52 protein-coding genes and 1 pseudogene are annotated in these 49,161 nt (G+C 41.0%); 36 read left to right on the top strand and 17 right to left on the bottom strand.

What is annotated here, in order from left to right; genetic code table 11:
* Positions 1-500 precede the first annotated feature (500 nt).
* Positions 501-1,571: an NAD(P)/FAD-dependent oxidoreductase gene (locus GGQ95_RS17350; protein WP_159720317.1), complete on the bottom strand. Its 1,071-nt coding sequence runs from the start codon at positions 1,569-1,571 to the stop codon at positions 501-503.
* Between the two features lie 226 nt (positions 1,572-1,797).
* On the opposite strand from GGQ95_RS17350, the gene GGQ95_RS17345 reads away from it, so the two are divergent.
* Positions 1,798-2,037, top strand: a complete 240-nt coding sequence (locus tag GGQ95_RS17345; RefSeq protein ID WP_044745114.1) for a YuzB family protein — start codon at positions 1,798-1,800, stop codon at positions 2,035-2,037.
* A 219-nt stretch (positions 2,038-2,256) separates the two neighbouring features.
* Here the strand turns inward: GGQ95_RS17345 and GGQ95_RS17340 are convergent, their stop codons facing one another.
* A complete protein-coding gene (locus tag GGQ95_RS17340) occupies positions 2,257-2,970 on the bottom strand; it encodes a DUF2225 domain-containing protein (protein ID WP_221212154.1) in 714 nt (237 codons plus the stop codon).
* 192 nt (positions 2,971-3,162) lie between these two features.
* On the opposite strand from GGQ95_RS17340, the gene dapF reads away from it, so the two are divergent.
* On the top strand, positions 3,163-4,017 hold the full coding sequence (gene dapF / locus GGQ95_RS17335) for a diaminopimelate epimerase (RefSeq protein ID WP_044745112.1): 855 nt from the start codon (positions 3,163-3,165) through the stop codon (positions 4,015-4,017).
* A 159-nt stretch (positions 4,018-4,176) separates the two neighbouring features.
* Positions 4,177-4,539 (top strand): HesB/IscA family protein, encoded by a 363-nt coding sequence (locus tag GGQ95_RS17330; RefSeq protein WP_044745111.1) that lies wholly within the window; start codon positions 4,177-4,179, stop codon positions 4,537-4,539.
* A 153-nt stretch (positions 4,540-4,692) separates the two neighbouring features.
* Here GGQ95_RS17330 and GGQ95_RS17325 read toward each other — a convergent pair whose 3' ends face one another.
* Positions 4,693-5,685: an NAD(P)/FAD-dependent oxidoreductase gene (locus tag GGQ95_RS17325; protein WP_066148859.1), complete on the bottom strand. Its 993-nt coding sequence runs from the start codon at positions 5,683-5,685 to the stop codon at positions 4,693-4,695.
* A gap of 267 nt (positions 5,686-5,952) precedes the next feature.
* On the opposite strand from GGQ95_RS17325, the gene GGQ95_RS17320 reads away from it, so the two are divergent.
* The 5 genes from GGQ95_RS17320 (at position 5,953) to spsC (ending at position 9,281) form a co-directional block, all read left to right on the top strand.
* Positions 5,953-7,176, top strand: a complete 1,224-nt coding sequence (locus GGQ95_RS17320) for an NAD(P)/FAD-dependent oxidoreductase (RefSeq protein ID WP_066148928.1) — start codon at positions 5,953-5,955, stop codon at positions 7,174-7,176.
* 75 nt (positions 7,177-7,251) lie between these two features.
* Positions 7,252-7,749, top strand: coding sequence for an NUDIX domain-containing protein (locus tag GGQ95_RS17315; RefSeq protein ID WP_066148930.1), 498 nt, complete (start codon positions 7,252-7,254; stop codon positions 7,747-7,749).
* 138 nt (positions 7,750-7,887) lie between these two features.
* Positions 7,888-8,016 carry a YuiA family protein gene (locus tag GGQ95_RS17310; RefSeq protein WP_044745109.1) on the top strand — a complete coding sequence of 43 codons (129 nt, stop codon included), beginning with the start codon at positions 7,888-7,890 and terminating at the stop codon, positions 8,014-8,016.
* 133 nt (positions 8,017-8,149) lie between these two features.
* Positions 8,150-8,473, top strand: coding sequence for a YuiB family protein (locus tag GGQ95_RS17305; RefSeq protein WP_044745108.1), 324 nt, complete (start codon positions 8,150-8,152; stop codon positions 8,471-8,473).
* 106 nt (positions 8,474-8,579) lie between these two features.
* Positions 8,580-9,281: a stationary phase survival protein SpsC gene (gene spsC / locus GGQ95_RS17300; protein WP_066148862.1), complete on the top strand. Its 702-nt coding sequence runs from the start codon at positions 8,580-8,582 to the stop codon at positions 9,279-9,281.
* Between the two features lie 184 nt (positions 9,282-9,465).
* Here spsC and GGQ95_RS17295 read toward each other — a convergent pair whose 3' ends face one another.
* The gene (locus tag GGQ95_RS17295; RefSeq protein ID WP_066148866.1) at positions 9,466-10,296 is read right to left on the bottom strand and encodes a cobalamin-binding protein; all 831 of its coding nucleotides are present in this window, start codon (positions 10,294-10,296) and stop codon (positions 9,466-9,468) included.
* A 90-nt stretch (positions 10,297-10,386) separates the two neighbouring features.
* Between GGQ95_RS17295 and GGQ95_RS17290 the strand changes: the two genes are divergently transcribed.
* The 4 genes from GGQ95_RS17290 (at position 10,387) to GGQ95_RS17275 (ending at position 14,333) form a co-directional block, all read left to right on the top strand.
* Complete coding sequence (locus tag GGQ95_RS17290; RefSeq protein WP_044745105.1) at positions 10,387-10,758, top strand: DUF309 domain-containing protein; 372 nt, start codon at positions 10,387-10,389, stop codon at positions 10,756-10,758.
* Positions 10,759-10,828: 70 nt separating this feature from the next.
* Positions 10,829-12,322, top strand: coding sequence for a leucyl aminopeptidase (locus GGQ95_RS17285; RefSeq protein ID WP_066148868.1), 1,494 nt, complete (start codon positions 10,829-10,831; stop codon positions 12,320-12,322).
* 374 nt (positions 12,323-12,696) lie between these two features.
* The gene (locus GGQ95_RS17280; RefSeq protein WP_044745103.1) at positions 12,697-13,317 is read left to right on the top strand and encodes a DUF47 domain-containing protein; all 621 of its coding nucleotides are present in this window, start codon (positions 12,697-12,699) and stop codon (positions 13,315-13,317) included.
* Positions 13,318-13,334: 17 nt separating this feature from the next.
* Complete coding sequence (locus GGQ95_RS17275; RefSeq protein ID WP_066148870.1) at positions 13,335-14,333, top strand: inorganic phosphate transporter; 999 nt, start codon at positions 13,335-13,337, stop codon at positions 14,331-14,333.
* 38 nt (positions 14,334-14,371) lie between these two features.
* On the opposite strand, the gene GGQ95_RS17270 is transcribed toward GGQ95_RS17275, so the two are convergent.
* Positions 14,372-14,977, bottom strand: a complete 606-nt coding sequence (locus tag GGQ95_RS17270; RefSeq protein WP_244963782.1) for a biotin transporter BioY — start codon at positions 14,975-14,977, stop codon at positions 14,372-14,374.
* Positions 14,978-15,277: 300 nt separating this feature from the next.
* Between GGQ95_RS17270 and GGQ95_RS17265 the strand changes: the two genes are divergently transcribed.
* Positions 15,278-15,430, top strand: a complete 153-nt coding sequence (locus tag GGQ95_RS17265) for a hypothetical protein (RefSeq protein WP_172798626.1) — start codon at positions 15,278-15,280, stop codon at positions 15,428-15,430.
* Between the two features lie 377 nt (positions 15,431-15,807).
* Here GGQ95_RS17265 and GGQ95_RS17260 read toward each other — a convergent pair whose 3' ends face one another.
* Positions 15,808-17,136, bottom strand: a complete 1,329-nt coding sequence (locus GGQ95_RS17260; RefSeq protein WP_066148875.1) for an ArsB/NhaD family transporter — start codon at positions 17,134-17,136, stop codon at positions 15,808-15,810.
* 14 nt (positions 17,137-17,150) lie between these two features.
* Positions 17,151-17,573: a hypothetical protein gene (locus GGQ95_RS17255; protein ID WP_066148877.1), complete on the bottom strand. Its 423-nt coding sequence runs from the start codon at positions 17,571-17,573 to the stop codon at positions 17,151-17,153.
* Between the two features lie 217 nt (positions 17,574-17,790).
* Here GGQ95_RS17255 and kapD point away from each other — a divergent pair, with 217 nt between their 5' ends.
* The 3 genes from kapD to GGQ95_RS17240 all read left to right on the top strand — a co-directional run bounded on the left by kapD (position 17,791) and on the right by GGQ95_RS17240 (position 19,292).
* Positions 17,791-18,417 carry a 3'-5' exonuclease KapD gene (kapD, locus tag GGQ95_RS17250; RefSeq protein ID WP_183187209.1) on the top strand — a complete coding sequence of 209 codons (627 nt, stop codon included), beginning with the start codon at positions 17,791-17,793 and terminating at the stop codon, positions 18,415-18,417.
* Positions 18,418-18,507: 90 nt separating this feature from the next.
* Positions 18,508-18,717 (top strand): hypothetical protein, encoded by a 210-nt coding sequence (locus GGQ95_RS17245; RefSeq protein WP_066148880.1) that lies wholly within the window; start codon positions 18,508-18,510, stop codon positions 18,715-18,717.
* A 59-nt stretch (positions 18,718-18,776) separates the two neighbouring features.
* Positions 18,777-19,292: a superoxide dismutase family protein gene (locus GGQ95_RS17240; protein WP_066148882.1), complete on the top strand. Its 516-nt coding sequence runs from the start codon at positions 18,777-18,779 to the stop codon at positions 19,290-19,292.
* Between the two features lie 416 nt (positions 19,293-19,708).
* Here GGQ95_RS17240 and GGQ95_RS17235 read toward each other — a convergent pair whose 3' ends face one another.
* A complete protein-coding gene (locus tag GGQ95_RS17235) occupies positions 19,709-20,875 on the bottom strand; it encodes a MalY/PatB family protein (protein ID WP_066148884.1) in 1,167 nt (388 codons plus the stop codon).
* A gap of 198 nt (positions 20,876-21,073) precedes the next feature.
* On the opposite strand from GGQ95_RS17235, the gene GGQ95_RS17230 reads away from it, so the two are divergent.
* Genes GGQ95_RS17230 through GGQ95_RS17215 form a run of 4 tightly spaced genes read left to right on the top strand, consistent with a single transcriptional unit; the run spans position 21,074 to position 23,188 of the window.
* The gene (locus GGQ95_RS17230; RefSeq protein ID WP_044745093.1) at positions 21,074-21,337 is read left to right on the top strand and encodes a DUF1871 family protein; all 264 of its coding nucleotides are present in this window, start codon (positions 21,074-21,076) and stop codon (positions 21,335-21,337) included.
* Positions 21,312-21,509 (top strand): hypothetical protein, encoded by a 198-nt coding sequence (locus tag GGQ95_RS17225; RefSeq protein ID WP_066148886.1) that lies wholly within the window; start codon positions 21,312-21,314, stop codon positions 21,507-21,509. Before GGQ95_RS17230 ends, GGQ95_RS17225 begins: the two co-directional genes overlap by 26 nt.
* Before the next feature lie 12 nt (positions 21,510-21,521).
* Positions 21,522-22,022, top strand: coding sequence for an Lrp/AsnC family transcriptional regulator (locus GGQ95_RS17220; protein ID WP_044745091.1), 501 nt, complete (start codon positions 21,522-21,524; stop codon positions 22,020-22,022).
* On the top strand, positions 22,019-23,188 hold the full coding sequence (locus GGQ95_RS17215) for an aminotransferase (protein WP_066148888.1): 1,170 nt from the start codon (positions 22,019-22,021) through the stop codon (positions 23,186-23,188). Before GGQ95_RS17220 ends, GGQ95_RS17215 begins: the two co-directional genes overlap by 4 nt.
* A gap of 54 nt (positions 23,189-23,242) precedes the next feature.
* On the opposite strand, the gene GGQ95_RS17210 is transcribed toward GGQ95_RS17215, so the two are convergent.
* Positions 23,243-23,608, bottom strand: coding sequence for a helix-turn-helix domain-containing protein (locus GGQ95_RS17210; RefSeq protein ID WP_044745089.1), 366 nt, complete (start codon positions 23,606-23,608; stop codon positions 23,243-23,245).
* Between the two features lie 187 nt (positions 23,609-23,795).
* Between GGQ95_RS17210 and yugI the strand changes: the two genes are divergently transcribed.
* On the top strand, positions 23,796-24,173 hold the full coding sequence (yugI, locus tag GGQ95_RS17205) for a S1 domain-containing post-transcriptional regulator GSP13 (RefSeq protein ID WP_066148889.1): 378 nt from the start codon (positions 23,796-23,798) through the stop codon (positions 24,171-24,173).
* 48 nt (positions 24,174-24,221) lie between these two features.
* Here yugI and GGQ95_RS17200 read toward each other — a convergent pair whose 3' ends face one another.
* Positions 24,222-24,455 carry a DUF378 domain-containing protein gene (locus GGQ95_RS17200; RefSeq protein WP_044745087.1) on the bottom strand — a complete coding sequence of 78 codons (234 nt, stop codon included), beginning with the start codon at positions 24,453-24,455 and terminating at the stop codon, positions 24,222-24,224.
* A gap of 267 nt (positions 24,456-24,722) precedes the next feature.
* Between GGQ95_RS17200 and GGQ95_RS17195 the strand changes: the two genes are divergently transcribed.
* Positions 24,723-25,886, top strand: coding sequence for an iron-containing alcohol dehydrogenase (locus GGQ95_RS17195; protein ID WP_183187208.1), 1,164 nt, complete (start codon positions 24,723-24,725; stop codon positions 25,884-25,886).
* Positions 25,887-25,972: 86 nt separating this feature from the next.
* Here GGQ95_RS17195 and GGQ95_RS17190 read toward each other — a convergent pair whose 3' ends face one another.
* A complete protein-coding gene (locus GGQ95_RS17190) occupies positions 25,973-26,581 on the bottom strand; it encodes a transglutaminase domain-containing protein (RefSeq protein WP_183187207.1) in 609 nt (202 codons plus the stop codon).
* 270 nt (positions 26,582-26,851) lie between these two features.
* Between GGQ95_RS17190 and GGQ95_RS17185 the strand changes: the two genes are divergently transcribed.
* The gene (locus GGQ95_RS17185; protein WP_044745084.1) at positions 26,852-28,201 is read left to right on the top strand and encodes a glucose-6-phosphate isomerase; all 1,350 of its coding nucleotides are present in this window, start codon (positions 26,852-26,854) and stop codon (positions 28,199-28,201) included.
* A 313-nt stretch (positions 28,202-28,514) separates the two neighbouring features.
* Here the strand turns inward: GGQ95_RS17185 and GGQ95_RS17180 are convergent, their stop codons facing one another.
* Positions 28,515-28,883 carry a helix-turn-helix domain-containing protein gene (locus GGQ95_RS17180; RefSeq protein ID WP_066148895.1) on the bottom strand — a complete coding sequence of 123 codons (369 nt, stop codon included), beginning with the start codon at positions 28,881-28,883 and terminating at the stop codon, positions 28,515-28,517.
* A gap of 167 nt (positions 28,884-29,050) precedes the next feature.
* Here GGQ95_RS17180 and GGQ95_RS17175 point away from each other — a divergent pair, with 167 nt between their 5' ends.
* The 5 genes from GGQ95_RS17175 (at position 29,051) to GGQ95_RS17155 (ending at position 33,096) form a co-directional block, all read left to right on the top strand.
* Entirely contained in the window at positions 29,051-29,281 is a 231-nt protein-coding gene (locus tag GGQ95_RS17175) for a helix-turn-helix domain-containing protein (RefSeq protein ID WP_044745082.1), read from the top strand.
* A 287-nt stretch (positions 29,282-29,568) separates the two neighbouring features.
* The gene (locus GGQ95_RS17170; protein WP_080862615.1) at positions 29,569-30,681 is read left to right on the top strand and encodes an AimR family lysis-lysogeny pheromone receptor; all 1,113 of its coding nucleotides are present in this window, start codon (positions 29,569-29,571) and stop codon (positions 30,679-30,681) included.
* 136 nt (positions 30,682-30,817) lie between these two features.
* Positions 30,818-31,216 (top strand): IS200/IS605 family transposase, encoded by a 399-nt coding sequence (gene tnpA, locus GGQ95_RS17165; protein ID WP_044745562.1) that lies wholly within the window; start codon positions 30,818-30,820, stop codon positions 31,214-31,216.
* An 11-nt stretch (positions 31,217-31,227) separates the two neighbouring features.
* Positions 31,228-32,346 (top strand): RNA-guided endonuclease TnpB family protein, encoded by a 1,119-nt coding sequence (locus tag GGQ95_RS17160; RefSeq protein WP_080862614.1) that lies wholly within the window; start codon positions 31,228-31,230, stop codon positions 32,344-32,346.
* A 345-nt stretch (positions 32,347-32,691) separates the two neighbouring features.
* Positions 32,692-33,096, top strand: a complete 405-nt coding sequence (locus GGQ95_RS17155) for a YugN-like family protein (protein WP_183187206.1) — start codon at positions 32,692-32,694, stop codon at positions 33,094-33,096.
* On the opposite strand, the gene GGQ95_RS17150 is transcribed toward GGQ95_RS17155, so the two are convergent.
* On the bottom strand, positions 33,090-34,073 hold the full coding sequence (locus GGQ95_RS17150) for a potassium channel family protein (protein WP_231734629.1): 984 nt from the start codon (positions 34,071-34,073) through the stop codon (positions 33,090-33,092). The two genes, GGQ95_RS17155 and GGQ95_RS17150, sit on opposite strands and share 7 nt — an antisense overlap.
* Positions 34,074-34,409: 336 nt before the next feature.
* Here GGQ95_RS17150 and GGQ95_RS17145 point away from each other — a divergent pair, with 336 nt between their 5' ends.
* The 3 genes and pseudogenes from GGQ95_RS17145 (at position 34,410) to GGQ95_RS17135 (ending at position 36,816) form a co-directional block, all read left to right on the top strand.
* Positions 34,410-34,598, top strand: a complete 189-nt coding sequence (locus tag GGQ95_RS17145; RefSeq protein WP_066148897.1) for an H-type small acid-soluble spore protein — start codon at positions 34,410-34,412, stop codon at positions 34,596-34,598.
* Positions 34,599-34,854: 256 nt separating this feature from the next.
* Positions 34,855-34,926 (top strand): annotated as a pseudogene (locus GGQ95_RS18910) (SEC-C metal-binding domain-containing protein); the annotation flags it as partial.
* Positions 34,927-34,944: 18 nt separating this feature from the next.
* Complete coding sequence (locus GGQ95_RS17135; RefSeq protein ID WP_183187212.1) at positions 34,945-36,816, top strand: hypothetical protein; 1,872 nt, start codon at positions 34,945-34,947, stop codon at positions 36,814-36,816.
* Between the two features lie 568 nt (positions 36,817-37,384).
* On the opposite strand, the gene GGQ95_RS17130 is transcribed toward GGQ95_RS17135, so the two are convergent.
* Positions 37,385-38,557: an MFS transporter gene (locus GGQ95_RS17130; protein ID WP_183187205.1), complete on the bottom strand. Its 1,173-nt coding sequence runs from the start codon at positions 38,555-38,557 to the stop codon at positions 37,385-37,387.
* Between the two features lie 154 nt (positions 38,558-38,711).
* Between GGQ95_RS17130 and GGQ95_RS17125 the strand changes: the two genes are divergently transcribed.
* Both GGQ95_RS17125 and GGQ95_RS17120 read left to right on the top strand, forming a co-directional pair.
* Positions 38,712-39,200, top strand: a complete 489-nt coding sequence (locus GGQ95_RS17125) for a GNAT family N-acetyltransferase (RefSeq protein WP_506913891.1) — start codon at positions 38,712-38,714, stop codon at positions 39,198-39,200.
* An 80-nt stretch (positions 39,201-39,280) separates the two neighbouring features.
* Complete coding sequence (locus GGQ95_RS17120) at positions 39,281-39,547, top strand: hypothetical protein (protein ID WP_159720303.1); 267 nt, start codon at positions 39,281-39,283, stop codon at positions 39,545-39,547.
* Between the two features lie 191 nt (positions 39,548-39,738).
* Here GGQ95_RS17120 and GGQ95_RS17115 read toward each other — a convergent pair whose 3' ends face one another.
* Positions 39,739-41,379, bottom strand: a complete 1,641-nt coding sequence (locus GGQ95_RS17115; RefSeq protein ID WP_183187203.1) for a M4 family metallopeptidase — start codon at positions 41,377-41,379, stop codon at positions 39,739-39,741.
* A gap of 685 nt (positions 41,380-42,064) precedes the next feature.
* On the opposite strand from GGQ95_RS17115, the gene GGQ95_RS17110 reads away from it, so the two are divergent.
* Positions 42,065-43,243, top strand: coding sequence for an ATP-grasp domain-containing protein (locus tag GGQ95_RS17110; protein ID WP_066148905.1), 1,179 nt, complete (start codon positions 42,065-42,067; stop codon positions 43,241-43,243).
* On the top strand, positions 43,240-44,937 hold the full coding sequence (locus tag GGQ95_RS17105; RefSeq protein WP_183187202.1) for a methyl-accepting chemotaxis protein: 1,698 nt from the start codon (positions 43,240-43,242) through the stop codon (positions 44,935-44,937). The genes GGQ95_RS17110 and GGQ95_RS17105 overlap by 4 nt, the downstream gene beginning before the upstream one ends.
* A 293-nt stretch (positions 44,938-45,230) precedes the next feature.
* Here the strand turns inward: GGQ95_RS17105 and GGQ95_RS17100 are convergent, their stop codons facing one another.
* On the bottom strand, positions 45,231-45,908 hold the full coding sequence (locus tag GGQ95_RS17100; RefSeq protein WP_044745071.1) for an MgtC/SapB family protein: 678 nt from the start codon (positions 45,906-45,908) through the stop codon (positions 45,231-45,233).
* A gap of 74 nt (positions 45,909-45,982) precedes the next feature.
* On the opposite strand from GGQ95_RS17100, the gene GGQ95_RS17095 reads away from it, so the two are divergent.
* Positions 45,983-46,885 carry a DMT family transporter gene (locus GGQ95_RS17095; RefSeq protein ID WP_183187210.1) on the top strand — a complete coding sequence of 301 codons (903 nt, stop codon included), beginning with the start codon at positions 45,983-45,985 and terminating at the stop codon, positions 46,883-46,885.
* Here GGQ95_RS17095 and GGQ95_RS17090 read toward each other — a convergent pair.
* Positions 46,862-47,683 carry a protein-glutamine gamma-glutamyltransferase gene (locus tag GGQ95_RS17090; protein ID WP_066148911.1) on the bottom strand — a complete coding sequence of 274 codons (822 nt, stop codon included), beginning with the start codon at positions 47,681-47,683 and terminating at the stop codon, positions 46,862-46,864. The genes GGQ95_RS17095 and GGQ95_RS17090 overlap by 24 nt on opposite strands.
* Positions 47,684-49,161 lie beyond the last annotated feature (1,478 nt).

Raw genomic sequence — 49,161 nt, 5'->3', positions numbered from 1 at the left:
AGTTTCCTTCTGACAGCAGGGGCATTTTTGAACTTTTACAGGCGTTTGAATATGGATTTCAAAGTGAGTGATTTGATCCTCTACATGAGTGATTTCAACATCTTCTAACCCAAGCAGTTTTGTGATAAAATGAGAATGCATTTACGAAATCTCCTTTTTGATGTAGTCGCCAACTATCATTTTAAAGGGAGATCTTCGTAAGTGCTTTTATTTTGCCTGAAAAGTCTCTTAACCCCAACATTTAGTATAGAACCCAAAAAATGGCGGAGAACAAACGCAAGATCGAAAAGTTTCAAACGTGAAAAAGCTGCAGCTGGAGAAGTGGTGCAAGGAACACGGAGTGCAATGCGAAGTGATTCAGAAGGTGTGAGGGGAGGCGGGGTTTCTTACCCGCCCAAAACCCGCCCGATTTTTGATTTTTGATAAGTAAATTCAATTTAGTTATACTTAACAAATACTGATTGATCAAAGGGTTTGAAGATATTTTGAGCCGTTTTGTATCAATATCCATTATGATATTTGTACATCCAAAGAACGCCAGATTTTAACAGACGCGGCACTCTGCCGGTTAAAGGACGGTCAGCGACAAGGCCAAATCCATGCTTTTTGCCGAGAGAACCGAGAATGCCTTTTAGCTTAATCGGCGGAAATTCGTTTGGCGGTTCTTCTCCGCGCCAGCGGCTTTGCAGCACTTGAACAATTTGCTCTGCCTGTCCTTCCGCAAGCTGTGCGCTTGGGGAATGAGGAAGGCTCGCACAGTCGCCGACAACATAGACATTTTCATATTCAGGGATATGGTGCTGGTTGGTTAAGACCACGCGGCCTTGCCCGTCTTTCTCCACATTTAACTCACGAACGACCCGGCTTGGCTGGATTCCTGCTGTCCATACAATGGCGTCACAGTGAATAGGCTCATCGTGATTATATAATATGCCTTCTTCAACTTTTGTAATATTGGAATGGCGGACAATGCTGATGCCATGCTCATGAAACCAGCTTTCGACATATTGGCTGAGCCGCTCTGGAAACATAGGTAAAATTCGTTCTCCGCGGTCAAATAGCATCACGTAAAGATCAGGACGGCTTTCGGCCAGCTCACTTGCCAATTCGACACCGCTTAATCCTGCTCCAACGATACCGACAGTGGATTGCGGAGGTAAATTGCTTAATGTTTGATATGTGACACGGGATTTTTCAATCGACTGGATGCTATGTGTAAACTGTTCCGCCCCAGGGACGTTATGATACTTATCCTCACAGCCTAATCCGATGACTAAATCATCATATGCTACAGTCGTCCCATCATGCAATAAGACCGTACAGGCATCCAAATCAATACGAACAACTTCTCCAAAGCAATATGTGAGGCGAGGGTGTTCTGGAAAAGGTACACGAATATCGTGGTCGCTGACGGTACCAGCAGCTAATGCATAGTATTCCGTTTTTAAACAGTGATACGGAACACGGTCAATCAGCGTAATGTGAACGTTCTCAGGTAAATGGTTTGGGAGAAGGCGAAGCAAAATTCGCATATTTCCATAGCCCCCACCAAGCAGAACGAGGTTTCTCATGCTAGAATTCCCCTTTTGTAGTTGTCTTTTCACGCAAAACGTTGACCAAATGACATTAAAAGTATAGCGAAATTGTGACAAAATCACAATAATTTTTCGAAAAAAATGATAAATATATAAAGGACTTTCTTTATTCAGGATGGCGGAATCAAGAAATAAAGTGTCATAAATTGACGGCGACGATAAAAATCGTTACCATTTAAAGCAGGTAGTGAGGTGACAAGCGTTGATTCAGCCAATTATTGAATTTTGTATAAGCAACTTAGCGAATGGTTCACAAAAAGCGCTGGAAAAATTGGAAAAAGATCCGAACCTAGATATCATTGAATATGGATGCCTAAGCTATTGCGGGAAATGCGGCCAGTCGCTTTTTGCGTTAGTAAACGGCGAAGTAGTAACAGGGGAAACGCCGGAGCATTTGGTAGAAAACATTTATAAATTTCTTGAGGAAAATCCAATGTTTTAGAAAAAAGCGGCTGCAGACAGCCGCTTTTTGAATATCCTTTTTTATATGGTTGTCGCTTGATATGTTAGCATAGAGTTCGTCAGATTTTTGCCATGCGAATGCGTGAAGAAAAGATCAGTCACAAGAAGCTCTGAATCTAAGATTTATTCGTTCAATCTTTATAAATGCATGCATATCGATTTTTGGGAGCCATTGGTGCTAGAAATCGACCACTTGCGCTTATTTTAGCCGTTCATCGCCGTGTTGATGGTTAGAGTTTTCGCCGCTGCGAATTTCCTGCCATCGTTCATGAGCCATAGCAATAATCCCTGTTTCAATGGTTTCCTTCTTTTTCGCAATCACTTTTGAAAAATATAAAATCGCCTGTTTTGTTTCACCTAATCTTCGATGCAGTTCACCTATGAGATAAAGAATACGCACCTCAGACATATGGGTTCCAAGAAAATCGTCGTTGCTATAGGATGCCATGTATTCCTGTAAAGCGAGACGCATAAAACGCTTTTCTTGTTCAGGAACTTTGTATGTGCGATAAAGCCAAGCAAGACGCATATACAAGCCAGCAAGAACAATGTGTTTTTCGTGCTTCAGCGTAGCTGAATAAATCCCGAGCTTATACGTGCTAACCGCTTCTTGAAACGTTCGCTTTCCACTATAATTGTGTCCGCTCCAAAGCTGACAAATATGTTGCTGAATCGCTTCAAATGTTTGAGGAGGGAAATAAGCAGAAAAATCTTCTGTCACCGAAAATCCGCAATGAGGACAAACACTCACATAATAAAGCAGCGGATTTAGGTCTTCAGACTGGTAGTATGAACAAAAATCGCTGTCGTGTTTTATTGGCCGAAGAAAGCGGGAGCGAATCTTTTTCGTGGTGTATGGCTGATGACAAACAAGGCAAGAAATCTTTCGATCATATAACTCATTTATTTCCATGATGCTTCCCCCGCGATTGATTTAAGGATAAAGGCCTATTACAAATTTATTATACAGATAAGAGCACAAAAAAAGAAGATGCCAGAGCATCTTCTTTTAAAGGTGTATATGAAAAAACGGGGGATATTTTCATTGTTTCCCAACAATATCGCGTTTATACTTATATGTACAAAATTTTTAGGAGGATGCACAATGGGCAATTTTTCGTTTGCGAAAATGCACGGCTTAGGAAACAGTTATATATATGTCAATTTGTTTGAAGAGACGATCCCAGAGGAGCTTTTGCCAGAGCTAGCGATCAAAGTATCCAATGTTCACACAGGGATTGGATCGGATGGACTGATTTTAATTTGTCCGTCAAACGTCGCTCCTGTGCGCATGAGGATTTTTAATAGTGACGGCTCCGAAGGAAAAAATTGCGGCAACGGCCTTCGCTGTGTAGCGAAATATGCTTATGAGCATCAGTTGGTGAAGGAGCGCTCATTTTTTATTGAAACATTGTCAGGGCTGGTGAAAGCCGAAGTTTCTGTGGAAAATGGCCTTGTGACTAACGTAACTATTGATATGGGGCACCCTCGCCTTAAGCGGAGTGAAATTCCGATGATCGGAGAGGAAGCAGAGCAGGTGGTCGCAGAACCGATTCGAATCGCTGATCAAACATATACGATGACCGCTGTTTCCATGGGGAACCCACATGTCATTTTTTATGTAAATGATATTCACCAGGCTCCTGTGACCTCGCTTGGTCCTATTGTTGAAAAAGACAAACGGTTTCCAGAGGGGGTTAATGTGGAATTTGTAGAAGTTGTCAGTGATCATGAACTGCACTTTCGTGTATGGGAGCGCGGTTCAGGAGTCACACAGGCGTGCGGAACAGGGGCATGTGCAGCGGTGGTAGCCTCCGTACTGAATGGTTGGACGGCCCGTAATCGTGAAACAGTTGTTCATCTGTTAGGTGGCGATTTATTTATTACCTGGACAGAGGAAGGAAATGTGCTGATGACAGGGCCTGCCGAAACGATTTGTACAGGTGTGTATGAGTACTAAGACCAAGTGTTGATCTCAATCGGTAAATGGATCTTTGGCCCAAATGATCGTTAGTTGTCCAAAGAAAGCTAAAGCTGTAGCAAAATGGAGGCTGACGATTTGAATCGTTTGAACAAGTGATAGGAAAACAGATATACTAATGAAAAAGGAGGGAATGATATGAGCGACGTCATTCAGTTGACGGAAGCAGCGGCGTTTCAAATTAAAGATATGATGAAAGAGCATGGAGAAGAGAACGCTTATCTCCGCGTAGGAGTAAAGGGCGGCGGCTGCAGCGGATTATCATATGGCATGGGGTTTGAACATGACCGCCATGAAGATGATCATGAGCTGGAGCAGCATGGTATTAAAATATTAATTGATAAAGAAAGCGCGCCAATTTTAAAAGGCACGATTATCGATTACAAACAGTCGTTAATGGGTGGAGGTTTTACAATCAACAACCCGAACGCGATCGCCACATGCGGCTGCGGATCGTCGTTCCGTACGGCGGCAAACGCTGGAACACCGGAGGAGTGCTAAGGCTATTTAGCGACGAACTTCTTTATAAAAAGGGCGTCCTTATGCTAAGGGCGCTCTTTTGTGCTATTTGCCATAAACATTGTGCTCCATATTTGTGAAGAAAATAAAACACGGCAGGGAGGTCTAGGAATCGACCGCCCTGCCGCAGATGGTTTAGAACATAGAAGAAGAATGCATTGGCTGTATTTTGGCTTTTGGATCAATATAGGCTTTCGCGTTATTGACTGCCGTTGGCGCTTCACCGAAGCCGCAGGCAATTAATTTTACTTTTCCTTCATATGTGCAAATATCGCCAGCTGCATAAATGCCTGGAATATTTGTTTCCATTTTGGAGTTTACTTTAATGGAGTTTTTTTCAATTTCAAGTCCCCATTCTTTAATCGGTCCAAGGGATGATACGAATCCATAGTTGACCACTACGGCATCCACATCAATCGTTTCTTTTGAGCCGTCTTTTGCATTTTCGAGAATCACTTGGCGAATGCCCCCATCGTCACCGACTAAATCAACGGGCACAAATGGTGTTTTGACAACAACTTTGGAATTCATTAAATTCTCTACACTATGCTCATGAGCCCGGAATTTATCGCGGCGATGGACAATGGTCACTTTTTCAGCAATTGGCTCAAGCATAAGCGCCCAATCGACAGCCGAGTCGCCGCCGCCGCAAACAAGCACTTTTTGTCCCGCAAATTTATTTAAATCATCAATAAAGTAATGCAGGTTTTTCCCTTCATATTGAGCGGCATCTGCCAACTCAAGGCGTCGTGGCTGGAAGGCGCCGTTTCCAGCTGTAATGATGACAGCTTTCGAATAATGGATTTCTTTGTTTGTTGTCAGTTTAAAAATACCATCATCCTGCTTTTCCAGTTTTTCAACGGATTGTTCTAAGCAAACGGTCGGATTAAATTTGGCCATTTGCTCCTTTAAATTATCAATCAGTTCTTGTGCGCGAATTTTAGGAAACCCAGCGACGTCGTATATGTATTTTTCTGGATAAAGAGCAGATAACTGTCCTCCCAATTGTGGAAGGCTTTCAATAATTTTTACGCTTGCTTGGCGCATTCCTCCATAAAACGCTGTAAACAGCCCTGTTGGTCCGCCGCCAATAATCGTAATATCATATACCTTCTGGTCTTCCTTCATGACCCCTTCTCCCCCCTACTCAATGAAAAATGCAGACACTTACATCATAACATATTCATTACTTTTATAAAAAAGAAAAAAATCACTTGAAAACGATACGAAAAAAGACTAATATGTTTTTGGATGGATTGTTAAGATTTTTTGACAATTATTCGACATTTTTTTGTCCCTTATCGTGAATTTATTCACAAACTTTTTTTCAATAAAATGCAGCATGAAAGCGCACGCTAGTGGTAAATGCTGCAAATAAAAAATAAAAAGGTGGAAGTGATTGAGTTGAAAAAGCCAAATGTTGTAATTTTAGGGGCAGGCTATGGCGGTTTGATGACCGCGGTGCGCTTGCAAAAGTTTGTTGGAGTGAATGAAGCGAACATTACTCTTGTCAACAAAAACAATTATCACTACGAAACTACGTGGTTGCATGAGGCCTCAGCTGGAACGCTGCATCATGATCGCGTGCGCTATCCAATCGCTGATGTGATTGATCGCAGCAAAGTGCAATTTGTGCAAGATACGGTTGTTAAAGTAGTTCCGCAAGAGAAGCGAGTGATTTTACAAAACGGCGAATTAACTTACGATTATTTAGTCATTGCGCTCGGTTTCGAATCTGAAACATTTGGCATTAAAGGGCTAAAAGAGTACGCATTTTCTATTGCTAACGTGAATGCCGCCCGCCAAATTCGCGAGCATATCGAATATCAATTTGCGACCTATCATACAGAAGAAGAAAAGCGCGATGAGCGTTTAACGATTGTTGTTGGCGGTGCTGGATTTACGGGTATCGAATTTCTTGGCGAGCTGGCAAACCGCATTCCAGAGCTTTGCCGTGAATATGATGTGGATCCGAAAAAAGTGCGCATCATTTGCGTTGAGGCTGCTCCGACAGCTCTTCCTGGCTTTGATCCAGAGCTTGTGGAATATGCGGTTAGCTTGTTGGAGCGCAAAGGAGTAGAGTTTAAAATCGGAACAGCCATTAAAGAATGTACACCAGAGGGCATTGTGGTTGCGAAAGGTGACGAAGTTGAAGAAATCAAAGCAGGCACAGTCGTTTGGGCCGCGGGTGTGCGTGGAAGCTATGTCATTGATGAATCTGGCTTTGAAGCAATGCGGGGCCGTGTAAAAGTGGATCCGTTCTTGCGCGCTCCTGGTTATGATAACGTATTCATTGTCGGCGACTGTTCACTAATGATTAATGAAGAAACGAATCGCCCATATCCGCCTACAGCACAAATTGCGATGCAGCAAGGCGAGTTATGCGCGAAAAACCTTGCCGTTTTAATTCGCGAACAGGGCGAACTGCAGCCATTTAAGCCAGACATTAAAGGAACGGTATGTTCGCTTGGGCATGACGACGCTATTGGCGTTGTGTTTGGTAAAAAGATGTGGGGGGCAAAAGCAAGCTTTATGAAAAAAATGGTTGACAATCGTGCCCTCTACTTGATCGGCGGTCCATCTCTCGTTATGAAAAAAGGAAAATTTAAGTTCTTCTAATAAAGAAATTGTATGGGCAAACAAGCTTTTGTTTGCCCTTTTTTTAAAATTGAAGGAAAAAGAGGTTGGAGCTATATGAAAAAGAAGCGTGGGCATGTGTGGCTGGCGGCGGCAGGGATCGTACTAAATGATGCGGGGGATTGGCTTGTTGTCAAGAAGAAGTATGGCGGATTGCAAGGACAATGGTCATTGCCGGCAGGATTCGTGCAGCGTGGAGAAACAGCAGATGAAGCGGTGATCCGGGAAGTGGAGGAAGAAACAGGAATCCAAGCCGAAGTGATCGGATTGATTGGATTGCGCACAGGAGTCATAGATGATGAAATCAGCGACAATATGATGATTTTTTTGTTGAAGGCTTTATCCAAAAAAATGGTCATCCAACAAGATGAACTATGGACAGCGGCGTTTTTATCGAAAGAGTCTCTTTTGAGTGATTCAAGTGCGTCGACTTTGCTGCAGCATCTGCTGAAAGCATGGCCTTTATCCTATTTCCATTTTCATAACGGATTGGATCCGGGTGAACCATTTGGATATACAACATACCGAGTTTATTTCAAAAATTCAAAAAATTAAGAAAAACAGAGGAAATGAAAGGATTTTGCCAATGTATCCGTTTACATCGGGGGAAATCGTCCGAAATGCTCCTTTTCTTTTTGTATAGATCTTTGATATATTATCAGAAAATTAAGAAAAGGGAAGAGGGATGACATAATGAAAAAGACAGAATCAACGGTATGCCCATATTGTGAAGGAAATGGTTACGTTCAATTGTTGTTAGGCGGTTCAGAAACATGCTATTGCTGCTCCGGAAAAGGAACCGATAGCAAAAATCATAAATAAATGATAACTGAGGGGCAAGTTTATATGCTTGCCTCTATCATTTTGCTACGCAAAAGCGCTTATATGAATGCTTTCATTGACTCCCATTCTACGTTTCAGTACACTTAAGAAGGATGTACTGGAGGTGATGGGGATGGAAATGAGCGTACCCGTTTTATTAATATCCATGTTATTGTTTTTTGTGTTATTTTTTGGGATTGGCTTTTTATTGAATATGATTTTAAGAATGTCATGGATTATGGCTATTTTAAGCCCGATTGTCTTTATTTTTATTATTGATGATGTGAGATGGACAGAATATTTTACTCATCCAGGCGCTTCGTTTACTGCGCTCAAACACAAAATATTATCGCTGGCGCCTGCTGATGTTATGATCCTTAGCAGCGGGCTTGTCGGCGCCATTTTTGCCGGAATTGCGATTCGGGCGCTGCGTGCTAAAGGATATCAAATGTTTTAAGACTTTCGCTGAATAAGCGAGAGTCTTTTTTATTTTCTCATTCTTCCCCCGGTGAATATTTCGTTTTCCCTGTGGAAATAAATAGAACCATGGGAGGAGTGAGGAAATGAATATAATTAGAAGAATGAGTATGACGCTTTTATTTATCGGCGCGCTTTTTACTACATTTCAATCTGTTTCTGGAGTAGAAGCGAAGACAATTGTTCACTCACTTTATAATTCATCCGTTTCATTTTTTCAACGCAGTTATTCTTTTTTTGATAACTTCGAGATAGACAACCATGCATTAGCAAATGAGCAATGGACTCGATATGAAGAGCGGGTGCAGCCGCAAATTTCATCCGAACAAACGATGAATCACTCGCTAAACTTAGAGGAAGCGATCGATTGGTCGCAATACCCTTCCACTACTGTTGTTGCGACTGGCTATACAGCAGGCGTGGAATCGACAGGGAAATCGCCGAACCATCCGGAATACGGCATTACTTATTCAGGTGTACGAGTCAAACGAGATCTCTTTTCAACGATTGCTGCTGATTTAAATGTGTTTCCTATTGGAACGATTTTGTTTATTCCGGGATATGGATATGGGGTAGTGGCAGATAAAGGAGCGGCTATTAAAGGGAACCGCATTGATTTATACTACCATACAGTAGATGATGTGTACAAACATTGGGGCAAGAAAACGGTGAAAGTTTATATTGTGAAAAAAGGAAATGGGACATTATCCGAGCAAGAGCTAACTAAATTAAATGAGGATGAAGCCATGCAAGTGTTTCGGCAACAATATTTGAAATCGGAAAGTTAATGAAAATAGAGAAGGGCTGTTCATGACAGCCCTTCAGATTGTTTATAAATGCTTCCATCCTGCGTCACTGTTCTCGTACGTCTCAAGCACTCGGCCATGTTTCTTGTCTGCCAAGTGGCTTTAAGCCAGTCTGGTGTGAGACCGCCATCATCAATGAAGAATGTTAAAATGGTTGTAGACAAAGTCAACAGTGACTTTGTCTTTTTTCGTGAAGTAAAGGATCGATATGATCATATTCTGGAAATATGTCAGGGTGAAGCAAAGCAGCAAGCTTTTTTAATCCGAGCAGTAGCCTTGGTGAAGGACGACAAAATAAAGATTCTTCGAGGACGGAAATGCGCCCTGCTTTTACTGCTTGGATTTCGCTCCATCCGGGACGCTTGTTGACGATGGTTGGATCGATTTTTTCCGTTCTCACTCCAACCCAAACAAGGCAAATATGTTCCGGGTTTCGTTTTTTTACTTCATTCCAGTCTGTTTGGATATTGGCTGCCTCGATATCAGCAAAAACATTCGTTCCTCCCGCTAGCACGCTTATTTCAGTAAGCCAATTTGCTCCTCCAGGAGTGAATACAGGTTTTGGCCACCATTCCCAGTAGAGAGAGATCGGTGCCTCGATATTTTTAGCTAGTTGCTTATAGTGATGGATAAATGCTTGGTAACGAGTGACGATTTTTTGTGCTTGTTCTTTTTTGTGCATTGCTTCTCCTAATAAAAGCAAATCGGAAGCAATATCATTCAACGAATTTGGCTGGAAGACGATATAAGGAATACGTCGTTTTTGCAACTCAGCAATGTTTCTCTCCATTCCTGGCACGCTTAAGGAAGCAAGCACAAGATCTGGATTCATCGCTTCGACTGCATCCATATCGATCTTTAGATCAGGCCCCACTTTAGGAAGGGAATGTACTGCTCTTGGCCAATCCGAATAATCGTCCACGGCGATTAAATTCTCTAAGCCTCCTAGGTAAGCGAGCAGTTCTGTATTGCTTGGGCATATGGAAATGATTCTCATGATTATCACCTCTTTTTTATTCCATAATGGTGTATTCTTCTTCTGCTGTGCGGTTTCCTTGTGATATGCTGAAAAAGGGGAGGGAGAAGCGTGTATCCGCTTGCGTATTATGAGTTTTTTGTGAAATTTAACGAGGGAGATTTTTATACGTGCCATGATTTATTGGAAGAAATTTGGATGGAGGATAAAAGCAATTTTTTCATTAAAGGATTGCTGCAAATGACGGTAGCTTTATATCATTATAGCTATGGCAATGTGAAAGGAACACGGATGATGATGGAAGCTGCCCAAAACTATTTGCAGCCTTATCGGCCCATCCATTGGGGGCTGGATGTAGAAGCGGTATACAGCTTTATTGAACGCTGTCTTGACTTGATTCCAGCAGATATTGAGCGAGTGGATTTTTCTCAGATTCATCGTCTGCCTTCTCTTCCTGAGCTTGTATTAGTGCTACAAGATTAGCTGGCTAGCGAAATGGGATGATGCATTGTATGATGATAGAGGAAAAATCAGACAAAGGAGGATTCATATCATGTTTAAAGTGGTTCAGGAGTCTCTAAATGAAACAAAGCATGAGGCTTGTATTGTTGGGATATTTGAGCGGCAGAGCGCATTGGGTGGTGTGCTGGCTGCTTGGGATGAACAGTTAAATGGACAACTTACAGCATTGTTGAAAGAAGGAGATCTTTCTCCAAAGCGAAAGCAAATTGCTAAAATACATACGCTAGGGCAATTGAATATCAAGCGCCTTTATTTTGTAGGATTAGGCAAGGAATCAGACCTGACATTTGATGGATTACGAGAAGCGATTGGCCGGCTGTTTAAAATGTTAAAAGGAGAAAAGCTCACAGAAGCAGCAGTGGCTCTCGATACGTTTATTACCGAAAATCTTGATGCTAGCGAGGCAGCTCACGCTTTTGCTGAGGCGTTTGCGCTGTCGACATATCAATTTGTCGGATATAAACAAAAATCAAATGAACCAGAAAAGAAACTGGAAGAGATGACTGTCTATACAGCGGCGGACCCTAAAGAAGTGGAAGCGAGCCTTTTGGTCGGTTCTGTTTATGGAAGGGCTACCAATTCAGCTCGGACGCTGGTGAATACACCAAGTAATTTATTAACGGCGACAGATTTGGCCGATTATGCAGTAGAATTGGCGCGAAAATATAAGTTTGAATACGAGGTGCTGGAAAAAGCGGAAATGGAAAAGCTCGGAATGGGCGCGCTGTTGGCTGTTAATAAAGGGTCGTCGGAACCGCCGAAAATGATTGTTTTGAAGTACCAAGGGAAGGAAGCGTGGGAGAATGTCATCGCGCTTGTCGGAAAAGGAGTAACCTTTGATACAGGCGGCTATTCCATTAAAACAAAGGATGGAATTGTCGGTATGAAGACCGATATGGCCGGTGCAGCCGCTGTCCTTGGTGCGATGGAAATTATCGGTGAACTCCGGCCGGAGCAAAATGTGATCGCCGTCATTCCAGCTACCGATAATTTAATTAGCGCGGATGCGTTTAGACCGGACGATGTGATTACATCCATGAGCGGTAAAACGATTGAAATTAAGAATACTGATGCAGAAGGGCGCTTGATTTTAGCGGATGCCATTACTTATGCCAAGCATCATGGTGCGAACTACATTATCGATGTAGCTACCTTAACAGGGGGTGTCATTATTGCGCTTGGTGTCCATACTACAGGCGCGCTGACGAATCATGAGGAAATGTTTGAGCAGCTTTTAGAGGCATCAGTGGAAACCGGTGAATGTATTTGGCGCCTGCCAATTACAGAAAAAGATAAGGAACGTGTACGCAATAGCCCGGTCGCTGATCTCAACAACTCTCCAGGACGCGAAGGCCACGCGATTATGGGCGGCGCCTTTCTCGCTGAATTTGCCGAGAACACTCCTTGGGTACATTTAGATATTGCCGGTACCTCCGTTACATCGAAAGACCATGATTTAGGGCCGGCCGGTGCAACCGGTGTGATGGTGCGAACTCTTGCTACTTTCGTCGAGCGTTTCCAGTAAGGAGAAGAAGCCGTTCATCAGCGGCTTCTTCAGACTGTTGAGAACCTTTTTATCCTGCATCGTTTGCCGCACTCGGCTGTGTTCCGTGTCTCAGATCGGCGAAGGAAAAAATCAAAATGATTAAATGAGACAAAGTTTTTTGTTAAGCTTGCTGCTGCTACGCTGAACCACTCCCACCTCCATTTCATTTAGAGGTGGGAGGCTTTTTAGTAGATATGTTAACTCTAAGACGAATACGAGCGAATCGTTCATCCAAATGTAAAGATAATGTAAATTTAGTGTTAATTTTTTTTAAAATTGTTGTAAATTCGACGGTTATTGATAAAATAAGACAGGGTGGCTCAACATTAGTTACATAAAATGGGGGTTTTTTTATGGTTTTTGCACCAAAAAAAGATGTCTTTTTTGATTTATTGTTTACAATTTCAGAGAATGTAAAAGAGGCAGCACAGTATTTTGTTGAGTACAAAATCAATAACATTAGTGATCTCAAAGAGTTTGCACGTGTCATGAAAGAGTATGAAAAGAAAGGCGATTCGTTTATTCATGAGCTTGTCGTTGCTTTAAATAAGACATTTATTACGCCGATTGAACGGGAAGATATTCACCAATTAGCGATGAAAATGGATGATGTATTAGATGGATTTGAGCAATGCTCTGCTCGTTTTGAAATGTTTTCGTTTACCGATATTGATGACCATATGGCGAAATTTTTTGAAAATATTTATCAAAGTACCATTGAAATCGCTAAAGCGTTGAAACTGTTAGCAAGCAAAAAACTGCTTGATATGCGGGTACATGCCATAAAAATCAAAGATTATGAAACAAAATGTGATGAAATTTTAAGAGCCTCTATTAAAAACTTATTTGTGACACAAAAAGATCCAATTAAATTGATCCAATATAAAGAATTGTATGAAATGCTAGAAGAGATCGCTGACAGCTGTGAGGATGTTGCCAATACCATTGAAACCATCATTATGCGCAACGCGTAAAAGGAGATTGCTCTTTTATGGATACGGTGTTCATACTTACAGCTTTAGTTGTCATCTTTGCGTTAGCTTTTGACTTTATTAATGGCTTTCACGACACAGCGAATGCGATTGCAACATCAGTTTCGACAAGAGCACTGACGCCGCGTCAAGCGATTATTTTAGCAGCGACGATGAACCTAATCGGTGCTTTAACTTTTACAGGGGTTGCTAAAACGATTACGAAAGATATTGTTGACCCGTTTGCCTTAGAGAATGGTTCCGTTGTTATTTTAGCAGCGCTGACAGCAGCGATTGCTTGGAACTTAATTACATGGTATTACGGAATTCCAAGCAGCTCTTCTCATGCGATTATTGGGGCTGTTGCCGGAGCTGCTATCTCAGCAGCCGGTTTTGACGTTTTGAACTACGAAGGATTTTTGAAAATTTTACAATCCCTTATCCTTTCTCCGTTTCTTGCATTTGGCGTAGGATTTATTATGATGAATTTATTCCGAATAACGTTTAAAAACGCCAACCTCTCCAAAACGACCAAGGGATTTCGCATGTTTCAAGTGTTGACGGCAGCGATGCAGGCTTATACACATGGGACGAATGATGCGCAAAAAGCGATGGGGATTATTACGATGGCATTAATTGCTGGAAATTATCATCACTCCACTGACATTCCAGAGTGGGTGCGTTTCTCAGCAGCCATTGCCATGGGGCTTGGAACCTCCGTTGGCGGCTGGAAAATCATTAAAACCGTTGGCGGAAAGATTATGAAAATTCGTCCTGTCAACGGGGCGGCAGCTGACCTTTCTTCTGCCCTTATTATTTTTGCGGCAACGACATTTAAATTGCCGGTGAGTACGACTCACGTCATTTCTTCTGCTGTTATGGGGGTTGGTGCGGCACAGCGTGTGAAAGGTGTAAAATGGGGAGTCGCACAGCGCATTGTGCTCACATGGATTATCACTCTGCCTGTTTCAGCGCTGATTTCTGGATTTGTTTATCAATTATTTAAATTATTCTTATAAGAAAAACCGGGCGTAAAATCAACGCCCGGTTTTTTCAATTATGCTGCATGTCGATTGGCTGCGAACGATTTGCGAAGAGAGGCATAAATTCGAGGCGATATTACGCCGGCGACGATGGATAATATAATATCCTTTGGCAGAGGTACGAGCATCCAGGCCCATGCCATGCTATAAGAGAATCCTTCTGGAGCTTGTCCCCAATATTTATACGCTAAAAACATCCAATTTGTACCGATTACATAATTGATGATCATTCCGATGAGTGCAGCGACAACAAAACGAACGACAGAAGGAGACGGGGTGCCTTTTTCGACGATCCAACCAGTGATATATGCTGCTAAAATATAGGATAGAATAAAGCCGAATGTCGGACGGACAACCATGCTGAATCCACCAGAAAATTGGGCGAATACAGGTGCGCCGACTAAACCGACGAGCATATATACAATCATGGCAAAGGCGCCGAGGCGCCGTCCTAAAACAGCACCGGCAAACAAACAAAAAAACGTTTGCAATGTAATCGGTACTCCGCCAATGACTAAAAATGGTGCCCAAGAAGTAATATTGGCTCCAATGGCCATTAAGGCTGCGAACATGGCGATTAATGTCATATCAAGTGCACGGAATGACGGTTTTGATGTCATATGTGAACCTCCTTGTTTATTTGGTTAACAAAATCGTATCGAACAATTGCTTGACTGTCAATTAATTTTTTGAATAATGCGGTCGTTTTTAGAAAATATATAAATACAAATGAAAAATGGAACAAATAGTATCTGTACAGTCTACCGGTTAGATGCAAATCGGTGGCTTGCCTCACTCGCGTGAAAGCGTGCCGCCGCAACGAGATCATGGTTTGCTTACTTTTGTATAGATGCTGATTCAGTATCATTACCATGGGTTACTATAAATGCTTCAATAGCGAGAATATGGGGGGATTGATGGTGAAACCGGAGAAAGATAGAAGCCATATTGAGAGGGCAAGCCAACAAGGTGCTCGTGAGGATCTCATCCATGTAAGTTCAGATGATGAAGGAAGCGATTATGATTTACGGGATGCACAAGAGGTTGGACGAAAGCAACTCGATCATGAATAAAACATCAGACTGTTGACAAATGCTTTCATGTTGCATCACTTGTTTTGTTCGTCCGCTTATGAACGTCTTGATTCAATTCTTAGCTTTGTTCCTTATCTGACAAGTGTTTTCAAGACAATCTGAGGGAAATGAATGGATGCTTAAAGTGATGGTTAAAGAAAAAAATGGATTTTATTTACAATCTGAGATGTTTGGCTTCTTAAGTATCTCAAAAACTAAAATACGTTCCAACGCAGTCCGATGGTTAGTTGGCAGCAATAGGGCATGCTAGACGACCCTCTCCCCCTCTTAACCGAGTGTATGTGGGAAGGCTCACTATACATCATGAGCATGAAACAGAAAAGAGCGAGTCATTAGCATGAACTCGCTCTTTTTTACTACATTAGATAGCGCAAAAATAAATACAAATGTGATAGAAGCAAAGTGATCAGCGTTAAAGGAGCACCGATTTTCAAAAAATCCATATAGCTGAATCCATGTCCTTCTCGTGAAGCGATGCCAGCGACAATAACATTAGCCGAGGCACCGATGAGAGTGCCGTTTCCTCCTAAGCAGGCTCCGAGCGCTAACGCCCACCATAAAACATCAATTTGCGGAGCATCAGGCGACAATCCCATTCCTGTTGCCATATCTTTAATCAGCGGAATCATCGTGGCGACAAACGGGATATTATCAATAGTTGCTGAGGCGATTCCTGAAACCCAAAGAATAAAATAGGCAGCGACTGAAATATTGCCTCCTGTCACATCCAATGCTTTTTCAGCGAGACTTTTAATCAAACCGATATCGACAAGCCCTCCTACTAATGTAAATAACCCAGCAAAGAAAAAGATCGTCACCCATTCTACTGAAGAAAAGATATCTTCCATCTCATGCTCTTGCACTCCAATCACCATGAGAATCGTCGCGCCAGTCATTGCAATCACCGCTGCATCGACATGAATAGAAGAGTGGAGAATAAATCCCAAAATCGTTAGCACTAAGACGGTGACGGACTTTTTTAACAAGACGCTATCTTTAATGTAATCGCTCTCATTCAGTTCCATTAATTGCTCAATTAATTTTTGATCGGATTTTAACTGGCGTCGATAAATCAAAAATAAGATAGCCACCGTTACAAGCATAATAATGACGATGATGGGAGCCAAATTCGTTAAAAAATCGTTAAAATCTAGATGTTTATTTGCTGAGCCAATCATAATGTTGGGGGGATCGCCGATCAGAGTAGCGGTACCGCCGATATTTGAGGAAAGCACCTCAGAGATTAAATAAGGAACTGGGTTCACGCGAAGGATACGCGTAATTGAGAACGTCACCGGGACGATAAGCAAGACGGTTGTGACATTATCAAGAAAAGCTGATAATACAGCTGTCAGCAAAGATAACATCACTAAAATGCGGCCGGGATTACCTTTAGCGGCTTTAGCGGCCTTAATGGCTACATACTGAAAAAAGCCGGATTTGCTGGTAATGTTCACAAGAATCATCATTCCGATTAATAATGTAATGGTTTCCCACTCAATGTGATGAGTAAAGGCTTTATGCAAATCAACAATTCCAAAAATCACCATGAGTGCGGCTCCAAGAAGGGCAATCACCGCGCGATTGATTTTTTCTGAAATAATGATGGCATAGGTGACTAAAAAAATAGCGATTGCTGCATAATATTGCACATTTGAAACTTCTGCTGCTACTGTGTCATGCAATGGTTTTCACCTCTTTATTGAATAGTTTGTCCACAGGAAGGGCAAAGCAAAGGGGATAAGTTCTCAATGTCTCTTGTGTAAAACATAAACTGGCAATTCGAGCATTGCACTTCCGTCAAGCGATCAATAAATAGCTTATGCGATGGGCGCTGCGGAATGGATGTATCAACCATCTCTACATGAATCGCTTCGCGCGAATCGTCTTCCGCCACGACAAGTCCTTCGGCTTCTTCTTTTGTTCGCCAGCCCTGGTCGATCAAATGCTGCTGCAGCTGGCTATGAGACGAATGCTGAAGCATTTCCTCAGCCAATTTCATATATTGCTCATTTGTCAACGAAACAAATGGCACACCCGTTTTTTTCTTTTCCCAATATGCTTTCAATTGTTCCTCCGTAAAAATCAAGGTCACGATTTTATGAATGACGACATTTTTCAACGATGGTTCCCCTTTCTTTGACAGTATATTCCCCAATGTTTATTATAGCTTTTTCTTTATAGGGACTCAAAAAATTTTTAGAGGCGTACGTTCGCCCTTTTTTGTTTATTTTCTGAAAAAATAAGTAAAAGAATGGAATCTCATGATATAATAAAAGTACGATCATCGTCCGAGTGATGAATCATGGCGAACGAGTGTGGAGAAAGGAGGGACAATCATGCAGGCGAAGGACCATCAATATTTGTTTCTTGATTTTGAATTCACGATGCCTGAAAACAAGACAAAGCCGCGCGGTTTTTTTCCAGAAATCATTGAAGCCGGCCTTGTATCGGTCATCAATGGCCAAGTCTATGACCAATTTTCTTCCTATGTCAAGCCAGTTCATTTTCCCACTTTGACGGAGCGATGTAAGTCATTTTTGAACATTGCGCAGGAACAAGTGGATCAAGGAATTTCTTTTGAAGAGCTCGTACATTGGTTGCAGGAATATGACCGCTTATGCCCGAATACCGTTATTACTTGGGGAAACATGGATATGAAAGTGCTAAGGCATAATTGTTTGCAAGCCAATCTCCCTTTTCCGTTTACCGGTGAACACCGTGATTTAGCGATGGAATATAAAATGTTTTTTGGAGAACGCAATCAAACTGGGCTGCGCAAAGCGGTTCAAGAGTATGGAAAAGAAGGAGTCGGAAAGGCGCATTGTGCGCTAGATGATGCGTTTACTACCTATAATATTTTTAATTTAGTAGAGAAGGATAAAAAATATTTAGCGAAGCCAGAGCAGCCAACGATTGGCGAGCGTGTAGACTTTAGCCAGCTGCTAAAAAAATTTGCGTTATAATAGGCCAAGTCACCATGTGCAGTGGTTTGGCTTGTTTGTTTTTGTTATAATCAATCTTGCCAAGATTTTATCGAATGAGAGGCTGACGAAATGATGATTCCATATATCCTTAACTTATTTTTATATTTTCCAGAAGACAAGCGTGAATACATTCCAGCGGCTATTACGTGTACTTTATTTTTAATCGCTGCTCTTTTAACGATGCGGCTTATTATTAAAATTTCAAAATATCAGGAAGAAAAAGCGAAGCAATTTGAAGAGCAGCTCAGAAGAGAAAACATTATTCAAGATGACAAATAATCGTTTAAATTCCCTTTCGTCTGGAAATACTGCATGAAAAAAGAGGCGGGAGGGATTTTGTGTTTAAAAGATTATATGTGTTATTGGCTATACTTGTGCTTGCCAGCGGCTGCAAGCAGTCTGCACCAACAAAGCTCAATGTCAAAATGGTGAATCGTGCAGGCGAAGTATTGGGGACGGCGAAGCTATCCGAGCAGCCGAGAGGGGTCAAAATTTCATTAGATTTGGAGGGGCTTCCTCCGGGGACGCATGCAATTCATATTCATGAAAAAGCCAGCTGTAAAAAACCAGACTTTCAGTCAGCTGGCAGCCATTATAATCCTGATGAGAAAAAGCATGGTTTACTTCATCCAGAAGGAGCGCATGCCGGTGATTTGCCCAACATTATTGTGAAAGAGGACGGAACTGTAAAAACGGAATTGATGGCCCCGCAGGTGACACTAAAGGAAGGTAAGGAGACATTACTAACCAAAGCAGGCACCGCTCTAGTGATTCATGCAGGCCAAGATGATGGAATGACTCAGCCGGCGGGAGATGCGGGAGATCGAATTGCCTGTGGCGAGATCAAACGATAAAGAATAGAGGATTTCTTTGCAAGTTTTTTCATTGTTATAGAAATCAAGTGTTATGTTTAATCTTTTCATATTTTTCGCATTCTAACACCATCCATCGAGAAGTCTCCCACCTCTAAGCGAAGTGGAGGTGGGGAGGTTTATCGAATCGTCCATAAAATCTTTCCGACGCTACTTCTGCTTTCGAGCTAATGGTGCGCTTCGATCGCTTCTTTACGCATAAATGGTTTTCCGATTTTCATTTTTAGCTGTCCAGTTGCTAAAAGCTAGGTGAAATGTCTGGCTTCTGTATATCCGTATACTTCATGACTTCCGGCGGACCAAACTCTGTTATGACCATCGTTTTCATCTATATCCCATCCTTTCAATCCAAGCTATTGCTCGTCAAGGTTTTTGAGTTTCAAAGCAGAAAAATAGGCTTACAGTCCCTCGAAAGCGTCCCGAAGTCGTTCGAAGGCATTTTCAAGCGTTTGTTTTGTGCAGGCGATGTTAAGACGGATAAATCCACGTCCTTCATCACCGAATTTGCTGCCCATTTCCACAGCAATTCTCCCTTTATGGAGAAGCCGCTGCTTAAGCTCCGTTTCTGTTATTCCAAGGCCGCGACAATCGATCCAGATAAGGTATGTTGCTTCTGGACGAACGGCTTGTACGCCTGAGAAAGAATTGTGAATAAACGTGCATGTACGGTCTATATTGGTTTTTAAATATTCCAATAGTGCATCAAGCCACGGACCTCCATAACGGTAGGCGGCTTCCGCTCCAACAGTGGCGAATGTGTTAAGTGTAAAAAAGCCGCGCCGATGCTGAACTTGATCGAATTGTTTTTTTAAATCGCGATTTGGAATAATCACACTCGCTGATTGCAAGCCAGCCAAATTGAATGTTTTCGTCGGTGCCAAGCATGTCACGCTTATGCTGGCGAAGGCTTCGTTTATGGAAGCGAACGGAGTGTGACGAAATGGCGAAAATGTTAAATCCGCATGAATTTCATCGGATACAACGATCACGTTATTTTCTAAGCAGAGAGATCCTAGAGTCTCCAATTCTTTTCTGGTCCATACTCGTCCCCCAGGATTATGAGGGCTGCATAAAAGCAGCATTTTGGCCCCTTTTAACTTTTCCTTAATATCGTCCCAGTTGATTTGATATCCACCCTCAGTCAGAAGAAGGGGACTTTTGAACAGTTTTCGCCCATTTTTTTGTACAAGTTGAAATAAAGGAGGATATACTGGCGTGAAAACCACAATCGCATCATTTGGGGAAGTGAAAGCTTCGATACATGTTGCTAGCGCTGGAACAACACCAGCAGAAAATGAGATCCAATTTGTCTCAATCGTCCATTGATGTCGGTTTTTCAGCCATTCTGCGAGTGCTTCTTTTAACGAGTGAGGGATGGCAGTGTAACCAAATACCCCATGCTCCAAACGGTCAGTGAGCGCTTTGATGACAGGAGGAGGAGCTTGAAAATCCATATCCGCTACCCACATTGGCAATACGTCTGGAACCCCGAATATTTGTTCTGCTTCATCCCATTTTACCGAGTGGGTGTGCCGCCGCTCGATCATATCGTCAAATGAATACATGGTAAATAACCCCTTTCTTGCAAAATAATCACTGAGCGAAGGATGACCATCATGGCTTATTTTTTTCTGATTGAGAAAGAGCCTCCAAAAAAGCCGCGATGCCCACGCTAAAAGAAAGGCTCCATCCACCGCTTTATTTTGCTTCGTGTGATCGATTATAATTGGTTTATCATCTCATAAGGAAAGGCGGATCATGCGATGAATGCAGCGAAAACCAATCAAACATTGCTTGAGATGATTCAGCGCTGGGACCCGTTTGGCTACGGAGTAGAAGCCTATGAAACGGAGGCGGTAGATGTGATTCAAGCTGTTCATGAATGCCATGATGCTTATACGCTTGCTAAAAAAATCCAATCCATTTATGAATTCTCTTTTGAACAGCTAATTCCTTTCAGCAACTGCATGAAATTAGCGGAAGCTTTATTAGTGGTCAAGCATGGAGCAGAATGCTCGCTGTCATGATAATCGATTCTCGCTTTTGGCTGATAAAAACATGGATGAGCGCCATGAAAAACGTCAATGGGGCAAAGCGATCGCGCAGATGAACGGCTGCGGATCGCTTTGCTTATTTTTGCTGCTTCTATCAAAAATTTTTCGTGCAAATGATCATGAATTGTGTGAAAATTCTCTATAGGGGGGATTCATGATGAAATTGACGGAAAAAGAACTGGAAATCGTGGAAATACTCGAAAAAAATGCCCGTTTGCCGCTGGAGACATTGGCAAAGATGGCCTCATTAACAACAGAAGAAGCAGCAGCGATTTTAGAAAAGCTTGAGGAGAAAAAAGTCATTGTTCAATACGCCGCTATTGTTGATTGGAGGAAAATTGATGGGCATGAGGGGGTAACGGCGATGATTGATGTCAAAGTGACACCGAAGCGCGGCGTTGGATTCGACGAAGTTGCGGAACGGATTTATCGCTTTCCAGAGGTTAAGTCGGTGTATTTAATGTCAGGAGCGTACGATTTATCTGTTGTTATTGAGGGACGCTCGATGTCGGAGGTGGCTCATTTTGTTTCAGAGAAATTATCGACTCTAGAATCAGTCATTTCCACGACAACACATTTTATTTTGAAAAAATATAAACACGATGGTACGGTGTTTGAGCAAGGAGAACAAGATCGGCGTATCGTGGTGTCACCATGACGCGGGCAACCAAAACATATGTATCGGAAACGGTCAGCCGATTAAAGCCATCAGGCATTCGGCGTTTTTTTGACTTGGCTGCAAGCATGGATGGCGTTATTTCGCTTGGGGTGGGAGAACCTGATTTCATCACCTCATGGAACGTGCGAGAAGCGTGCATTTTATCGCTGGAACAAGGGCATACATCTTATACGGCCAATGCGGGACTAATGGAACTGCGGGAGGAAATTTCCTCTTATTTGCTGCGGAAGTTTCAAGTGAAATATTGCCCGGAGGGTGAAGTGCTTGTGACAGTTGGAGCGAGCCAAGCGCTGGACTTGGCTTTGCGGGCGATCATCAATCCGGGTGATGAGGTCATCATTGTTGAACCAAGCTTTGTCTCCTATGGACCGCTTGTGACGTTGGCTGGAGGAACTCCTATACCGGTTCGGACAGAGGGAACAGATGAATTTAAGCTTCGTCCCCAACAAATTTTGCAAGCATTAACGGAACGAACGAAAGCGATCCTCCTTTGTTCGCCCAATAATCCGACTGGTACTGTATTGAACAAAGAAGAGCTGGCCGCGATTGCTCACATTGCGAACATGCATGATTTGCTAGTCATTTCCGATGAAATTTATGCCGAGCTAACATATGACGAGAATTATACGAGCTTTGCCGCAGTGGGAGGGATGCGGGAGCGCACGATTTTAGTGTCTGGATTTTCAAAAGGGTTCGCGATGACGGGATGGCGCCTCGGCTTTGTAGCTGCTCCTGAGGAAATCATGCAAGCGATGCTGAAAATTCACCAATATGCGATGATGTGCGCACCGACAATGGCTCAATATGGAGCCATTGAAGCGTTAAAAAACGGTGAACATGACGTGGAGGAAATGCGCAAAAGCTATCGCCGCCGCCGCAATTATTTTGTTCAATCATTAAATGAAATAGGCCTGCGCTGTCATATGCCGGGTGGAGCATTTTATGCATTCCCTTCCATTCGGGAAACAGGTCTTACATCGGAGCAATTCGCCGAACAGCTATTGTTAAAGGAAAAAGTGGCAGTTGTCCCTGGCAGTGTGTTTGGGGAGAATGGAGAAGGATATGTACGCTGTTCCTATGCCTCATCACTTGAGCAACTGCAAGAGGCGACCAAGCGAATGAGAAGATTTTTGCTTCAGCTGTAAACGCGGGAAGCTTGTTGTTTCCGCCACTGTTTGAGGTGGCGGAAACGCCCTCTTTTATTGAGGGTCTCCGTATTTGATTTCATAAAGCATTTGCATGACACGGAGAAAGTCTTCCTCGCTGAACTCCTTTGCTTTGCGCAAAATCAGCTTTGCCCGCTTTAATCCTATTTCTTTGATCAAATGCTCAATTTCAGGATCCATTTCCGAAGCGGTATTATTTGCCCCTTTTTCTAAGAGCTCTGAAGCTGGAACATCCAGCACGGTAGAAAGCTTAAGAATGGTTGGGACGTCAGGAATTTGCTCTCCAGATTCGTATTTTTGAATTGTGGCTGTCCCCACACGTACTTTTAGCGCCAACTCTTGTTGACTCATGTTGCGCCTCTCTCGGTACATTTTGATGTTCTCGCCAATCGCACTCATGAATTTATTACCCTCCTTTGCATTCTTTGTATCTCCATCATATCATGTTTTATTCTTCTTGATAGGACATTTCACTAATTCGTTGAAAACTGTGCAGAAAATTTTTATAATTTTTTGATTCGTTTGCTCAATCATGGTATAATTTAGAACTGCATATTTGAAAATCAACAAATAGGAGTTGTTTTTTTTGAGAAAATTAAAAGTGGGAAGCGTCGTCAAAGGGATTGTGACGGGAATTCAGCCGTATGGCGCGTTTGTATCCATTGATGAAGATATACAAGGACTTATTCACATTTCGCAAATTTCCCATCAATATGTTAAAAATATTCACGATTTTATCAAAATGGGTGATGAAGTAACCGTAAAGGTGCTTTCCATTGATGAAAAAACAAAGCGAGCCAGCCTTTCTATACGTGCGCTTGAGACTTCGGGCGCGGAAAAAAGGGGAAGAAAGCGAAAGGTTAAAATTGTAAAAGCCAATGAATCAGCCAAAGGATTTAATACTTTAAAGCGAAAATTAGAAGAATGGATTGAACAATCGAAGTGCGAGGATTCATTCAATTAATAAAAACAAACACTCACCCTGTGAATGGTGAGTGTTATGTTTGTTGTTTTACGTACGAGAGGTTTTGGGTTCTGTACGTCCAAGCTCTTCGGCTGGTTTAAATAAAATCGCTAAATTAATTAATCCAGCGATTCCGACAAGGCCGTAAATGATACGAGCTAATGCTGAGTCTTGTCCTCCGAAAATAGCTGCTACTAAATCAAATTGAAAGAAACCAATTAAGCCCCAGTTAATCGCACCGATTATTGTAAGTAATAACGCAACGCGTTGAAGTCCACTCATTGAGGATTCCTCCTTTTGCTTTTAGATCGTTCAAGTATAGGTTGCATAATCAAGAATAAAAATATGCACAAAAATATGCCTGGTTGTTTCTTCAAAGCAAATTATTTTACATAAGGAAATGAAACGTACGATAATGATGGTAAAAGAAGGAGGTGTAAATTCTGGCACTAAATAGCTGAGCGACTAGTGGACATGGTCGATAGATAAGGAGAGAGATGGCGATTGCTCAGTGGAGCCGTTTGGAATTTTTGGAGCCAGAGAAGAGGTATGGAGAATTTTGTTTTTCACAATCCAACGAAATTAATTTTTGGAAAAGGACAAATTGAACAGTTGCGACAAGAAATTCCTAAGGATGCTAAAAACATACTCATCGTATATGGTGGCGGTAGCATCAAGCGCAACGGATTATACGATGAAGTCGTGGCGTTATTAGCCGAAATGGGGAAGGAGATATTCGAACTATCCGGAGTGGAGCCTAATCCGCGTGTGTCAACGGTTCGCAAAGGAGCAGAGCTTTGCCGGAAGGAGCACATGGATTTTTTACTGGCAGTTGGCGGCGGCAGTGTGATTGATTGCACGAAAGCGATAGCGGCTGCGGCAAAATATGAGGGAGATCCATGGGATTTTGTGACGAAAAAGACATTTGTGACAGAGGCCCTTCCATTTGGAACGATCTTGACGTTAGCGGCGACTGGATCAGAAATGAACTCAGGCTCTGTTATTACGAATTGGGAGACAAAGGAAAAGTATGGATGGGGCAGTCCGGCTGTATTTCCGCAATTTTCGATTTTAGATCCAACCTACACGATGACTGTTCCAAAAGAGCATACGATTTATGGAATAGTAGATATGATGTCACATGTATTTGAGCAGTATTTTCACCATGTTCCTAATACGCCACTTCAAGATCGGATGTGCGAAGTGGTGTTAAAAACAGTCATTGAAACAGCGCCGAAGCTTGTCAATGATTTGGAGAACTATGAATGGCGAGAAACGATTTTATACAGCGGAACGATGGCGCTCAATGGCTTTTTGCAAATGGGATTACGCGGCGATTGGGCGACTCACAATATCGAGCATGCGGTATCAGCTGTATATGACATTCCTCACGGAGGAGGACTGGCCATTTTGTTTCCAAATTGGATGAAGCACGTTGTTGATGAAAATGTGACTCGTTTTAAACAGCTTGCTGTTCGCGTCTTTGATGTTGATTCGACTGGAAAATCTGATCGGGATACAGTGCTTGAAGGGATTGAGAAGCTGCGCCAGTTCTGGACAAGCATCGGTGCACCGTCGCGTTTAGCTGATTATGGCATCGGTGATGAACAGCTTGAATTAATGGCTGATAAAGCGATGGCGTTTGGCGAATTTGGCCGTTTTAAAAGCTTAAACCGTGAGGACGTGCTGGCGATTTTACGGGCCTCTCTTTAGTGTTAAAAGCATGAAGCGATGCAACAAAGGGAAGTCATTCCTTTTGTTGCATCCTGTTTTACCTATCCTATTTTGAACGTGTATTTTTATAAATTTTCAGGGAGGTGGCATTGGTACATGACGAGCGCGTTTGTGTTTTCCCGCAGGGTAGCGATTGTTTTCGGATTCGGTTTAGTGTAAATGACGGGCAAATCTTGTTCGTCCCATTGAGGTTGGACAGAAAATGCAAGCCTTTCTTGATCAAGGGAAAATTCTGCATGTATGCCTTGCTTGTTCCCACGGGCATCTAAGCGGATCCAGCGATTGATTGCCCGGAGAAATACGGCATTCAATGCATGAATGCAATAGCCTTGGTCTGGGGAATTAAAGAGCCTAAGCCGCTGATAACAAAAATCGGTTGCAATTTTTTGTGATCTCAATAATGCGGCTAATAAATTCGCTTTGGCATAGCAAATTCCTTCCCTATAGTAAAGCACCTCTGAAACTTTGCATGTAATTCTTGAACTTTGAATGTCCCAAGAGTGAGCGATGCGATCTCTTACAAATTCATAGGCTGTTTTTGCTTTTTCCATTTCAGGCATCCCTTGATGAAACAATTCACAGACAGCTTGCTGGATAAGGGGATGAGAGAAATTGACCACATTTAGTTCTTCAAGATAATCCTGGAAATGAGAAGATTCAGGAACTAGCTTCATTAATAGCGATCCTTTCTTTTTTTTGCATAATTATATGTTTTTTTGAATTAAAATCCAATTATTTCTTATGAAAGACCATTTCGTTGCGCGGATGATTTGTTCGCTTTTTGATAATTAAGAAGAAGGATCTTTGTTGTTTGCACAGATTTATTGTCAAAGACAAAAATGTTCAAAATGAATCCGTTTTCAACTTTTTGATCGCTTGATTATCCTTGCTTGTTTCGTTAAAGTGTAAGAAGTACAATATTTTTCTCTTGGAGGAACGAGAGTATGACACATATTCGTTTTGATTACTCGAAAGCACGATCTTTCTTCGGAGAGCATGAGCTTACATATTTGCGCGATGCCGTGAAGGTGGCACACCATTCATTGCATGAAAAAACAGGAGCGGGAAATGATTTTTTAGGATGGATCGACCTTCCTGTTGATTATGATCGCGAAGAGTTCGCCCGTATTCAAAAAGCAGCTGCTAAAATCCAAGCAGACTCCGATGTATTGCTTGTCATTGGTATCGGCGGGTCTTATTTGGGGGCCCGGGCGGCTATTGAAATGCTCCAGCATTCATTTTATAATGTGCTGCCAAAGGAACAGCGCCGCACGCCACAAATTATTTTTGTTGGCAATAACATAAGCTCGACCTATATGAAAGATGTCATGGATTTGCTGGAAGGCAAGGAGTTCTCCATTAATGTGATTTCCAAGTCAGGAACAACGACGGAGCCAGCAATCGCCTTCCGTATTTTCCGCAAGCTACTGGAAGAAAAATACGGAAAAGAAGAAGCTCGTAAACGCATTTACGCGACAACGGACCGTGCCCGGGGCGCGCTTAAAACATTGGCGACAGAAGAAGGCTACGAAACCTTTATTATTCCGGATGACGTGGGCGGACGCTATTCCGTTTTGACGGCTGTTGGTTTGCTTCCAATTGCGGTCAGCGGTGCCAACATTGAAGAAATGATGAAAGGGGCAGCACAAGCGCGTGAAGACTTCAGCAAATCTGAGCTTGAGGAAAATGCGGCTTATCAATATGCGGCTGTCCGTAATATTCTTTACAATAAAGGAAAAACAATCGAAATGCTGATCAACTACGAGCCTGCGCTGCAATATTTTGCAGAGTGGTGGAAGCAATTATTTGGCGAAAGCGAAGGGAAAGATCAAAAAGGCATTTTCCCGGCATCTGCAAACTTCTCGACCGATCTCCATTCATTAGGACAATATGTGCAGGAAGGACGTCGCGATTTATTTGAAACCGTTCTTAAAGTGGAAACACCGCGCCATGAACTGACGATTGAAGCCGAAGACAGCGATCTGGATGGCTTGAACTATTTAGCGGGGCAAACGGTTGATTTTGTTAATACAAAAGCGTTTGAAGGCACGCTGCTCGCTCATACTGACGGAGGAGTTCCGAATTTGGTCGTGACGCTTCCACGATTAGATGAATATACATTCGGCTACCTCGTTTACTTCTTTGAAAAAGCGTGCGCCATGAGCGGCTATTTATTAGGAGTGAATCCATTTGACCAACCGGGAGTAGAAGCTTATAAAGTGAACATGTTCGCTCTTTTAGGCAAGCCGGGCTATGAGGAGAAGAAGGCCGAGCTTGAAAAACGCTTGAAATAACGAGGTTTTGCGACATATAAAAAGCAAGAAAAATCGGGGTCTCTTACAATGTTGAGGGACCCCGATTTGCGATGTGTTTAAGGAATTGACCATAATACTCACCTAGAAGCCTCCTGCCTCTAGCCAAGAGTATAGAAGGGAAAGCTCCTTAGTTGATAAAAGATATTGGGGAAACGAAGCTTATGAGCTGAAACATGCTAGAGACAACAGCTGTCCTCGGCTCCCAACAAAAAAGAGGCTCCGCCTCCATTCCTCTCAAGGATCATATGGATAGAGACAGCCTCTTATTTTGAACAATAAAACTCAACTATCATTATTCCTCGTTCGTTTGATTTCCTTTTCCTTTAATAATCTCCCATATTTTTAGAAGTTGCTGACGTTGTTCTTTAGGAGCGTTTTTCAACTCTTTGATCAATACATCTAACTCCGGATCGTGTTCTTCCTTCTGAGCATGTTCCTCGCCCGTTGCCGTGTCCGGATTGACGGTGCGTCCAAGCAAATAGTCAGTAGATACACCATAATAATCTGCAAATTCTCGAATCGTCTCAGGATCGGGATTGCTTGCTCCTGATTCATAGCGATGAATTTGATATTTTGTAAGACCGAAAATTTCCCCAGCCCGTTCTTGGGTAAGGTTATGCTTTTCTCTTAACTTTTTCAACCGATAACCTAGTACACTCATCACTCGCATAACTCCCTTATGTTTCTCGAAAAAAATCATATCATAATTGCTAAAAGTGCAAAACAAAATTGCGAAAAACGAAAGAAAATGTTTGACGTTGCGAAAAATGAAACATATAATAAGAAGTGTTGATTGCGAAAAATGCAACAGAAAAGAGGGTGGGGTCATTGGTAAAGGTCAATCTTCGCAAAATTAGAGAATGTCGAAAAGCAAAAGGTTTATCACAAGGGGAGGTTGCAAAGCTTTTAGGGTTCAATACCGTCTATCCTTATCATCGCAAAGAAAGCGGCCAGCAGCCTTTTACGGCGGAGGAGCTAATGGAGCTGGCTCAGCTGTATAATGTACCTTATGAGCATTTTTTTATATGGGATTATGCTAAAAAGCGAGACAATATGTAGGACGCACAGAAAATGCTGCATTGGTAGGATGCAGAGAATAAGGCAGGCAATGTGGTAGGAAAAAGATTTATTTCGTATACTTTTGGCCTTTGTTGCAGGATGCAGTCGAGAATGAATGTATTGCAAAAAAATAAACAAACCATAATTATCCATATCTGTTGGATGTTTAATTTTTTTATGCCATAATAATAAGATAAGAGCGAATATTGAAAGAACCAGCTTTTGTTCCTTCTGCTTTCGCTAATTTTATTACATGAAAAAAATCCTGTTGACAGAGGAGGAGTATAGTGGGGAATTTTGTGCAAAAAATGAATCAAGAACGGACGCAGCAAGAGGATCCTGCTTTGCAATGCACGCAAATGCTGGACAAGCAGATTCACGAATATGTTCCGGAAAATCAATCCATGCATTTTCATCATTTTTTGTCCATGAGTTGTCTTTTATTTGACACAGATCATCAGTCATCGTTCATTATCGATTACTGTCTAAATAATAAGAACGACGAGGCTGTTCGAGAAGCGATTGAATGGGCCGCCAACAATGGGCTATATGAGCTGGTATCTAGCTTGGCTGAGCTTTATCCGAGCTGCTTTAGCGATCTGTATTTGCTTTGTCTGAAGAAAAAAAACGCTGAGATTTCTCCTGTTCAATTGTACAATGAGTTAGAAAAAATGAAATTTCGCTTAGGAAAAGAAGCGGAGGTACCTGAAGTTCTTGTTTTAGTGAAAATTATGTCCTTATATAGCTTTCTTAGCTTACATTCATACGGACTCATTTTACCGGTAGCTGCCGAAGCGTTTAACGAAGCGGAATTCATTAAAAACAGCTATATCAAAGAATCCTATATGATTCGAATCAAAGAAATCATGGCGATTTATTATACAAAGCAATCGCATTTACAAGATGCGATTTCAATCGCTCAAGAGACGATCAATTTAGAAAATTTCAGAAAATTCCCATTTTTTGTTAATTCTATGCTGCATTTATTAGCAGAGATCTATGTTTATGACGATTATAACAAAAGTATTTATTATATTGAAAAAGCGATTGAACATTTTAAGGAAATTGGAAGTTCTGAGCGATTTTTGGATTATGAGCACGCCCTTTATGCGACGCATGATTTTATTAAAATCACGAATGGAATGCACCAAAATTTATATTTAACTGATAAGGCGGAAAAAGCACATTATTTAGCGCGCCAGCCAGATGCTTTTTCAAAAGAAAGAGCTCTTTATTTATTGGAAGAGATAGCTAAAGAAAACGGGAAGCTTTCTCCGTTTCATCTTTGCTACAAAGCCCTCGCATTAGGCGATTTGCGACTCATGAAATTTGCTGAAACAGAATTTCTGAAAAACGGGGAATTATTCCACGTTCGGCTGCCAAGAAGATATTTAACGTAATTTCTGAAAGAAGTCTCCCGCCTCAAGGAACGTGAAGGGCACAGCCCCGTGAGTAGGCGGGAGATGAATTTCGGTTGGCGATAACCAAAGGTTTTGATATAATCAGTCTTATAAAGATAAAAGGATTGATATATCAATGAAATTAGATAGTAATAATCATTCAGTGTTCTCGTTACATTACCATCTTGTATTAGTCGTGAAGTACCGCAGAGAAGTATTCACTGATGAAATATCTGATTTTGCAAAAAATATGTTTATTGAGATTGGAAGCAAATACAACATTACTTTGACAGAATGGAATCATGACAACGATCATGTTCACGTTCTATTCAAAGCCCATCCTAATTCCGAATTGTCAAAGTTTATCAATGCCTATAAAAGCGCAAGTTCTCGACTGATAAAGAAAAATTTTCCTCATATCAGAACAAAACTGTGGAAAGAAATGTTTTGGTCAAGAAGCTTTTGTATGCTTACAACAGGCGGTGCTCCAATAGATGTCATAAGGAAGTATATTGAGAATCAAGGCAAAAAGTGAGTTGATTTGATATGACCCATCAACACAAAGCGTTCAAGTTTCGCCTATACCCCCATGAAGAACAGAAAGAGTTATTAGAGAAAACGTTTGGTTGTGTGCGGTTTGTCTACAATCAAATGCTCGCCGAACGCAAAGAACGATATGAAAAATTCAAAAACGATAAAGAACGGCTTAAAAAGCAAAAGTGGCCAACACCCGCCAAATATAAAGAAGAATTTCCGTTTCTCAAAGAAGTGGACTCATTAGCTTTGGCAAACGCGCAAATCAACCTGCAAAATGCCTATAAAAACTTTTTCAAAGGTCGGACGGAATTTCCGAAATTCAAAAGTAAAAAGCATAAGCAATCTTACACAACCAACATGGTCAACGGCAATATTAAGTTGGAAAATGGTCATATCCAATTACCCAAGTTCAAAAAACCGATCAAAATGAAGCAACATCGAGAAATCCCCGCCGAGTATAAAATCAAATCTTGCACCATTTCTAAAACAAAGTCGGGCCAATACTATATTTCGATTTTGACCGAATATGAAAAGAAAATGGAACCTGTCAAGATTCAAAAAGTGGTCGGTTTAGATTTTGCCATGGACGGTCTATATGTCGAGAGCGAACGGGGTGAGAAAGCCAATTACCCACGTTACTATCGACAAGCGTTAGACAAACTGGCCAAAGCAGGGCGAATTCTTTCCCGTAGAAAGAAAGGTTCTTCACGATGGGAACAACAACGCTTAAAAGTGGCTCAATTACATGAAAAAATAGCAAACCAACGCATGAATTTTCTTCATCACAAGTCAAAAGAATTAGCAATCACTTATGACGCTGTAGTCATCGAAGACTTAGACATGAAAAGTATGTCTCAAGCCCTTCATTTTGGAAAAAGCGTTCATGATAACGGGTGGGGGATGTTCACAAGATTCTTAGAATACAAACTAAAAGAGCAAGGAAAACAACTGATCAAAATCGATAAATGGTTTCCTTCGACAAAAAAGTGTTCTTGTTGTGGCAAAGAAAAAGAAATGCCGTTATCTGAACGTGTGTACCAATGTTCTTGTGGTTTAGTATTGGATCGCGATCACAATTCTGCGATCAATATCAAAAATGAAGGATTACGCTTAGTAGCGTTCGCATAAAAAACAACAACTCTTGGAACAAGAGGGTTCGCTCGGTCCATTTCCTATCGTTAGATAGGACTACCCGAGAAGCCCCCACTTCAATCAAACCGCAAGATTGATAAGTGGTGGGTAGTTCACAAGCTATGGAACAATAGAGGAAACGGCATGCCTTTTTAGTATAAAAATATAAAGATCAAACAAGCATGCTACGGTTGAAGCAACGCCGCTTTTAGACCTATTCTTGCTTCTGTAACGCGGCGTTGTTAAGTAGAAAAAAGCAAATGTTAACATGTTAAGTTGTGTGTATATATTTTAAGATCATGACAATTAGGGCAATCTATTTAAAAAAGGAGGTCATTTGTCATGATTGAAATTCCTTCCGCATTAGAAGGCAAAACATTTCGCTTATATAAGCTTGAACAGGAGCTTAAACCGCTCGGCTATGTTATTGGTGGCAATTGGGATTACGACCATGGTTCATTCGATTATAAAATTGACGACGAAGTGGGCTATCAATTTTTGCGTGTCCCATTTGAAGCCGTTGATGGGCAGCTTGACTCCAATGGGACAACCGTCAAACTAGGGTGCCCCTATTTATTATCACACAAATACCAAATTGGCGTGGATGATCATGCCCATATCGGAAATTTGAGCGCATCATTTAATCAATTTGCAGAGCCACAAGACCCAGACGCTCAAATTCCAGAAAAATATATCAATATAGGCAAAATACTTGTGAAGGAGCTGGAAAATCATTTGCTTCAGTGATGCTTAAGCACAAAAAGCCGATCGCTTTGTTGAATGGTAAAAAGGGGGGAGGGATTCATAAATGGCACTCCCTCTCTGATAATTCCAATCAACAGAATTTGTTGATTAAGCAAAATGCGGCTGCTTTCAGCCATTGTCTGTCCAACCAGCTCATCAGGTGGATCAAGAAATTGAAAACAGTTTTCCCCAAGTCGATACAATAACTGTTCAATTAGCGGCGAAATGCCCGGAGACTGAAGGCTGTTGATGATCGAAAAGCTTGAGAGCTGGTTCGTTTGAATAATTTCATCTGCACCTGCTAGTTTGGCATTGTTGACTTGCTGCGTCGTCAAAATTTCAATGATGGCATAAATGTCTGGATTGATTCCTTTGGCTGACAATAAAGTTAAAATTGATGCCATATCGGCATCCAATTCATTTTTATGCTGGTCGGCTGTGATAACAATCATCTTTGCCTTTGCTACGTTCGCTTTTTGTAAGATCGAATCATAGGTCGGATTTCCTTTAATAAAGTGGACTTGGTTATAAGAAACCGGAAGAACGTCTAGTGTTGCATCTACAATAACAAAAGTAAAGGACGGGTGAGCGGCTGTTAACTGCTTGAGCAGCTCGCGTACTCGTTCGTTCCAGCCGACGACAACAACATGCCCCTCTTTTGTATAAGCAACGTTTCCATGCAAGAGAGCATTTTCTCTGGATATGGCGGAAGCAGATAGCGCTGCAAAATAGGCCGAAATAAAGCCTGTACCAAATAAAATAAGCGCAATGCCAAGAAATTTGCCAAGCATCGTTTTGGGAACAAAATCTCCATAGCCGACGGTTGCGGCCGTTACAATGGCCCACCATATGCCATCAAATAACGTTCGATATGTATTCGGCTCTGCGGCATGAATCAGACCTCCGAATAAAAGAATAAAGCTGAATCCTACAAGCAGCATGCGGACAAATATAGGGAGACGAAAATAAGCGTATTTCATCGTTTCCTCCTTCATTTAGGCATATAGATGCAGATTCACCACTTCGCTTTTGGTATGAGATAAGGCTTGCATGGTTCAATGGTTGGGTCGCTGAATAACCAATCGCTTATAGATCCATGAATGGGGCTGGAGGCGACGTTGTTTGGCTTGTTGCCATGTGATGGTCACATAACGCAAGAAAAAGTCCGTGGCTTTGCCTTTAGCTTTCGATTTTCCGCAGCCCTCTGCATTTTTATAGATATGGATATTTTGCACAAAATCATGTTTTTCTTGCATAGATCTTCTTCAATTGCCAACACTACTACTGCTATTAACCAATGCAAGGAGGATGCTTTCATGGATATGAACCGTGTTAAGCAAATTATTTCTTCACCTGCTGATGTTTCTGTTTATTACAATGGTGTGCCTGTCTGGATTGACGATTACAATGAGAAAGCTGGAACAGCCAAGGTACATATGCGTGACGGTCTGCTTCAAGAAACGAGAGAAGTGCCAGTCGAAGAGCTGGAAGAAGAAAACGCCTGAATAAGGCGTTTTTAAATTTTTTGCAATAAAGGCTGCTTTTATTTTTTTAAACTCCTTTATCAATCGACCATAACAGACAGATCATATAATTTTCATTGTTTTAACATCATCCACCGAGATCCCATCTCTTAACGGAGTGGAGATCGAGAGGATTATATGTCGAAATATTAAGAAATATTAAGGTGAATATAGAGGATTTTCTAGCAAGGTGGTCAAAAATATATGATCATAAACAATAAGAAAGAGGTGAAGATGGATGGAGAAAGCAGGGAAAAATGATCTTTGTCCTTGTGGAAGTGGAAAAAAATATCAAAAATGTTGTGGCAAGCAGCGAGAGGTAATATCGATGAATGAATTCATCATGCAGGAGGTTATGCAGGTCCAGCGCGATTTGCTCCATTATGCCTTGACAAAACATAAAAAGGAACTGGGTGAATTTATTGCGCGAAGAACGAACCATTTACTAGATGATGAATGGGACGAACTGTTTGTATTTTATACCACTTTATGGGCGGTATTCTGCCAACCGTTGGTGAACAGAAAAACGATTATTGAACATTATATCCAAACATGCGCTTCACAGATTAAGAGCCCAACTATCCGCAAACTTCTCCACACTTGGGGTCGTGAGTTCCCTTCGTTTGTGCGCGTCATCGAACGAGAATCCCTCAGCTTTGTGATCGCTGAAGATATTTTTACCCAAAAACAAAAACGTATTGCCTTCGATAAACCAGAAATAAAAGAGGGCTATTTGCTTATCGGAACCCTTGTATCCTCTGGTCCAGCCTATTCTTTTTTTATTTCTTGTTTAGAAATAGAAAGGCACGTAGCCGAAACAGTCATTGAACTCCTTCAGGAGATGTTTGATGAAAAAAAAGATGTTTCTGTCCGTGAATTTGTTACCTTATCTTTTCCGGAGCTATTATATGAATGCTTTTTACAATTATCTTCTAAATATCTTTCAATTGAATCGCTTGAATGGGAGCAACCAGTTTATGAACAGGTGGCCTATGTATTGCAGGAGCGAATGGAAGAAATTCATGGAAATGGGCCTTGGATTTATGTGGCTATTGTGCTATGGAAGGTATATTGCGACTTAGAGCGGCCTTTTATTCAAAAGCCGGAGCTGTATGCAGCTGCTATCCATTATTTAACTCTTGTCATTGTGATTCCGTACCAAGCGGCAACACAGAAAGAGATCGCAAAATGCTACAGGATTTCCAGCAGGAGCATGGCTATCAAATATCGCGAAATGGAAGAGTCTATGGCAGAGTTTATCGCACAAATATATAAAAAAATAGATCATTTTGAAGAAGGACGCATTTTAACCCCAGAGTTCATTCCCCATTCGCAAATCACGACTGAACCAAACAGGCATAATATTCGTCGTCTCATACAGAAACCAAACGATTCAGCAGCTCAAGAAGGACACTTGTTTGTTCAATCGATGCTTACTAATAAAAAGAGCGAATCGTTGAGAGAACAAGCACAAGAATTGCTTGATCAAGCATTTCACGAAGTAAATCCAAAAAGGCGAAAGGAGCTTGTGCATCAAGCTTTGCGTTTGTACCCGAATAGTGCAGCTGCTTATAATATTTTAGGTGACGAAGCAACGACATTGAAGGAAGCAGTGACCTATTATCAAAAAGGAATGGAAGCGGGAGAAAAGGAGCTTGGAAAGAGCTTCTTCCGTGACTATAAAGGTCATTTCTGGATGATAACGGAAACAAGATCATATATGAGAGCAAAAGAAAAGTACGCACAGGCACTTTGGCTGCTCGGAGAAAAAGAAAAAGCGATTAAGCAGTATGAGCAGCTGCTTCAATTAGATTTTAACGACAATCAAGGAACTCGCTATGTGCTGTTGCCTGCTTATTTAGAAACGGAAAAATACGAAAAAGCAGAAGAACTGATAGAGCAGTATGATGAGCCCACTGCCTTCATCAGCTATAATCGCTTGCTTTTAGCGTACTTGAGATACGGTCTTCATGAAGAGATGGAGGAATTGTTAGAGCAAGCTTGGCAAACAAATGAGTATGTGATGGATTATGTATTGAAAAAGAAGCGGCCTCCAACAAATTCTCCTTCGTTTTATAGTCTTGGCGATGAAAATGAAGCTGTCATATATGCAAAAGAACATCTTGCTTTTTGGCAAAAGGAGCGTGAACTGCTTGGGTGGCTTCAAGCAATGGCTCCTTCTTTTAAAACAAAATGGTAGCAACATGAGAACGGGATGAGGAATAAAAAATCATGGACAGTGAATCTTTCAGCCTAGTTGCCCATCATCTCTACATGCCTCCAACCCCCTAACAAGCTGTGCTTCGTATTTTTTCTCTTCCATCTTATCCATTACCACCTGGGCAAAACGATCAGACGCGGAGGAGAAAGGGCTTTTGATTTTTGGAAGTTTAGATTATAGGGCAGAAATGGGGCGATATGTTAGCCGGAGCATCCGTTCACGCTATATCAACGCTAGTAAAAAAGAGACGAACGATCTTTGGAAGAGCGGCGACCGGAAACGAATTTGTGAATTTGCCTTCGTCACGCATCTGTGTGACGAAGGTTTGAGAACGTTGCTTTCAGTCTTACACCCGGCTGCCGAAACAGCAAGGCCTCATATCCATGATGCTCCAGCTACCTTAATTTCTTCATTTTTCAACGGAAGAGTCTTATAATATGTTTTCAACCTACGAGTTTGTTGGCCACGAAAAGCGATATGGTTCAATGGGGGAAAGGACAAATCTTGTTCGAACGTCCTTCCCTAAATGACCACTAGAAACGTTGGATTATTGCGGCTTATAGGCTGCTTTGCCAAATTGCTTCATAAGTATTAACGAGCAGCAGAGAAACAGCACATCAACAAATCCATAGATCGTATCATATCCGCCGATTTTAAGAAGCCAGCTCCCGATTATAGGTCCGCACGCCATTCCAATATATCGGAAAAAATTATAGGCCCCAATAGCAGTAGATCGGTTGGAATGAAATATTTGCGTAAGAAGAGTTGTTTGTACAGGCAAAGAGGTTCCTAGGAAGAATCCAAATAGCATGATGGAAACAATCAGTAATGGGAGCGCTATATGTGAAACTAAAAGAAATAAGAACACGGCCAACACATTTAAATAGGCGGTCGTGACAATCACATTTCGGCTTGGGAAGCGTCCTTGTATCCTTCCGCCGACGAAGCTGCCCACGACAATAAACAAAGACATGCATAGAAACACGATTCCCTTTTGTTCTGCTGGAAGCGCGTATCGGTCGTTCAAAATGTTTGGCAAAAATACTAAAAAGTTATATAGCGCATAGTATTGCGTAAAGCCCAATAAAATGATGGACGCGCCCGTGTGATTTTTTAAAATAAAAACAAAATCCCGTGGCTGGAAGCGTTCTGTAGAGCCTGTTTCCGTTTTAGTTTCTTTTAAAAAAATAAAATTGAACAGGAAAATAACAGCGCCTACGAATACAAGGACAAGAAAGACGGTATGAAAGTTAAAGCTTCCCCCAATAAAGCCTCCAGCGATCGGCCCTGCGACCGGGCCAAGCGAAACCATCATTTGAAACGTTCCCATCGCTTTTCCTCTTGCTTTCCCTTCAAATAAATCGCCGATCACCGTAGCAGCAACGACGGAGCCAGCCGCAATTCCAATGGCTTGCAGAGCGCGAAAGACGAGCAAGATAGAAATGGAATGTGAAAAGAAACAGCCAAGAGATGCTAGTACATAAATAAAAATACCAAATAAAAGAACCTTTCTTCGCCCCTTTGTATCTGTAAGAGGTCCATAAACGATCTGCATGAGTGCTAAAAACAAAGTAAAAATGGAGATTGTCAAATTCACCAAAAATGAAGATGTGCCAAAATCTTTTGTGACTTCTGGTAAAATAGGTGTGTAGATCGTTTGTGTAAATGGACCAAGAAATGCAGCAAGCGACACTAAATACACGATCAGTGTCTTATTCATCTGCTTCCTCCTTTCATGTTTTATTAAGAAGTAAAATCAGCGCTTCTGGAAGATTCAGTCACTCGCTTTAAATAATATTTAAGTATGCTCCCTTTTTATGTATTTTTGCAAATAAAATGCTTAAGGAGGAATGGGAAGTATGCAGGAATCATTGATTATTAGGGATGCTTGTTATGAGGATCTTTCGGCGATTGTTCGGATATATAACGAAACCATTCCCTCAAGAATGGTCACAGCAGATTTAGAACCGATAACGGTAGAGAGCAGAGAAAGCTGGTTTTGGGAACATTTTGCTGACACCCGGCCGCTATGGGTCGTTGAGAAAGAGGGGCAAATATGTGCATGGCTCAGCTTTCAGTCTTTTTATGGACGGTCTGCTTATCAGCATACAGCGGAAATCAGCATCTATATTTCTGAACAATATCGCGGACAAGGAATGGGAAAGCAATTGTTACAAGCCGCCATTGATGAATGCCCAAGGCTGAATATTAAAACGCTACTCGGATTTATTTTTGCCCATAACGAACCAAGCTTGCGTCTTTTCTCTCATTTTGGCTTTACTACATGGGGGCATTTTCCGAAAGTTGCGGAATTAGATGGCGTGGAGCGAGATCTTATCATTGTAGGAAAACGCATCGTATAGACAGTCGGTTGGTGGGAAATATAATAGAAAAATCGTCAGTACTTATAAAGGCCAACAAACAGTGAAAAGAGGGAGAAAGTATGAATGTAATGCCGATTCGTCTATTTACGATCCAAGATGGAGAAGGATTTGTCGCTGATGTATTCCAATGTCCAGTCACGAAAAACCTAATTTATAAATCGTCGGGGACGCCGGCTATTGTGTCTTATGAGCAGCTGTCTGAAATTCAAAAACGCGAGCTGCAAAGGTATGGATTTCAATTATTAACGGAAAAAGAGTTGTTAGCTTCCAATCAGATTCATGGTGAAGACAGCCATATCATTGAGGAATTTTTGCCGAAACACTGACCAAAACATGTCATCATACATTTGCTAAGTGTAGATTTCCGCCCTTCAAGCGAACGGCACCTTGATTAGCCTCTGACCGTCGAAAAAATGAGATTCTGCTTGTGAAGCGGGTTGCATCATTCGATAGATGAAAGAAGGCCAAAGCCAAAAGAAATCATATTCTTTTGGCTTTGGCTCTGTTTGGAGGAGGTTTAATATACTCCTACTTGGTTCCAAGCGTTGGCCACCGCATTATATGTTGAACTGCCGGATCCATACAAATCAGCAGCAGCTTGTAATAAAGCGGCTCGAGCATTGCTGAAATTGCTTGTTGGAGTTAAATAGACAGTTAATGCTCGATAATAAATTTTTTCTGCTTTTTCCTTGCCAATTGCAGTAATCGTCAAATAGGCAGCTTTATTTGGAATACCGCTATTTGTATGCACTCCGCCGTTATCTGAAGAGGTGTATACATAGTCGTTCATGTGAGCTGGCTGTCCGTATGCTTGAGGATTAGAAAGGCTTCTTAAAGCATCGCCGGAAACGTTAGGTGTATAGACGTCTTCGCCGATTAAGTAATCATTTGAATCTACAAAGCAAGCGAAAACATCTGACATTGATTCATTTAATGCGCCTGATTGGTTGCGATATTCGAGCCCTGCTGTTCGATCAGTGACAGCATGTGTTAACTCATGTGCGACAACATCGAGTCCGCCTGATAAAGGAGCGAACGTCGTTCCGTCCCCGTCTCCATAAACCATCTGTACTCCGTTCCAAAATGCGTTGTTATATCTATTGCTATAGTGAACCGTTGAGCGAATCGTTGCTCCGTTGTTATCAAAGCTATTGCGATTATGTGTGTTTTTGTAATAGTCGTAGACGACTCCTGCATAATAATGGGCATCTACATCAGCACGTTGTGAAGAAGCAGTCCATGCATTATTGCTGTCAACAGAGTAGGAGCCAGGCAAGCTCGTGCCATTTTGCGCCGTGCGTGTTTCGATGACCCCTGACATCGGCTTTGTCACATCGTATAAATAATAGGTGCCGTTAGAGTAGTAAGTATTAAGAGTTTTGTAATCTCCTAATACTCCGTAGCCATAGCCGCTTGTTGCCTCTTCGGCTACAGCATTGTAGGCATCGACAATTTTGCCGTTATTTGCATCAACGTAAATTTTCCAATTGGCCGGATACGGATAAATAAATTGCAATTCTACTTTATGGGTCAAATAGTAGTTTCCATCCTTCTCGTAAACAACCAGTTTGCTTTTTTCCACTGTATTGGCGACATCCGTTTTTTCTTTTAAAGGTGCGTTATCCTCTTTGACCTCTGTTTCTTGTTTCGTTACATTAATGTGCTTCCAAGCCAAGTCAATGGCTTCTTTATCCGAAATTTTAGCGGCTGTTTTGTTTTTAAATTTGTCCGAAGCGCTAGGACGGAGCTTTCCGTTCGTGGCTTTGACAATCCCGTTTTTATCCGTATGGACTAAAAATTCTCCGCCATCTATCGGAACGCCATTGAGTGACTGAACATATTTATAGTGGGTCATGCCTAATTCATCGGTCTTCACATCGACTAATGTAAGCTCTGTGTCAGGATTGATCTGATAAATTTCTTGATTGTTTTTCAAAAATTCCCGGATCGTTTTTTCGCTTTTAAAAGACTGTGAAGATAGCTTTCCGGATAGAAATTCTGGAGCACCGTTTTTCGCATCCCAGTTTTCTTGGAGGATTTGCATTTTCTGGTGGGCATGCTTTTGTGCTGCGGGAGATTGTACGGCCGCATACGATGATGGAAGAAGGGCACTAAACGTTAAACCTGCTGCTAAAATAAAAGTAGCTTTCTTTTTCATAAATTTCCTCCTTTGTAAAATTGGATTATATACGATAAAAATTGTATTATACAAAACGGCAAATGGGTATTGAGAAAGTGGTCATTAAAGTTGGATAGAGATGGGAATGATTTGGCCTTTATTTTTCAATATGTTCATAGTGTTAAATGGACTGTGCCTCATTGCAGCTAACGATCAGGCGTGTTGATCATCCAATAAAAACCAATGAACAATACCGGATTCCTCGCTTTTCATCTGAAGCCGGCGAGCCGGTTTGCCTCCCGATCGTGAGTTTTAATACGGTCCATTCATCATAATTATTACAGCACGAAGGACAATTGTATTGCTCGATAGATGATCGCTTTAAATAAAGAGAAAGAAGACATAAACAACCGAAATTCCCTGAACAAATTTCCTAATGAGGAAAGTTTATTGGAAAAAGTTAAATACTTTCTGAAATGAGCCAATTTACACAATAGAGTAATAACAGTGGAATATGTTAAAAATTACTCCAGTCCTGACGATAAAGAAAATGTTAGAAATAGTTTACTAAAATAATAGTGAAAGGAGTAGTGCTTTGGTTTCATTGCGGTATAGTCAACCTAATGTTTTTGTACAGTTAGAGTAACATGATAAGACATGGATGTAGCATGGACGAGCGTGCTTCTATAGTACTAATTTTTATTTATTAGAAAGGTGCATCAAGATGATTCTTATCAATGATCAAATTATTTCACCGATTTTGCTTGCATCATTGCAAGAATTGGATATCCCTGTTTTGGTTCAGGGGAATCCATCGAATTCTTTAAATGGCTTAAAGACATTAGACGAGACAGAATTTTTTGGGCTCATGAATGAGCAAACAAAACTATTAACGAATTCAGAAAGCTGCTTAAAATTGCTTGAATCATATGCCCCAGATAGCGTGCAAAACCGTTGGTCCAAACAGTTAAAAGACAAAGGGCTTTTTCGTTCTGCTTTGAAAAAAATGTATCCAGATTATTTTTACAAAGTTGCGGATAGGAATGAGCTGTACAGCCATTCGATTGATGAGATCCCTTTTCCTGTTGTTATAAAGCCCAGCAAAGGGTACTCAAGCGTAGGCGTATATAAAGTAAAAAGCGCAAATGAATGGGAAGCGGCGTTGCGGCAGTTAGAAACAGAACTGTTTGTAGCGGAGAATATGTATCAAAGTGTTATTGATGGAGAAAGTATTTTAATTGAAAAATGGATTTTTGGAGAAGAATACGCGATTGATGGCTATTATGACCACAGCGGTCATCCGGTGATTTTAAATGTTTTTAAACGATTGTTTAAAGATGAATATGATACATCAGACCGGATTTATTATACATCAAAGCAGGTGATTGCCGAGATTTACGATGACATTCTTGCGTTTATGCATCAGTTTCAAGAAATTTATCCATTAAAAAACTTTCCTATTCATTTTGAAATTAGAAAAAATAATGACAGCATAATTCCGATTGAAGTAAACCCGCTTCGGTTTGCTGGAGCAGGTACAACAGATCTCGGATTCTATGCTTATGGATGCAATGTATATGAACACTATTTCCGAGGAACATGCCCGGACTGGAACAGAACGCTTCAACATATGGACGATCACATCTATAGCTTCCTTTGCGCCGAAATTCCTATGCATATTTCTCAAAGCTTGATTCAATCCATTAATCACCCATTATTTCAAAAACAGTTTGACCACATCTTAGAATACCGGCCGATACAAGCAGCAAATGACCGAACTTTTGCGATCGTATTTTTTAAAAGCAAAACAATGGACGAGCTTTATCGGTTGCTGCGGCTCGATTTACAAGCATTTATCCACAGAAAGGAACTTCAATATTCGGGAGAAGGGGCTAAAGAATGAAAAAGATGCTTTGGAGAAAATCGATTCGATCTCAGCTTATTATAAGTTTTATCTTGCCTTTTATTCTATTTTCCGTCGTTGCATTTGGCTTTGTTTATTATGTGTCTAGTTACATTATCCAAGATCATGTAATTCCACAGTTTGATGAGCGCTTAACTGAAAATGGTGAAACATTGGCGGAAAAACTTGATCCAACTCTTATTCAAAATGTTATTGCCTTTCCAGAGAAATATGGGGAGGAGCTTAAACAAGAGCTTGACTCATTTATTAAAAATAAAAACGGAATTGAGTATGTATATGTATTGGCGAGACATAATGGGCGAGATGTCATTGTCGCTTTAAATGACAGCGACGAATTTATGGTGGAGTCTCCGTTTACAGAGGAACAAAAACAATCATATGAACAAAAAGAACAGATTTTAAGCAGCATTTACCAAGATAAGTGGGGAGTCCATAAATCCTTTTTTATGCCGGTGCGGGGAACGGATGCGATCATTGGCGTGGACATGAGTGCTAAGTTTATTAAGCAACTCGAGCATTGGATATGGACCTTTTCGATCATTTTAACTGCGGTGATGATTGCAGCTGGCATCATACTGGCGCTATTCATCGGAAATCGAATAGCCAAGCCTTTAAAACAATTAGTACAGTACACAAAGCGTCTCTCTAATGGGGATCTTAGCCAGCCGATCAAGATGAAACGAGAAGATGAGATCGGCATTTTAGCAGCCAGTTTTGAAGAAATGAGAAAAAATTTAAGCCATATCATTCAGCAAGTAAGCGATAATTCACAAACCATCCATGGAAGCAGTGAAATTCTTTTGGGGTCCTTTGCCGAATTGTCTCAAGCATCGCAGCAAATTGCTGTCAGCACAAATGAAGAAGCAAAAGGATCAGAGGAAAGAGCGCATCATATTGATCGCATTTCTCATATGATTTCTGAAATGTCGATGTCTATTTCTAATGTCGACGAGCAAACAAAATGGATTAAAAACCTTACAGGTCAGGCACGAGAGCAGGCGGAAAAAGGGAACATTCAAGTACAAATGATTACAGAACAAATGAGTAAAATTAAACAAAATGGAATAACGAGTAAACAAAATCTGTCTGATCTTGGGGAAAAACTAAAACAGATTAACCACATTATTCAAATGATTCAAGAGATTTCATCGCAGATTCATTTGCTGGCTTTAAATGCTTCCATCGAAGCAGCCCGCGCTGGAGATGCAGGGAGAGGATTTTCGGTCGTAGCTCAAGAAGTTCAGAAGCTGGCCCATCAAACCGACGAATCCATTCAAGTCATTTCTCAAGCGATAGAGGAAATGAACGAACAGGCTAAAGTGGTGCTTCAGCTAAATCAGCAAGATTTTGAAGATATTGTAAAAGGGGTGGAGATTGCTGAAGATAATGGCCGACTATTTCATGCGATTTATGAATCCGTAGAGCAGTTAACAAAAGGAATGGATGCTATCGCCAAAAATACAGAAGATCTATACCAATCCTCCGATCAGGTTTTGACATCCATTCAGGAAATTGCGGCTATTTCTGAACAAGGGGTAGCGGTGATTCAGGAGATTTCTGCTTCTGCTATTCAACAAAACCATACTATTGATTACTTAAAGGAGCAGAACATTCAACTAAAACGTTTAGCTGATCACCTTCAAGAGATGATTGCAAAGTTTAAGATAGAGTAAGTATTCCTCAGTAAAATCACGATCTCAATTTATAAAGAGTCGAGTGAATCTTTCGGCCTTTTCGTTTAAGCGGCGTAATCAAGTGTAATGATATCACTTTAATGGAATGTCAGGTGTGTTGATGATCCAATAAAAACAAATTGGCATCGCTTGACTCCTCGCTTTTCTGCCGTAGTCGGCAAGTCATTCGCTTGCCGACTGGGCATGCATCTGGCAGAAACGCTTGTGTCTAGCTCAATTATTCCATATTTTTAGTAAAATAATGGATCATTGCATTCTTGGATTGTCCATCATTAACCACTTTCAATATCAATATGAACAATGGATGAGATGCTGCGAAGCGAATAATAGACATCCGTTATTGATTTTTTCTGATCGACAGCTACTTTTAGTCTAATAAGATGATGATGATCATCAAAATCTTTAATTCGAACCGTTTTTATATCAATGATTTGCTGGTTAATGGCAGAAATCACATCATCAATATGATCGTTATTAGAAATAGTAATTTGCAAAACAAACTCTTTTTCTCGTAACTGCTTTGGTCCAAAAAAAGAGGTGAGAAGAGGAATGAGTTCTACGCTTAAAATAAGTAATCCCACGCTTAAAATAGCTTCCCAGTAAAATCCCGCCCCAACGGCAATGCCGATTCCGGCTGCTCCCCAAATAAGAGCAGCCGTTGTCAGACCCGAAATGCTGTCATTCCCTCGGCGCAAAATGACGCCTGCCCCTAAAAAACCAATGCCTGATACAATTTGCGCAGCAAGGCGAAGCGGGTCCATGGCCATGCGGTTTTTTAAAGGAAATACATATGCCGACTCAATAGAAACAATCGTTAATAAGCAGCTCACAATGGAAATGACTAAACATGTCTTTAATCCCACCGGCTTTCGCTTTAATTCTCTCTCGATGCCGATCACAAGGCCTAATACCGTTGATATTCCTAGCTTCATAAAAAGATGAAAATCCATATTTTATCACCTTTTCTTCTTCAGTCAATGTTATAATCATTATAAATTATAAAACGTTGAACGAGGGATGGATGATGCAATCACAAAATTTATTTAAGCCGTATCTCGCTCTTTTTATCGGTGCGCTCTCGATATCAACATCGGCCATCTTAGTAAAATGGGCACACGCTCCTGCAGCTGTAATCGCTTTTTACCGTCTCTTTTTTACAGTTGCACTGATGACTCCGATGTTTCTCCCGGCTTGGCGTGAACTATTGAAAATTTCGAAAAGAGATTGGTGGTTTTCTGCTATCTCTGGTGTATTGTTAGCTTTTCACTTTATTCTCTGGTTTGAATCTTTAAACTATACGTCGGTAACAAGTTCTGTTGTGCTTGTGACGCTGCAACCATTGTTTGCATTCGCTGGAGGCTACGTGTTTTTTAAGGAAAGATTGACGATTGGCGCGTTGTTAAGCGGCTTGCTTGCGATTGTTGGAAGCACCATCATTAGCTGGGGAGATTTTCGAATAAGCGGACAGGCGCTATTCGGCGATATGCTAGCCTTGCTCGCTTGTATGATGATTACAGGATACTGGCTGTTTGGACAGGAGTTACGAAAAAGACTATCGCTGACGATCTATACATATGTTGTGTATGGGATCAGCTCTCTCACCCTGCTGCTCTATGTGCTTTGCTTTCGCTATCCTCTACTTTCTTATAAAAAAACAGATTGGCTTTGTTTTATTTTACTTGCCATCATCCCCACTTTGCTGGGCCATTCGTTAATGAATTGGTCGGTAAAATGGGTAAGTGCTGCGACCATTTCAATGGGAATTTTATTTGAACCTGTCGGTGCTGCTATTTTAGCCTATTTTTTACTTGGAGAAATGATCCAACCATCGCAATGGATTGGCGGTTCCTTAATTTTATTGGGCATTGGCACATATTTATGGAGTGAAAATCGAAAAAAAACGTTACAAATTCAAGAAAGTGGATGAACCGATTTTCCCAATGAACAGATGGCTTGGATCGAATGGCAAAGCTATGCGCTGCTCGCTATTTGCAAACCTGCTTAAATATTTAAAATCTACTCTTGTTGTTTGTTCTAATAAGTAAGCTGACTTTTTCGCTGCTTTTTTTCGCCGTTTATTGAGTGCTGAAATAATTTCATCCTTTGTTTTGATTCCGATCCCATGCCCATAATAAAGATCTCCTCCTAAGTAAATGGTATTTTCTCCTTGCCATTGAGGCATTTCTGGATCGACATCAGGATTTTTAAAATATAGACAATCGCCGGGAATGTAGTCGTTCCCGGTTTTTGTTTGTACTCCTAAATCTTCGTCATAATGCCAATCGTATAAAAGAAGGTTGGCGAACAGCTGATTAAAAGTTTGCCGGTCAATCGTATCTAAGACTGCCTTATAGAAAATGATGACAATAGCTGTTGCACACTCAAAGGCGTATAGCTGGCTGTTTTCAAAAATATCATTAATCCCATCAGCTGGAGTCACATTCTTTTTTAACTCAAATCCGCCTAAATGGTTTCGTGACCAAAACTGTTCATTACATCTTGAAAAACGGAAAATGGTAAATCGTGCTTTACTTTTTGCTAAGCGAATAGCCGTATGAAGAATTTGTTCTCGTAGCTTCAGCTCAAATAGAAGCTGTTGTTCATTTTTATATGTGTATTTTTTCCTTTCTTTTAGTAAAGCTTGAAAAATCATGGTTTGTTCTTTAGATAAAGGCGAATGGGAAAAAAATTGGTTATCCACAATGGAGCTTTTAACTTGAATCATGTTGTCCACCCTTTCATTTTGGAGTTATCAACAAATTGTGAATATTAAAAAATAATTATTCACATATTTGCTCAAAACAGCGCTAGTATTTAATGATCAGTGTGAATAAGCACTGTGTTTTTGTGGAAAAATGTGGATAATCTGTGTAAAAGCATTTTAGAAAATAACAAAGGATCAGCAAAAATATGGGGATTGGTGTTCTCTTGTTTTACGGATAAGGTAGTGTATATAGTAGATTATATAAGAGCTTTTCTTAAAAAATTAGGCTAAAAAGCAGAACATTCACTCATATCCTTTCTTCGAAGCAAAATTCGTCCATCTTTTCATGAATCCGTATTTCTTATGTAAATGTCGTTATGAAGTCTTTGGATGCTGTATAATGAAAATCTGTTTCTACGGTTTGCTCTGATATGTGTCTGTTTTTCTCAAAGGAAGCTGACTGATGAACATCTAAAATTCGCTGTGACCAAAAAGAGTACAATAAAGAGAGCGATTGGTACAAGAAGCTGCTCAATCGATAAAAAATAGAATCAACATTTGCCGATGATGCTGTAAGGCTTATGTGCGCTGTTACAAAAAATATGCGCATTTGGATGCTGAAACTGTTTGTATACCCCCCAGGTTCTAATTGGGCATGATGTACAGCGATAGGGATGCCCTAACATTCGTTCCATTGTGTAATGGTCCGATTTGAGGTCAGGTGACCTTGTTTTTACAGATTGTTTATCATTTATACAGTACAAGGATAACGAGTGATTGCATCATATAAGTGTAACTTAAGCTAGAATCAATCCTCTTTGAAAAGTCAAAGATCGCCAGCGAGGCGGTGATTTTTATGCATCAAGAGGGTGGGTAACAATGAATAGAATAATGCCAATCCAGACATGTGAATCAACGTGTGAAGTGATTGGTTTTTTAGATACCTAATTATACTACTTCCAATGTTTAATATTGATTTTGAAAATACTCCCTTCATTTATGAAGGTGATTTGTCAAACAAAAAAGATATTGAATTTCTAAATATATCCTGATATTTTGTTCAAAAGCCTCCTCCTGAGCTGCCTATTTGAACTATGTTGTATGGTGTGATGCGTGTTATTATAGATGATGCGCTTGATATACTTATTGAGCGATGAAAATAAAGAGCAATTTTTTGTAAGGGATATGTTAAAGTATGTTTTGTTAGCTCATTTATGTATATGTTTATAGCATGGAATATATGTTTTTTTAAAAAAATATAAAAATAATTATTGCATTTTATTTTAGGGTATGATAAATTATAAAACGTCGCTGATGATGATAAATGAAACAGCGAACGGAAAATAAAGTGGTTGACAGTATTTTTTTACTGTGATAATATTAGGAAGTCGCTCTGATAAAGAGGATAAATGTTCTTTGAAAACTGAACAAAACGAAGCGTTAATCGAAAAATTTCGGTATGGTCAACCGAAATTTAAATAATAGCCAATCAACTTTCT

The organism is Anoxybacteroides rupiense, from assembly GCF_014196195.1.
In the GTDB taxonomy this organism is placed as follows: domain Bacteria; phylum Bacillota; class Bacilli; order Bacillales; family Anoxybacillaceae; genus Anoxybacteroides; species Anoxybacteroides rupiense.
This window is presented reverse-complemented; position numbering and strand designations above follow the sequence as displayed.

What these genes read in the sequence shown, in the direction of transcription:
- GGQ95_RS17350 (WP_159720317.1), bottom strand. Translation starts at nt 1,571, where the DNA reads ATGAGAAACCTCGTTCTGCTTGGTGGGGGCTATGGAAATATGCGAATT.
- GGQ95_RS17340 (WP_221212154.1), bottom strand. Translation starts at nt 2,970, where the DNA reads ATGGAAATAAATGAGTTATATGATCGAAAGATTTCTTGCCTTGTTTGT.
- dapF (WP_044745112.1), top strand. Translation starts at nt 3,163, where the DNA reads ATGGGCAATTTTTCGTTTGCGAAAATGCACGGCTTAGGAAACAGTTAT.
- GGQ95_RS17330 (WP_044745111.1), top strand. Translation starts at nt 4,177, where the DNA reads ATGAGCGACGTCATTCAGTTGACGGAAGCAGCGGCGTTTCAAATTAAA.
- GGQ95_RS17325 (WP_066148859.1), bottom strand. Translation starts at nt 5,685, where the DNA reads ATGAAGGAAGACCAGAAGGTATATGATATTACGATTATTGGCGGCGGA.
- GGQ95_RS17315 (WP_066148930.1), top strand. Translation starts at nt 7,252, where the DNA reads ATGAAAAAGAAGCGTGGGCATGTGTGGCTGGCGGCGGCAGGGATCGTA.
- GGQ95_RS17310 (WP_044745109.1), top strand. Translation starts at nt 7,888, where the DNA reads ATGAAAAAGACAGAATCAACGGTATGCCCATATTGTGAAGGAAATGGT.
- GGQ95_RS17305 (WP_044745108.1), top strand. Translation starts at nt 8,150, where the DNA reads ATGGAAATGAGCGTACCCGTTTTATTAATATCCATGTTATTGTTTTTT.
- spsC (WP_066148862.1), top strand. Translation starts at nt 8,580, where the DNA reads ATGAATATAATTAGAAGAATGAGTATGACGCTTTTATTTATCGGCGCG.
- GGQ95_RS17295 (WP_066148866.1), bottom strand. Translation starts at nt 10,296, where the DNA reads ATGAGAATCATTTCCATATGCCCAAGCAATACAGAACTGCTCGCTTAC.
- GGQ95_RS17285 (WP_066148868.1), top strand. Translation starts at nt 10,829, where the DNA reads ATGTTTAAAGTGGTTCAGGAGTCTCTAAATGAAACAAAGCATGAGGCT.
- GGQ95_RS17280 (WP_044745103.1), top strand. Translation starts at nt 12,697, where the DNA reads ATGGTTTTTGCACCAAAAAAAGATGTCTTTTTTGATTTATTGTTTACA.
- GGQ95_RS17275 (WP_066148870.1), top strand. Translation starts at nt 13,335, where the DNA reads ATGGATACGGTGTTCATACTTACAGCTTTAGTTGTCATCTTTGCGTTA.
- GGQ95_RS17270 (WP_244963782.1), bottom strand. Translation starts at nt 14,977, where the DNA reads ATGACATCAAAACCGTCATTCCGTGCACTTGATATGACATTAATCGCC.
- kapD (WP_183187209.1), top strand. Translation starts at nt 17,791, where the DNA reads ATGCAGGCGAAGGACCATCAATATTTGTTTCTTGATTTTGAATTCACG.
- GGQ95_RS17245 (WP_066148880.1), top strand. Translation starts at nt 18,508, where the DNA reads ATGATGATTCCATATATCCTTAACTTATTTTTATATTTTCCAGAAGAC.
- GGQ95_RS17235 (WP_066148884.1), bottom strand. Translation starts at nt 20,875, where the DNA reads ATGTATTCATTTGACGATATGATCGAGCGGCGGCACACCCACTCGGTA.
- GGQ95_RS17230 (WP_044745093.1), top strand. Translation starts at nt 21,074, where the DNA reads ATGAATGCAGCGAAAACCAATCAAACATTGCTTGAGATGATTCAGCGC.
- GGQ95_RS17225 (WP_066148886.1), top strand. Translation starts at nt 21,312, where the DNA reads ATGGAGCAGAATGCTCGCTGTCATGATAATCGATTCTCGCTTTTGGCT.
- GGQ95_RS17220 (WP_044745091.1), top strand. Translation starts at nt 21,522, where the DNA reads ATGAAATTGACGGAAAAAGAACTGGAAATCGTGGAAATACTCGAAAAA.
- GGQ95_RS17215 (WP_066148888.1), top strand. Translation starts at nt 22,019, where the DNA reads ATGACGCGGGCAACCAAAACATATGTATCGGAAACGGTCAGCCGATTA.
- GGQ95_RS17210 (WP_044745089.1), bottom strand. Translation starts at nt 23,608, where the DNA reads ATGAGTGCGATTGGCGAGAACATCAAAATGTACCGAGAGAGGCGCAAC.
- GGQ95_RS17200 (WP_044745087.1), bottom strand. Translation starts at nt 24,455, where the DNA reads ATGAGTGGACTTCAACGCGTTGCGTTATTACTTACAATAATCGGTGCG.
- GGQ95_RS17195 (WP_183187208.1), top strand. Translation starts at nt 24,723, where the DNA reads ATGGAGAATTTTGTTTTTCACAATCCAACGAAATTAATTTTTGGAAAA.
- GGQ95_RS17190 (WP_183187207.1), bottom strand. Translation starts at nt 26,581, where the DNA reads ATGAAGCTAGTTCCTGAATCTTCTCATTTCCAGGATTATCTTGAAGAA.
- GGQ95_RS17185 (WP_044745084.1), top strand. Translation starts at nt 26,852, where the DNA reads ATGACACATATTCGTTTTGATTACTCGAAAGCACGATCTTTCTTCGGA.
- GGQ95_RS17180 (WP_066148895.1), bottom strand. Translation starts at nt 28,883, where the DNA reads ATGAGTGTACTAGGTTATCGGTTGAAAAAGTTAAGAGAAAAGCATAAC.
- tnpA (WP_044745562.1), top strand. Translation starts at nt 30,818, where the DNA reads ATGAAATTAGATAGTAATAATCATTCAGTGTTCTCGTTACATTACCAT.
- GGQ95_RS17160 (WP_080862614.1), top strand. Translation starts at nt 31,228, where the DNA reads ATGACCCATCAACACAAAGCGTTCAAGTTTCGCCTATACCCCCATGAA.
- GGQ95_RS17155 (WP_183187206.1), top strand. Translation starts at nt 32,692, where the DNA reads ATGATTGAAATTCCTTCCGCATTAGAAGGCAAAACATTTCGCTTATAT.
- GGQ95_RS17150 (WP_231734629.1), bottom strand. Translation starts at nt 34,073, where the DNA reads ATGAAATACGCTTATTTTCGTCTCCCTATATTTGTCCGCATGCTGCTT.
- GGQ95_RS17145 (WP_066148897.1), top strand. Translation starts at nt 34,410, where the DNA reads ATGGATATGAACCGTGTTAAGCAAATTATTTCTTCACCTGCTGATGTT.
- GGQ95_RS17135 (WP_183187212.1), top strand. Translation starts at nt 34,945, where the DNA reads ATGAATGAATTCATCATGCAGGAGGTTATGCAGGTCCAGCGCGATTTG.
- GGQ95_RS17130 (WP_183187205.1), bottom strand. Translation starts at nt 38,557, where the DNA reads ATGAATAAGACACTGATCGTGTATTTAGTGTCGCTTGCTGCATTTCTT.
- GGQ95_RS17120 (WP_159720303.1), top strand. Translation starts at nt 39,281, where the DNA reads ATGAATGTAATGCCGATTCGTCTATTTACGATCCAAGATGGAGAAGGA.
- GGQ95_RS17115 (WP_183187203.1), bottom strand. Translation starts at nt 41,379, where the DNA reads ATGAAAAAGAAAGCTACTTTTATTTTAGCAGCAGGTTTAACGTTTAGT.
- GGQ95_RS17110 (WP_066148905.1), top strand. Translation starts at nt 42,065, where the DNA reads ATGATTCTTATCAATGATCAAATTATTTCACCGATTTTGCTTGCATCA.
- GGQ95_RS17105 (WP_183187202.1), top strand. Translation starts at nt 43,240, where the DNA reads ATGAAAAAGATGCTTTGGAGAAAATCGATTCGATCTCAGCTTATTATA.
- GGQ95_RS17100 (WP_044745071.1), bottom strand. Translation starts at nt 45,908, where the DNA reads ATGGATTTTCATCTTTTTATGAAGCTAGGAATATCAACGGTATTAGGC.
- GGQ95_RS17095 (WP_183187210.1), top strand. Translation starts at nt 45,983, where the DNA reads ATGCAATCACAAAATTTATTTAAGCCGTATCTCGCTCTTTTTATCGGT.
- GGQ95_RS17090 (WP_066148911.1), bottom strand. Translation starts at nt 47,683, where the DNA reads ATGATTCAAGTTAAAAGCTCCATTGTGGATAACCAATTTTTTTCCCAT.